52 protein-coding genes, 1 pseudogene and 1 riboswitch (2 of these 54 cut by a window edge) are annotated in these 55,335 nt (G+C 72.8%); of the genes and pseudogenes, 20 read left to right on the top strand and 33 right to left on the bottom strand.

Features of this window, described 5'->3' with window-relative positions:
* Positions 1–2,464, top strand: partial view of an AAA family ATPase gene (locus ACIGHB_RS13355; protein WP_399912559.1) — the 3' portion only. It extends 593 nt beyond the left edge of the window; 2,464 of the gene's 3,057 nt are visible here — the last part of the coding sequence; its start codon lies beyond the left edge, outside the window; it ends in the stop codon at positions 2,462–2,464.
* 14 nt (positions 2,465–2,478) lie between these two features.
* Here the strand turns inward: ACIGHB_RS13355 and ACIGHB_RS13350 are convergent, their stop codons facing one another.
* From ACIGHB_RS13350 to ACIGHB_RS13340, 3 genes are all read right to left on the bottom strand, one after another.
* Positions 2,479–2,925, bottom strand: a complete 447-nt coding sequence (locus ACIGHB_RS13350) for an Lrp/AsnC family transcriptional regulator (protein WP_388879093.1) — start codon at positions 2,923–2,925, stop codon at positions 2,479–2,481.
* An 83-nt stretch (positions 2,926–3,008) separates the two neighbouring features.
* Complete coding sequence (locus ACIGHB_RS13345; RefSeq protein WP_399912556.1) at positions 3,009–4,709, bottom strand: DUF885 domain-containing protein; 1,701 nt, start codon at positions 4,707–4,709, stop codon at positions 3,009–3,011.
* Between the two features lie 49 nt (positions 4,710–4,758).
* The gene (locus ACIGHB_RS13340; RefSeq protein ID WP_360313304.1) at positions 4,759–5,256 is read right to left on the bottom strand and encodes an Lrp/AsnC family transcriptional regulator; all 498 of its coding nucleotides are present in this window, start codon (positions 5,254–5,256) and stop codon (positions 4,759–4,761) included.
* A gap of 83 nt (positions 5,257–5,339) precedes the next feature.
* On the opposite strand from ACIGHB_RS13340, the gene ACIGHB_RS13335 reads away from it, so the two are divergent.
* Positions 5,340–6,542, top strand: coding sequence for a trans-sulfuration enzyme family protein (locus ACIGHB_RS13335; protein ID WP_399912553.1), 1,203 nt, complete (start codon positions 5,340–5,342; stop codon positions 6,540–6,542).
* On the opposite strand, the gene ACIGHB_RS13330 is transcribed toward ACIGHB_RS13335, so the two are convergent.
* From ACIGHB_RS13330 to ACIGHB_RS13310, 5 genes are all read right to left on the bottom strand, one after another.
* Positions 6,469–7,878 carry a GNAT family N-acetyltransferase gene (locus ACIGHB_RS13330; protein WP_399912550.1) on the bottom strand — a complete coding sequence of 470 codons (1,410 nt, stop codon included), beginning with the start codon at positions 7,876–7,878 and terminating at the stop codon, positions 6,469–6,471. The genes ACIGHB_RS13335 and ACIGHB_RS13330 overlap by 74 nt on opposite strands.
* Positions 7,879–7,966: 88 nt before the next feature.
* Positions 7,967–10,669 (bottom strand): DUF6493 family protein, encoded by a 2,703-nt coding sequence (locus tag ACIGHB_RS13325; RefSeq protein ID WP_399912548.1) that lies wholly within the window; start codon positions 10,667–10,669, stop codon positions 7,967–7,969.
* Between the two features lie 64 nt (positions 10,670–10,733).
* Complete coding sequence (locus tag ACIGHB_RS13320) at positions 10,734–12,101, bottom strand: SWIM zinc finger family protein (RefSeq protein WP_399912545.1); 1,368 nt, start codon at positions 12,099–12,101, stop codon at positions 10,734–10,736.
* Between the two features lie 85 nt (positions 12,102–12,186).
* Positions 12,187–13,824 carry an alkaline phosphatase D family protein gene (locus ACIGHB_RS13315; protein ID WP_399912541.1) on the bottom strand — a complete coding sequence of 546 codons (1,638 nt, stop codon included), beginning with the start codon at positions 13,822–13,824 and terminating at the stop codon, positions 12,187–12,189.
* A gap of 150 nt (positions 13,825–13,974) precedes the next feature.
* Positions 13,975–15,453: a PLP-dependent aminotransferase family protein gene (locus ACIGHB_RS13310; protein WP_399912538.1), complete on the bottom strand. Its 1,479-nt coding sequence runs from the start codon at positions 15,451–15,453 to the stop codon at positions 13,975–13,977.
* Between the two features lie 47 nt (positions 15,454–15,500).
* Here ACIGHB_RS13310 and ACIGHB_RS13305 point away from each other — a divergent pair.
* Positions 15,501–16,337, top strand: a pseudogene (locus tag ACIGHB_RS13305) (DMT family transporter); the annotation flags it as partial.
* 51 nt (positions 16,338–16,388) lie between these two features.
* On the opposite strand, the gene ACIGHB_RS13300 reads toward ACIGHB_RS13305, so the two are convergent.
* Positions 16,389–17,261: an alpha/beta fold hydrolase gene (locus ACIGHB_RS13300; RefSeq protein WP_399912536.1), complete on the bottom strand. Its 873-nt coding sequence runs from the start codon at positions 17,259–17,261 to the stop codon at positions 16,389–16,391.
* Positions 17,262–17,639: 378 nt separating this feature from the next.
* On the opposite strand from ACIGHB_RS13300, the gene ACIGHB_RS13295 reads away from it, so the two are divergent.
* Positions 17,640–18,380 carry a GntR family transcriptional regulator gene (locus ACIGHB_RS13295; protein ID WP_388878728.1) on the top strand — a complete coding sequence of 247 codons (741 nt, stop codon included), beginning with the start codon at positions 17,640–17,642 and terminating at the stop codon, positions 18,378–18,380.
* A 163-nt stretch (positions 18,381–18,543) separates the two neighbouring features.
* On the opposite strand, the gene ACIGHB_RS13290 is transcribed toward ACIGHB_RS13295, so the two are convergent.
* Entirely contained in the window at positions 18,544–19,701 is a 1,158-nt protein-coding gene (locus tag ACIGHB_RS13290) for an ROK family transcriptional regulator (RefSeq protein WP_360313290.1), read from the bottom strand.
* A 221-nt stretch (positions 19,702–19,922) separates the two neighbouring features.
* Here ACIGHB_RS13290 and ACIGHB_RS13285 point away from each other — a divergent pair, with 221 nt between their 5' ends.
* On the top strand, positions 19,923–20,360 hold the full coding sequence (locus tag ACIGHB_RS13285; protein ID WP_399912532.1) for a hypothetical protein: 438 nt from the start codon (positions 19,923–19,925) through the stop codon (positions 20,358–20,360).
* 47 nt (positions 20,361–20,407) lie between these two features.
* Here the strand turns inward: ACIGHB_RS13285 and mug are convergent, their stop codons facing one another.
* From mug to ACIGHB_RS13270, 3 genes are all read right to left on the bottom strand, one after another.
* A complete protein-coding gene (gene mug, locus ACIGHB_RS13280; protein ID WP_388878737.1) occupies positions 20,408–20,917 on the bottom strand; it encodes a G/U mismatch-specific DNA glycosylase in 510 nt (169 codons plus the stop codon).
* Positions 20,918–20,979: 62 nt separating this feature from the next.
* Positions 20,980–22,422, bottom strand: coding sequence for an adenylosuccinate lyase (gene purB, locus ACIGHB_RS13275; protein WP_399912529.1), 1,443 nt, complete (start codon positions 22,420–22,422; stop codon positions 20,980–20,982).
* 148 nt (positions 22,423–22,570) lie between these two features.
* Entirely contained in the window at positions 22,571–23,389 is an 819-nt protein-coding gene (locus ACIGHB_RS13270) for an SGNH/GDSL hydrolase family protein (protein WP_399912526.1), read from the bottom strand.
* A 64-nt stretch (positions 23,390–23,453) separates the two neighbouring features.
* On the opposite strand from ACIGHB_RS13270, the gene ACIGHB_RS13265 reads away from it, so the two are divergent.
* A complete protein-coding gene (locus ACIGHB_RS13265) occupies positions 23,454–24,512 on the top strand; it encodes a maleylpyruvate isomerase N-terminal domain-containing protein (protein ID WP_399912524.1) in 1,059 nt (352 codons plus the stop codon).
* A gap of 199 nt (positions 24,513–24,711) precedes the next feature.
* On the opposite strand, the gene ACIGHB_RS13260 is transcribed toward ACIGHB_RS13265, so the two are convergent.
* The 7 genes from ACIGHB_RS13260 to bioB all read right to left on the bottom strand — a co-directional run bounded on the left by ACIGHB_RS13260 (position 24,712) and on the right by bioB (position 31,646).
* The gene (locus ACIGHB_RS13260; RefSeq protein ID WP_399912520.1) at positions 24,712–25,731 is read right to left on the bottom strand and encodes a hemolysin family protein; all 1,020 of its coding nucleotides are present in this window, start codon (positions 25,729–25,731) and stop codon (positions 24,712–24,714) included.
* On the bottom strand, positions 25,728–27,068 hold the full coding sequence (locus ACIGHB_RS13255; RefSeq protein WP_399912517.1) for a hemolysin family protein: 1,341 nt from the start codon (positions 27,066–27,068) through the stop codon (positions 25,728–25,730). Before ACIGHB_RS13255 ends, ACIGHB_RS13260 begins: the two co-directional genes overlap by 4 nt.
* Positions 27,069–27,277: 209 nt before the next feature.
* Entirely contained in the window at positions 27,278–27,718 is a 441-nt protein-coding gene (locus ACIGHB_RS13250; protein ID WP_399912515.1) for a GNAT family N-acetyltransferase, read from the bottom strand.
* Between the two features lie 159 nt (positions 27,719–27,877).
* Positions 27,878–28,222: a VOC family protein gene (locus ACIGHB_RS13245; protein WP_360313272.1), complete on the bottom strand. Its 345-nt coding sequence runs from the start codon at positions 28,220–28,222 to the stop codon at positions 27,878–27,880.
* A gap of 66 nt (positions 28,223–28,288) precedes the next feature.
* Entirely contained in the window at positions 28,289–29,005 is a 717-nt protein-coding gene (gene bioD, locus ACIGHB_RS13240) for a dethiobiotin synthase (RefSeq protein WP_399912512.1), read from the bottom strand.
* A 73-nt stretch (positions 29,006–29,078) separates the two neighbouring features.
* Positions 29,079–30,359, bottom strand: a complete 1,281-nt coding sequence (locus ACIGHB_RS13235) for an adenosylmethionine--8-amino-7-oxononanoate transaminase (RefSeq protein WP_360313268.1) — start codon at positions 30,357–30,359, stop codon at positions 29,079–29,081.
* 9 nt (positions 30,360–30,368) lie between these two features.
* On the bottom strand, positions 30,369–31,646 hold the full coding sequence (bioB, locus tag ACIGHB_RS13230) for a biotin synthase BioB (RefSeq protein ID WP_399912508.1): 1,278 nt from the start codon (positions 31,644–31,646) through the stop codon (positions 30,369–30,371).
* A gap of 181 nt (positions 31,647–31,827) precedes the next feature.
* Between bioB and ACIGHB_RS13225 the strand changes: the two genes are divergently transcribed.
* Positions 31,828–33,069: an 8-amino-7-oxononanoate synthase gene (locus ACIGHB_RS13225; protein ID WP_399912505.1), complete on the top strand. Its 1,242-nt coding sequence runs from the start codon at positions 31,828–31,830 to the stop codon at positions 33,067–33,069.
* Positions 33,070–33,282: 213 nt separating this feature from the next.
* The gene (locus ACIGHB_RS13220) at positions 33,283–33,720 is read left to right on the top strand and encodes an ATP-binding protein (RefSeq protein WP_360313262.1); all 438 of its coding nucleotides are present in this window, start codon (positions 33,283–33,285) and stop codon (positions 33,718–33,720) included.
* Between the two features lie 102 nt (positions 33,721–33,822).
* Here the strand turns inward: ACIGHB_RS13220 and ACIGHB_RS13215 are convergent, their stop codons facing one another.
* From ACIGHB_RS13215 to ACIGHB_RS13200, 4 genes are all read right to left on the bottom strand, one after another.
* The gene (locus ACIGHB_RS13215) at positions 33,823–34,266 is read right to left on the bottom strand and encodes a cytidine deaminase (RefSeq protein ID WP_399912502.1); all 444 of its coding nucleotides are present in this window, start codon (positions 34,264–34,266) and stop codon (positions 33,823–33,825) included.
* A 131-nt stretch (positions 34,267–34,397) separates the two neighbouring features.
* On the bottom strand, positions 34,398–34,874 hold the full coding sequence (locus ACIGHB_RS13210; RefSeq protein ID WP_360313258.1) for a C40 family peptidase: 477 nt from the start codon (positions 34,872–34,874) through the stop codon (positions 34,398–34,400).
* 3 nt (positions 34,875–34,877) lie between these two features.
* A riboswitch (cyclic di-AMP (ydaO/yuaA leader) is annotated at positions 34,878–35,084 on the bottom strand.
* 314 nt (positions 35,085–35,398) lie between these two features.
* Entirely contained in the window at positions 35,399–35,704 is a 306-nt protein-coding gene (locus ACIGHB_RS13205; RefSeq protein WP_360313256.1) for a hypothetical protein, read from the bottom strand.
* A gap of 7 nt (positions 35,705–35,711) precedes the next feature.
* A complete protein-coding gene (locus tag ACIGHB_RS13200) occupies positions 35,712–36,335 on the bottom strand; it encodes an ATP-dependent Clp protease proteolytic subunit (protein WP_399912498.1) in 624 nt (207 codons plus the stop codon).
* Positions 36,336–36,393: 58 nt separating this feature from the next.
* Between ACIGHB_RS13200 and ACIGHB_RS13195 the strand changes: the two genes are divergently transcribed.
* The gene (locus ACIGHB_RS13195; RefSeq protein WP_388878786.1) at positions 36,394–36,693 is read left to right on the top strand and encodes a type II toxin-antitoxin system Phd/YefM family antitoxin; all 300 of its coding nucleotides are present in this window, start codon (positions 36,394–36,396) and stop codon (positions 36,691–36,693) included.
* 148 nt (positions 36,694–36,841) lie between these two features.
* On the opposite strand, the gene ACIGHB_RS13190 is transcribed toward ACIGHB_RS13195, so the two are convergent.
* Positions 36,842–37,846, bottom strand: a complete 1,005-nt coding sequence (locus ACIGHB_RS13190; protein ID WP_399912494.1) for an ABC transporter permease — start codon at positions 37,844–37,846, stop codon at positions 36,842–36,844.
* Positions 37,847–37,985: 139 nt separating this feature from the next.
* Here ACIGHB_RS13190 and ACIGHB_RS13185 point away from each other — a divergent pair, with 139 nt between their 5' ends.
* The 8 genes from ACIGHB_RS13185 to ACIGHB_RS13150 all read left to right on the top strand — a co-directional run bounded on the left by ACIGHB_RS13185 (position 37,986) and on the right by ACIGHB_RS13150 (position 45,057).
* Positions 37,986–38,618, top strand: coding sequence for a TetR/AcrR family transcriptional regulator (locus ACIGHB_RS13185; RefSeq protein WP_399912492.1), 633 nt, complete (start codon positions 37,986–37,988; stop codon positions 38,616–38,618).
* A 162-nt stretch (positions 38,619–38,780) separates the two neighbouring features.
* Positions 38,781–39,083 carry an urease subunit gamma gene (locus ACIGHB_RS13180; protein ID WP_360322443.1) on the top strand — a complete coding sequence of 101 codons (303 nt, stop codon included), beginning with the start codon at positions 38,781–38,783 and terminating at the stop codon, positions 39,081–39,083.
* A gap of 15 nt (positions 39,084–39,098) precedes the next feature.
* Positions 39,099–39,482 (top strand): urease subunit beta, encoded by a 384-nt coding sequence (locus ACIGHB_RS13175; RefSeq protein ID WP_399912488.1) that lies wholly within the window; start codon positions 39,099–39,101, stop codon positions 39,480–39,482.
* Entirely contained in the window at positions 39,475–41,196 is a 1,722-nt protein-coding gene (locus tag ACIGHB_RS13170; RefSeq protein WP_399912485.1) for an urease subunit alpha, read from the top strand. Before ACIGHB_RS13175 ends, ACIGHB_RS13170 begins: the two co-directional genes overlap by 8 nt.
* Positions 41,196–41,864 carry an urease accessory protein UreF gene (locus ACIGHB_RS13165; protein WP_399912482.1) on the top strand — a complete coding sequence of 223 codons (669 nt, stop codon included), beginning with the start codon at positions 41,196–41,198 and terminating at the stop codon, positions 41,862–41,864. The genes ACIGHB_RS13170 and ACIGHB_RS13165 overlap by 1 nt, the downstream gene beginning before the upstream one ends.
* Positions 41,865–41,892: 28 nt before the next feature.
* Complete coding sequence (gene ureG / locus ACIGHB_RS13160) at positions 41,893–42,588, top strand: urease accessory protein UreG (protein WP_399912479.1); 696 nt, start codon at positions 41,893–41,895, stop codon at positions 42,586–42,588.
* Entirely contained in the window at positions 42,585–43,331 is a 747-nt protein-coding gene (locus ACIGHB_RS13155; protein WP_399912476.1) for an urease accessory protein UreD, read from the top strand. The genes ureG and ACIGHB_RS13155 overlap by 4 nt, the downstream gene beginning before the upstream one ends.
* Positions 43,332–43,470: 139 nt before the next feature.
* On the top strand, positions 43,471–45,057 hold the full coding sequence (locus ACIGHB_RS13150) for an alpha/beta hydrolase (protein ID WP_399912473.1): 1,587 nt from the start codon (positions 43,471–43,473) through the stop codon (positions 45,055–45,057).
* A gap of 139 nt (positions 45,058–45,196) precedes the next feature.
* Here the strand turns inward: ACIGHB_RS13150 and ACIGHB_RS13145 are convergent, their stop codons facing one another.
* The gene (locus ACIGHB_RS13145; protein ID WP_399912470.1) at positions 45,197–45,874 is read right to left on the bottom strand and encodes a lysophospholipid acyltransferase family protein; all 678 of its coding nucleotides are present in this window, start codon (positions 45,872–45,874) and stop codon (positions 45,197–45,199) included.
* Between the two features lie 95 nt (positions 45,875–45,969).
* On the opposite strand from ACIGHB_RS13145, the gene ACIGHB_RS13140 reads away from it, so the two are divergent.
* On the top strand, positions 45,970–47,016 hold the full coding sequence (locus ACIGHB_RS13140) for a DUF3048 domain-containing protein (RefSeq protein ID WP_399912467.1): 1,047 nt from the start codon (positions 45,970–45,972) through the stop codon (positions 47,014–47,016).
* Positions 47,017–47,247: 231 nt separating this feature from the next.
* On the opposite strand, the gene ACIGHB_RS13135 is transcribed toward ACIGHB_RS13140, so the two are convergent.
* The 5 genes from ACIGHB_RS13135 to ACIGHB_RS13115 all read right to left on the bottom strand — a co-directional run bounded on the left by ACIGHB_RS13135 (position 47,248) and on the right by ACIGHB_RS13115 (position 51,998).
* Positions 47,248–47,463, bottom strand: coding sequence for a hypothetical protein (locus ACIGHB_RS13135; protein ID WP_360311131.1), 216 nt, complete (start codon positions 47,461–47,463; stop codon positions 47,248–47,250).
* Positions 47,464–47,696: 233 nt separating this feature from the next.
* Positions 47,697–48,644: a cytochrome c oxidase assembly protein gene (locus ACIGHB_RS13130; RefSeq protein ID WP_360310924.1), complete on the bottom strand. Its 948-nt coding sequence runs from the start codon at positions 48,642–48,644 to the stop codon at positions 47,697–47,699.
* 129 nt (positions 48,645–48,773) lie between these two features.
* Entirely contained in the window at positions 48,774–49,802 is a 1,029-nt protein-coding gene (locus ACIGHB_RS13125) for a 6-phosphofructokinase (RefSeq protein WP_360310926.1), read from the bottom strand.
* 188 nt (positions 49,803–49,990) lie between these two features.
* Positions 49,991–50,719 carry a glutamine amidotransferase gene (locus tag ACIGHB_RS13120; protein ID WP_360310928.1) on the bottom strand — a complete coding sequence of 243 codons (729 nt, stop codon included), beginning with the start codon at positions 50,717–50,719 and terminating at the stop codon, positions 49,991–49,993.
* A 31-nt stretch (positions 50,720–50,750) separates the two neighbouring features.
* Positions 50,751–51,998, bottom strand: a complete 1,248-nt coding sequence (locus ACIGHB_RS13115) for a MurT ligase domain-containing protein (protein WP_360310930.1) — start codon at positions 51,996–51,998, stop codon at positions 50,751–50,753.
* A gap of 124 nt (positions 51,999–52,122) precedes the next feature.
* Here ACIGHB_RS13115 and def point away from each other — a divergent pair, with 124 nt between their 5' ends.
* Positions 52,123–52,683 (top strand): peptide deformylase, encoded by a 561-nt coding sequence (gene def / locus ACIGHB_RS13110; RefSeq protein WP_360310932.1) that lies wholly within the window; start codon positions 52,123–52,125, stop codon positions 52,681–52,683.
* A gap of 189 nt (positions 52,684–52,872) precedes the next feature.
* On the opposite strand, the gene ACIGHB_RS13105 is transcribed toward def, so the two are convergent.
* Positions 52,873–53,520 (bottom strand): TetR family transcriptional regulator, encoded by a 648-nt coding sequence (locus ACIGHB_RS13105; RefSeq protein ID WP_360310934.1) that lies wholly within the window; start codon positions 53,518–53,520, stop codon positions 52,873–52,875.
* 173 nt (positions 53,521–53,693) lie between these two features.
* Between ACIGHB_RS13105 and ACIGHB_RS13100 the strand changes: the two genes are divergently transcribed.
* Entirely contained in the window at positions 53,694–54,908 is a 1,215-nt protein-coding gene (locus ACIGHB_RS13100; RefSeq protein WP_360310936.1) for an acyl-CoA dehydrogenase family protein, read from the top strand.
* 26 nt (positions 54,909–54,934) lie between these two features.
* On the opposite strand, the gene ACIGHB_RS13095 is transcribed toward ACIGHB_RS13100, so the two are convergent.
* On the bottom strand, positions 54,935–55,335 hold the 3' portion of the coding sequence (locus ACIGHB_RS13095; RefSeq protein WP_399912460.1) for a hypothetical protein. The gene runs 196 nt beyond the window's last position; the window shows 401 of its 597 coding nt (coding positions 197–597); its start codon lies beyond the right edge, outside the window; it ends in the stop codon at positions 54,935–54,937.

The following is a 55,335-nucleotide window of genomic DNA, read 5'->3' as shown; positions in this document are numbered from 1 at the left end:
GCGGCGGGCCGCCGCCCACCGCGTCGAGGAGGGCGACGCCCGGCTCCTCGCCCTCGCCCACCGCATGGCCCAGGCCGCCGAAGGACTCCCCGCCGCGCGCACCCCCGTCGACGGCAAGCCCGGCGAGCCCGGCCTCGCCGACGCCGTCCTCGGCTGGGCGGCCCTCGCCCGCACCGAGGCCCACGAGGCCGCCGACATCGCCTCCGTACGCCTCGCCGCCGCCGAACACGCCGAGGCCCGCGCCCGCGCCGCGGCGGGACACGCCCGGGACCTCGCCGCACGGCAGGCCCGCCACGCCGAGGCACTGCGCCGCCGCGAGGCCCTCACCGCCCGGATCCCCGAGCGCGACCGCGATCAGCACGCCCTCGACCTCGCCCTCAGGGCCGACCGGGTCGCCCCCGCCCTCGCCCTGCGCCACGAGGCGGACCGCGAGCACGCCGGGGCGCTGGCCGCCCGGGGTTCGGCGCGATCGCTGCTGCCGCCCGACCTCGCCGAGGCCCCGGCCGAACAGCTCTCCACCCTGGAGAACCGGCTCCGCGAGGACCTGGGCGGCCTCGCCGCCGCCCGCCGCGCCGAAGCCCGCGCCGCCGCGCTCGCCGAGGAGCGGACCCTCCTCGAACGGGAGGCCCGCGCCGACGAGGACGCCCTCCAGGAGGCCAACGGCTGGCTCGCCGACTGGGAACCCCGGCGCGCCGCCCTCCAGCAGCGCATCGACACCGCGCAAGAGGCCGCCGCCCGGGCCGAACAACTCGCCGGCCGGCTCGAACCCCTCCGCCACCGGCTCGCCGCCGCCCGCCGCCGCGACAGCCTCGCCCGTACGCTGACCGAGGCCGAGGAGCGGTACGCCGCCGCCCGCGAGCACCGCAACACGGCGCACGAGACCTGGCTCGACCTCAAGTCCCGCCGCCTGCGCGGCATCGCCGCCGAACTCGCCGCCACCCTCACGGACGGCGACCCCTGCCAGGTCTGCGGCTCCACCAGCCACCCGGCTCCGACCCCCACCACCGCAGACCACGTCGACCGGGCCGCCGAGGAGACCGCGTACGCCCGCTACACCCAGGCCGACGAGACCAGCCGCGCCGCCGAACGCGAACTCGCCGGCACCCGCGAAGCCCTCGCCGCGGCCCGCGACGAGGTTCAGTCACTGGCCTCCCCCGAAGCCTCCCCGGAACATTCCGAAGTCCAGCCGACGGTCGCCGAGCTCACCGACGAGACGGAGGAGCTGACCGCCCGCCACGCCGAGGCGTACGCGCTCGCCGCCCAGACCCACGCCGCGCGCGAAGCGCTCGCGCGTGCCGAGCGCGAACACGAGGAGAGGGCAACTGCCCAACGGGAGGCCGAGCGACGCGTCGCCGCCCGTACCTCGCACCGCGACAGCGTCGAGCGGCAGCGGGCCGAACTCGCCGAGGAGCTGACCCGTGGCCGTGGCGAGTTCGCCACGGTGGCCGAACACGCCGGCGTGCTGGAGCGCCGCATCGCCCTCCTGGTCGACGCGGCCGGAGCCGTACGAGCGGAGGAGCTCGCCGCCGACCGCCTCAAGAAGGCAGATGCCCAACTCGCCGACGCCGCGTACCGGGCCGGGTTCACCACCCCCGCCGAAGCGGCCGCCGCCCTCCTCGACGAGCACGGTCGCCGCGCGCGGCAGCACCGGCTCGACGTCTGGCAGGCGGAGGCCGCGGCCGTCGCCGACCGGCTCGCCGAACCCGGCGTAGAGGAGGCGGCCGCCCTCCCGCCCGCCGAGCCGGCCACCGCCGACGCCGTCCACACGGCCGCCGAGCGCACCCTGCGCGCCGCCGCGGCGGGACTCGCCGCCGCGCGCGAACGCGTCACCGGCCTCGCCGGCCTCGCCCGCCAGGCCGAGACGGAAGTACGGCGCCTGGGCCCGCTGCGTACCGAACACGACCGGGTAGCGCGGCTCGCCGCGCTCACCGCCGGCACCTCCGCCGAGAACGAGCGGCGGATGCGCCTGGAGGCGTACGTCCTCGCCGCCCGTCTCGAACAGGTCGCCGCGGCCGCCTCCGCGCGCCTCCAGCGGATGTCCTCCGGCCGCTACACCCTCGTCCACTCCGACGCCCGCGCCGGCGCCCGGCGCAGCGGCCTCGGGCTGCACGTCGTCGACGCCTGGACCGGCAACGAACGCGACACCGCGACCCTCTCCGGCGGAGAGACGTTCTTCGCCTCGCTCGCGCTCGCGCTCGGCCTCGCCGACGTCGTCACGGACGAGGCCGGTGGCGTCCGCCTCGACACCCTCTTCATCGACGAGGGCTTCGGCAGCCTCGACGACCAGACCCTCGACGAGGTCCTCGACGTCCTCGACTCCCTCCGCGAGCGGGACCGGAGCGTGGGCATCGTCAGCCACGTCGCCGACCTGCGCCGCCGCATTCCGGTCCAACTGGAGGTCACCAAGGACCGTGGTGGCTCGGCCGTCCGCCTCCGCACCGGCGGCGAGGGCCTCGGCGGCTGACCCGGTCGAGGGTCTCAGCGGCTGACGGCGCGGCGGGGGAGCGGTGAGGAGTAGACGATGCTCGTCGTCACCGAGCCGAGCGTGCCGATCTTTCCGGAGATCTCCTCCAGGTGGCGCATCGAACGGGCGGCGACCTTGATCACGAAGCAGTCGTCGCCGGTGACGTGATGCGCCTCCAGCACCTCGGGAGTGGCGGCGACCAGATCGTGGAAGGGCTTGTAGTTGCCGGTGGGGTAGCGGAGCCGTACGAAGGCGAGAATCGGCAGCCCGAGCCGCTCGTGGTCCACCACGGCGGTGTACCCGGTGATCACCCCGGCCTCCTCCAGGCGCCGCACCCGCTCCGTCACCGCCGACGGCGACATCGACACGGCGCGGGCGAGCTCCGCGTAACTGGCACGGCCCTGGGCCTGGAGCGCGTCGAGGATGCGCCAGTCGGTGGCGTCCGGGGCGTAGTCGTTCAGCGGAGCGTTCATAGGAGTGGAGCCAACAGGGATTTCCCCGGCGGATCAAGCCGTCCGCCGGGGAAACCTGCCGTGTGGTGCGGTCAGAGCCGGGAGATCTCGTCCACGAGATCGTCCAGACCGAGCGGACCCTGGCTCAGCGCCGCCATGTGCCACGCCTTCGCGTCAAAGGCGTCGCCGTGCGCCGCGCGCGCCCGCTCGCGGCCGAGCAGCCACGCCCGCTCGCCCAGCTTGTAGCCGATCGCCTGCCCCGGCATCGACAGGTACCGCGTCAGCTCGCTTTCCACGAAGGCCGGCGGCCGGCTGCTGTGCCGCTGGAAGAACTCCTGCGCCAGCTCCGGCGTCCACCGCTCGCCCGGGTGGAACGGCGAGTCCGCCGGGATCTCCAGCTCCAGGTGCATGCCGATGTCGACGATCACCCGGCAGGCCCGCATCATCTGCGCGTCCAGGTAGCCGAGCCGCCGCTCCGGATCCGGCAGGAAGCCGAGCTCGTCCATCAGCCGCTCCGCGTACAGCGCCCAGCCCTCCGCGTTGGCGCTGACCATGCCGATGGTGGCCTGGTAGCGGGAGAGGCTCTCGGCGACGTGCACCCACTGCGCGATCTGGAGGTGATGGCCGGGCACGCCCTCGTGGTACCAGGTCGACACCAGGTCGTACACGGGGAACCGGGTCTGGCCGTCCACCGGCAGCCAGGTGCGGCCGGGACGGGAGAAGTCCTCGGAGGGGCCGGTGTAGTACGGGGCAGCGGCGCCGCCCGCCGGCGCGATGCGCGACTCCACCTTGCGCACCCGCTCGGCGAGTTCGAAGTGGGTGCCGTCCAGCGCGTCGATCGCCTCGTCCATCAGCTGCTGGAGCCACTCACGGACCTCGTCGACGCCCTCGATGTGCGTGCCGTGGTCGTCGAGGTGGGCCAGCGCGGCCCACGGGTCGGAGCCGGGCAGGATCCGGTCGGCCTCGGTGACCATCTCACCGTGCAGCCGGTGGTACTCGGACCAGCCGTAGGCGTACGCCTGGTCGAGGTCCAGGTCCGTGCCGTTGAAGAACCGGCTCCAGCGGCGGTAGCGCTCACGGCCCACGGTGTCGGGCGCGTCGGCGACGGCGGGGGCGTACACCTCGCGCATCCAGTCCCGCAGAGAGGCGACGGCGCCGTTCGCCTCGCCGGCGGCAGCGGCCAGCTCGGTACGCAGCTCCTCCGAGAGCGAGTCGGGGCGGGCCGCGGCGTACTGCTCGAACCAGCCCGGTTCGCCGTCGCGGCCGGCCCAGTCCGTGAGCTGGCCGATGAAGGTGGCGGTGGCGCGCGGCCCGCCGAACAGCTTGCGCTCCAGACCGAGCGCGAGCGACGCCCGGTACCCCTCGAACGCGGCCGGCACGGCGCGCAGCCGCTGGGCCACGGCCGCCCAGTCGTCCTCGGTCTCGGTGGGCATCACGGTGAAGACGATCCGGACGCTGTGCACGGGCGACCGCATGTTGCTGACCGCGCACAGGCCCTCGTCGGCGTCGTGCACGGCCAGTTCGGCGGTGAGCCGCTCCCGGAGCAGGCGGGCGCAGCGCCGCTCGGCGTCGCTGTCCGCGCCCGGGGTCCGCTCGGCCTCGTCGAGCAGAGCGAGGGTCCGGCGGGCGAGCTCGGCCACGGCCTCCTGGCCTTCGGGGGAGAAGTCGGGAAGCCGGCCGGCGCTCTCCCGGACACCCAGATGGGTGCCGGTGATCGGGTCGAGGGCGATGAGGTCGTCGACGAAGGCGTCGGCGACCTGGCGGGGGAGATGGCTGCGGGAACTCTCTGGCATGTGTCTCATCCTGATGCCTGCGTCGGCCTCCCGTCACCCTCGATCGGCGTCACACGGCTGACAAGGACGGTCCCGCGCCCGGTGGCATCAGCGGTCCGCAGTCCCACTGCTGGAAGATCAGCCGGGTCTCGACCCGCGCCACCTCGCGCTGCGAGGTGAACTCGTCGAGGACGAGTCGTTGCAGGTCAGAAGGGTCGGAGACGGCCACGTGCACGAGGTAATCGTCGGGTCCGGTGAGGTGGAAGAGCGCCCGGGACTCGGGCAGGGCCCGGATCCGGTCGACGAACGGACCGATCAGTTCCCGTCGGTGGGGCCGGACCTGTACGAGAAGCAGCGCTTCCAGGCCGCGACCGAGTTTGGCCGGATCCAATCGCAGTTGGTGCCCGAGTACGACGCCGGTGCGGCGGAGTCGTGCCACTCGGTCCAGGCAGGTGGAGGGCGCGACGCCGACTTCGGCGGCGAGCTCGCGGTAGGTGGTCCGGGCGTCGTTCTGCAGAAGGCGGAGAATGTGCAGATCGACCGCGTCCAGTACGACAGATTCGGCCATCAGCCGAACGTAGCACGGACATTCGATGCTACTTCCGGGTATCCGTTCACAGTGCCGCCATGGACGCCATGGATCACGCACCTATGGATCACGCCCCTTCGGCCACCCCGAGGGCACTCGCCACCGAAGCCGTGCACGCCGGCCGGGAAGACCTCGCCGCGCTCGGGGTGCACGCCCCGCCGCTCGACCTGTCCACCACCTACCCGTCGTACGACGCCCGGGCGGAGGCGGCCCGCATCGACGAGTTCGCCGCCACCGGCGCCCGCCTCGAAGGCCCGCCCGTCTACGCCCGCCTCGACAACCCGACCGTGGCCCGCTTCGAGGAGGCGCTGGCCCGGCTGGAGGGAACCGAGGCGGCCGTGGCCTTCGCGAGCGGCATGGCCGCCCTGACCGCGGTCCTGCTGGCCCGCGCGAGCCAGGGCCTGCGCCACGTCGTCGCGGTCCGTCCGCTGTACGGCTGCAGCGACCACCTCCTGGACGCGGGGCTGCTCGGCACCGAGGTGACCTGGACCGACCCGGCGGGCGTGGCCGACGCGATCCGCCCGGACACCGGTCTCGTGATGGTCGAGTCCCCGGCCAACCCGACCCTGGCCGAGGTCGACATCCGTGCCGTCGCCCACTCCTGCGGTTCGGTCCCGCTCCTCGTCGACAACACCTTCGCGACCCCGGTCCTGCAGCGCCCGGCGGGTCTCGGCGCCCGCGTCGTCCTGCACAGCGCCACCAAGTACCTGGGCGGGCACGGAGATGTCATGGGCGGAGTCGTTGCCTGCGACGAGGAGTTCGCCCGCGAACTCCGTCGCGTGCGCTTCGCGACGGGAGGAGTCCTCCACCCGCTCGCCGGCTATCTGCTGCTCCGGGGGCTTTCCACCCTCCCGGTACGCGTCCGGGCCGCGTCGGCGACGGCCGCGGAGCTGGTACGGCGCCTGGCCGGCGACCCGCGGATCGCCCGCGTCCACTACCCGGCGATCGGCGGGGCGATGGTCGCCTTCGAGGTGTACGGCGAGCCGCACGAGGTGATCGCCGGAGTCCGGCTGATCACGCCGGCGGTCAGCCTGGGCAGCGTCGACACTCTGATTCAGCACCCGGCTTCCATCAGCCATCGCATCGTGCACGAGGGCGACCGCCGGGCCGCCGGCGTCAGCGACCGGCTGCTGCGCATGTCCGTGGGGCTGGAGGAGGTCGAGGATCTGTGGCGCGACCTGACCCAGGCGCTCAGCGCTCGCTCTGCCGTGCCTGCTGCTGCGACCGCTCGCCCCGTCGCGGTGCCGAGTCCAGCCGAGCGGTGATCACCAGCGTTCCCTCCTCGATCTGGTAGTCGAGGGGGAGGTTCAGCGCCCGCATGGCGGCGACCATGCCCGTGTTGGACGCCTGGGTCACGGCGTAGACGCTCTCGCATCCGTCCTCCTCGGCCATGGCCACGAGTCGGCCGAGGAGTTCGGAGCCGATCCCGCGCCGCTGCCAGTCGTCCTCGACCAGGAGCGCGACCTCGGTCTCGTCACCGTCCCACAGCAGGTGCCCAAGGGCGACGAGGCGTCCGGACGCGGTCTGCACGGCGAGGGTGCGTCCGAACCGCGGGCTGAGCAGATGGTCGAGATAGCGGTCCGCGTCGCCGACGGGACCGTGGTAGCGCAGGCTCAGCGTGCGTGCCGAGCAGCGGTCGTGCATGGCCCGCGCGGCCACGAGGTCGCGCTGGTCGGCGCGGCGGACGGTGATCTCGTTTCCCTCGGGCAGCGTGAGCACGTCCTGGCTTCGCGGCACGCGCGGGCCGAGTCGCGCGTCGAGTTCGACGAGAGCACGGGCACGCGCGAACTCGGTCGGTGTGAAGGGAAGGTAGGGCCGCTCGATCAGCAGCGTGCCGCCGCGGGGGTCACGCAGCTTCATGACGGTCTCTTCGAGCACGCCCTCGACGGGGGCCTGCTCACCGGTGGGGCGGCCGGTGAGCGAGACGGCCGGCACGGAGTGCAGGGTGCACCGGCCGAGAAGCTGACGGAGTGCGAGAGGCAGTTCGGCGGCGTCGAGGGCGGTTCGTGTGGCGAGGCCGAGTACGCGGGTGGGGGTGTCCACCAGGTCGTGGGTGTCGGCCCGTTCGGTCCAGGTGTCACGGCCGCCCGCGGCCGCGATCTCGTGGGCGAGATGGCCGGCGGAGAGGTGGGCCGGGGCGCGGAGCAGGAACTCGTCGACGGTGCCCGCCGTCAGCGGGTGGGTCTGGAGCGTCAGGATGTCCACGCCGAGCCGCGCGAGCACCGTGCAGAGCGCGGCCAGACTGCCCGGGGTGTCGTCGACCGTCGTCCGCATCCGCCACAGCACGGTCTCGACTGCCTCCGGGGCCTCGTTCGGAGCCGGCTCCGCGTCCGGTCCCGTGTGCTCGTCGAGGACGGGCACGGCCGGGGTGACGGGTGGCGCATGACTGTGCCTTCGTGCCCACCACGTGTGGAATCCGGCGGTGGCGACCAGCGCGATGGCCGAGAACACCAGGAGGTAGGGGCCCTCGGGGCCCTTCACGATGGTCTTGGCGATCGTGTCGGCCACCACCACGGCGGTGAACAGGGCCGCGAGCTCGATCAGGTCGTGCCGCCAGTGGTGCGGGCGGCGGGTGCTCTTCGAGGACGTCACATCGGTCATGACTTCACTGTGACCGAGAGGTGTTGCGTGATCACGAACGCTTTGTGACTGGCGGGTTAAGTGGCGATCTGGAGGATTTGTGACTGATTCAGGACGTTTCTGTCGCGCCCTGATCGGTCCCCTGACGGAGTGCGTTCCTGAGCCGCCTGGACTGCGTCACCAGCTGTGATGTGCCCCGTGCCGAAGCGTGCCGTTCGAGTCCGGCCAGCTGCCCGGTGGCTCCGCAGCGTTCCACACAGTCCGCGGCGACGGCCAGCAGCTCGCCCAGACCACGTACGGGCTGTTCGGCTTCGAGCAGTTTGGGGAGCGCCTCCGACAGGATCGTCCACACGGTCTCGTAGGCGCCGGTGGCGGCCGCCGTCCGGGCCGCGTCCGCGAGACGGTTCGGCTTCATCGACCGTTCGGCGAGGAGCCAGGCCAGATCCCTGCCCACCTGACGGGCGTCGAGATCTCCCCGCGCGGCCAGCACGAGCAGTGCGTCCACCGCCCGCAGTCGGTCGTCCGCGTCCCGGCAGCCGAGCCCGAACGCCAGCACCAGCGCGACGGCCCTGCCCACCTGCCCCTCGCCCTCGGCGAGCAGGGTCAGGGGGCCGGTCGCGTCACGTGCCGCGTCACCCTCCACACCGCTTGCCATGGAGGAGAGCAGACAGGCCGCGAGCAACTCACGGTCCGCGGGAAGCAACGTGGCCCAGCGCTCGGGGACCTGCTCCCAGTGGTAGCAACGACGGGCGTTCGGCAGCAGGCCGCCACCGAGCCAGTGGAGCGTCTTCGGGAATTCCTTCCGGAACTCTGGGCTCTTCGCCATCTCGACCAGGATCCGGTCCACGAGCCACCAACGTCCCGAACCCTTCTCCGTACGGGGGTGGAACCGCACGGTCGCCTCCAGCGGGCTCCCGGACCGCAGCCATGCCGCCAGCCGCTTTCCGGCCTCGCTGCCCAGGGCCTCTGCTTCCTCGGCCGCCTGTCCCGCCGAAGCGTCCTGCCGGCGCACCCGCAGCAGGGCATGCCCCAGGTCCACCGGCGCCGGTTCCAGACCGGCATCGGCGTATTCCTTGAGCCGTCGCACCAGGTCCAGGGGGTCGATGCCACCGGTGTGCCGAGTCGGGGTGGCCAGCAGCATCGGCAGCTTTCCTCCACCGATGAGGTGGGCGATCTCCCAGATCCGGGTCGCCTGCGTCACCTCCATCGCTCCGTGCGCGCAGGACGTCATCGGTACGGACTGGTTCCGTCCGGCTTCGATCCGCTCGCGCTTCACCCTCCCGGCGAGTGCGGCGAGGATGGCGTCCATGCCGCGCGGACCGTGCCGGAAGTAGTCGAGGTCGGCGTGGCCGGCGCCAGCGCCGGTGGGCTGCCAGTACGCGTCGGCGAACGCCTCCCGGATCCGCTCCGCCAATCCCTCTCGGTCCAGGTGCGCATGTCGTACCAGACCGTCCAGGGCGCGCTCGAACTCCATGGCATCGCTCGACCGACGCTGCTGCACCAGCAGATCTTCGATCAGTTCCTCCAGGGACCCCTGCGGCCCCGGCAGGAACAGCGGCTCCGGTACGGGCGGCAGGATCTCCTCGTACGGTGGGAGCTCCCGCTTCCCGACGCGGCTGCCGAAGACTCCCTCGGCCGCCGGCCGGTGCGCGGGACCGAGGAGCGAGGAGGCCGCCTCGGCCAGATCACACCGCGTACCCTCGTCGACGGACTTCAGATGGCGGGCCACGACCTGGAGCGCTCGCCCCTGGATCTCGGTGTCGTCGTGCCCCAAGGCATCGGCCACCACCGGCAGCACCTCGACCGAAAGTGCCGGAATCCTGGCGAGCACCTTGTTCACCAGCGACAGCTGGGCCCGCAGCAACTTCTTCTCCGTGCGGAAGAGCACCCCCGCTGTCATCTCCGCGAACGCCCCGCCCGGCAGCGCCCCCTCAAGCGCCGGTCCGGACAGAATCTTCTGCGCGTAGCCCGCGACCGGGGAGGTCGAGTCAGCGGTCATCCCGATCCAGTCGGCGATCCTGTCCCTTCGCTCTTCCGCTGTCGGGGGCACCAACTGCAACAGCGCCAAAGGAAGCCGCAGGTCGCGCTGGCGCCCGCCGCGCAGCAGACGCGACACGCACAGGTCGACCAACTCCGCCCGGTCGAGCACTCCCTCCTCCGTGAGGGCCGCCAGCGCTGACGGCCAGTGCGTCGCGGCGCCGCTCTCCACCGACCAGTTGAGCGGATCAGGGGCTTCCTGCATCGAGAGAGCGTGGGCGACCAGCACCGGAGTCTGCGGATCCGCTCGCAGGTTCTCCAGCAGCCTGCCGTTCGTGATGTGCCGCGCCCAGCCGAGTACGTATCCATCCGTCGCCGGAACCGCCGCACCCGAGCCCTCGACCAGCCCTCGGATCAGGCCGTAGCTGTCCTCGGCGACGGCCGGCCTGGCCGCCAGCCGATGGGCCACGTCGGCACGCCACACGGGCGTTCGATCCAAGAGGACCCGGAGCGCCAGGACGCCGCCCCCGCCACGCGGACTGAGCAGATCCCGTCCGCCCAGCCAGCTCGCTGCGGCCGCCGCACCTGTGTGGCAGCCGGCCCCCGCTACGTACAGCGCGCGCCGTACTCGATCGGTCTCCTCCCACCGGTTCCAGTTCCAGGTGCGTACCTCGGACCGCAGCGACTTCAGCTGCCCCAACGCCTCCAGTCGCGCGGCCGCGTCCAGCGCTTCCAGGAGTGCCGGAACCTCGGCCGCGCGCCCCGCGCGCACAGTCTTCATCAGCGCGTCGACGCCCTTGCCGTCGCTCGCTCCGCTGAGTACCCCAGTCGTCATCTCCGCCCCCATCCCTCGTGTGATTCGTCCTTCGCCGCCCTGGTCCGCGGCTCGCCACCCGTCGTCACGCCGCCGCCGTCACCGCGGCCCCGCGACGGGCCATCCGTACCGCCAGCGCGTGCTTGCACGGTCCGCGCCGGCCCCGGTACTCCGCCCACCATGTGCAGGTGCAGTTCAGCACCCCGTTCGCGTCCCGCACGCGATAGCGCCGTTCGCCGGAGACCACCGTCGCCCGGTCCCCGTCGAGTCTCACGGCGTCTTCCTCGACCAGCCGTCGTGCGGAGACGAGTCTGGGGTTGTGCCGTTCTGCCCGGTCCGCGTCGTAGGGGAGCTCCCGGTGGAAGTACGCGGTGTCCGCCACGTCGTAGCCCACCCGCCCGGCCGTGCCCAGCCGGGTCAGCGCGGCGCGGACCCGCTCGCCGGTGAGTCCGGACTGATCAGCCAGATCGGCCGTATCGATTATCGGCTCCCAGGCGAGCAGGACGGAGAGCAGCTCCGCGTCCGCCGCGGCATCGTCCGTGGCGAGGTGGTCCAGCACGCCACCCTCCCCGGAGAAGCCGCGGGCGGAGTCGGGCGAGAGGGTGAGCGTCAGCCGCATGCCGGGCAGGGCCACCTCCCAGGCACTCGCCGTGGCCAGGCCATCCGGCGCCGGCCCGTACACCCGAAGTCCGGTGGCGAAGCGCAGCACCCGCTCCAAGGCGCCCAGACGCTCGGGCCCCGGCAGGCACACGGCCCCGGCTCCCGGACGCGTTGTCGGACGCAGTGCCCGGCCTGTCTGGACCAGCCACAGCGGTGCCCGGCCGCGGCTCTGTGAACGGGGCAGACCGCGAAACAACCGTATGGCTTCCGTGCCGGTCAGCTCTGCGCGCAGGTCGAACCGGGCCGAGGCGACCTGTGCCTCCGCGAAGCCGCGTAGCCAGCGGTCGGGCAGCGGAACCCTCTTCTCCACCACCGATCCGCCGAGGGTCGTGACCGCCATCTCGTCGGGCCCCACCCGCAGATGCATCGGATCGTCTCCGGTCATCCGCGAAAGCGCCTCACGCAGTGGGTCGTTCACGTCCACGTTCGTGGTGCCGTGGCCCGTCTCAGCGCCGCCCAGAGCCTCGTCGAGCACGTCGAGCCGCGCATACACCCCGCCGCAGCCGGAGAAGGACTCGAACCGCAGCCGGTCCCCATTCCCCGTCACGACGGGATCCAGCGAGCCCGGCCTCGTCCGCTGGTGGTAACGCGCCGCAGCCACGTCGGCCACCACCAGCAGGCCGCGGGCGGCTATCCGGGGGGCGGCCAGGAACCCGGCGAAGAAGCGCGGGTGCGCCTCGGCCCCGCGAGGGGTCAGACCGCCGGCCGTCTCCAGACCTAGGAGGCGGCCGGCGGCCGTGGACTCGAGGGAAGATGGGCGTGCGTAAGCGAGCGCCTGAACGGATCGCGTCATGCAAACGACCGTAGAGCAGGCCACCGACATCGCGCTCGAATCCACAGGCCGGCCTGTGGATAACTCCGTTCGGCCCGGAGAGGCGCTACTGTCCCACCAGGCCAGGTCGCAGCACCTTCGTGAACAGCACGGTGTCGTCATCCCCTCGCAGACGGACCGTCAGGTCACCGCTCGCTCCATCGATGTCCACTTCGCCGAAGTACTGCGGGCTCTCCATCGGGGAGACGTTCGCCCGCTCGGGAGCCCGCACGAACACGCGCTCCGGGCCGAACGTCGAGTCCAGCTTGTTGGCCGGGAAACCGCCCGCGGCCAGCGGGCCCGACACGAACTCCCAGAAAGGAGCGAAGTCCTGGAAGGCGGCCCGCTCCGGCGCGTAGTGCTGCGCCGACGTGTAGTGGACGTCCGCCGTGAGCCACACCGTGCCGGTGACCCGACGGTGCTTGATGAAACGCAGCAACTCGGCGATCTGCAGTTCTCGTCCGAGCGGCGCACCAGGGTCGCCCTGGGCGATCGCCTCGAACGCGACAGAGCCGTCCGGGACGACCAGACCGATCGGCATGTCCGCGGCCAGCACCTTCCACACCGCTCGCGAACGCACCAGCTCCCGCTTCAGCCAGGCGAGCTGCTCGGCACCGAGGATGCCGGTGGCGTCATCCGCCTGCCGGCCGGGCGAGTTCGCGTTGCGGTACGAACGCATGTCCAGCACGAACACGTCGAGCAGCGGTCCGTACCGCACCACCCGGTGCATCCGGCCCTCGACGCCGGCAGCGGCACTCGTCCGCAGCGTCGAGACGGGGAAGTACTCGGCGAAGGCACGCGATGCCCGGGCCGCGAGCACATCCACGTCCTTCTCCCCATAGCGCGCGTCGTCGAGGATCTGCCCCGGGTACCAGTTGTTGCGCACCTCGTGGTCGTCCCACTGCACCACCGTCGGCACCTGAGCGTTGAACGCCCGGACGTTCCTGTCGAGCAGGTTGTAGCGGAAGTTGCCGCGGTACTCGTCCAGCGTCTCGGCGACCTTCGCCTTCTCCGGCGTCATCAGGTTGCGCCAGATCCGTCCGTCGGGGAGTGTCACCGTCGGCTGCAGCGGGCCGTCGGCGTAGACCGTGTCCCCGCTGCACAGGAAGAAGTCGGGGTCGAGACGGCGCATGGCCTCGAAGGCGCGGAACCCGCCGACGTCCGGGTTGATGCCCCAGCCCTGACCTGCGATATCGCCTGACCAGAGGAACCGCACGCCATCACGACGCCGCTCCGGAGCCGTACGAAACGTGCCGAGCACCGGCTCGCTCGTGCGGCGCGGGTCGTCGACGTCGGCGAGAACCACCCGGTAGTGGATCTGCTCACCGGCCGGCAGACCCCGCAGGAGCGACGTCCCCGTGAAGTCCGTGCCCGGTCCCAGCAGCGGTCCGCGATGACGGCGGACCCGCCGGAACGATTCCGTCGCCGAGGTCTCCACGATCATCCGGGCGGGCCGGTCCGATCGGGCCCACACCAGCCCCGAGTGCGCGGTGACGTCTCCGGTCTGCACACCCCACCGTGCCTCGGGGCGACCGGTCAGGGCGAAGGCAGGCGCCGCGAGATTGGTGCCGGCCAGGGTCAGTCCCGCGGAGAGCGCGAGCGAACCGCGCAGCACACTGCGGCGTGCGGGCGCGGCTTGAGAAGTGGCAGGAGAAGGAGTGGTGGACGGCGTTGCGGGGTGAGAGGCGGGCGGGTTCGCGGACATGTGGCCTCCGGGGCGGTTCAGAGCCGTCACGTCGCCGTGGAGGCGACGCCAAGGTCGGCTGTCGGTGCGGGAGTTCGCACCGGACCTTGCCTAGTCGCCCGGAGCGGCGACCGCGCGAACCCCGCGTGAACAGAAACGACCGCGGCCGACTCAGCGACTGCCCAACGCCTCCGCCGCCCGGCGGATCCCCGCCTCGATCGCCGTCGGCGTCAGATGCGCGTACCCGATGACGAGCCGTACGGCACGGTCCGAAGGCCGGGCCGTTCCGTACTCCTCCAGCGCTCGAAGGGCCACACCGGCATCTGCCGCCTCCGCCAGGAACCGCTCCGCCGGCCCGTAGCGCGCCGGGACGCGCGCGATGACATGCAGCCCAGCGGCGATACCCGTCACCGATGTCCCGGGGAAGTGCGCGTGCAACGCCGCCAGCAGGGCGTCGCGCCGCTCCCGGTACACACGCTGGCAACGGCGCAACTGCCGGTCGTAGCCACCACCCGTCACCATGTACGCCAGCGCCGCCTGGTCGAGCGCCGGATGGCCCAGATCCATCGTCCGCTTCCGCTCGACGACCTCGTCCAGCAGAACCTCCGGCACGACCGTCCAGCCGAGCCGCAGCCCCGGGGCGAGCGACTTGCTCACCGATCCCGCGTACACGACACGCTCGGGATCCAGCCCCTGGAGCGCGCCCACCGGCGCCCGGTCGTACCGGAAGTCGCCGTCGTAGTCGTCCTCCAGGACGTATCCGTCCACCGACCGCGCCCAGTCCAGGAGCATGCTGCGCCGCTCCGCCGACCACGCGATCCCGGACGGAAACTGATGCGACGGCGTCACCACCACCGCTCGCACCTCTGCCGCCGCGAGCGGCGCCGGGCGGAGACCCTCCTCGTCGAGCGGCAGCCACACCGTCTCCAGACCGGTCGCCGCGAACAGCCGAGCGTGCTCGGGGCTGCCGGGGTCCTCCACCCCGACCTTTGCGTGTCCCCGCCCCCGGAGCACGAATCCGAGCAGCGTCGCCGCCTGCGCCACGCCCGAGCACACCACCAGCCGATCCGGGTCGACCACCACGCCCCTGCGCCGCGTCAGCATCGCCGCGAGCGCGGCACGCAGTACCGGCAGCCCACGCGGATCCGGATACCCCAGCGCATGATGCGGCAGTTGGCCGAGTGCCGCGCGCTGCGCCGTCGCCCAGGCCGCGCGCGGGAAGAGCGACAGGTCGGGGACACCGGGCCGAAAGTCGACGGTCACACCGGAGCCGTACCGCTCCGACGACTCCGGAGCCGGCGAACCGGGAGACGTCGCCGTCCGTGTCGAGCGGACCGTACCGCTCACCCACGTGCCCGAGCCCCGGTCGCTGCGGAGGTAGCCCTCCGCCGTCAGCTGTTCGTACGCCTCCGTGACCAAACCGCGGGAGACCCGCAGATCCGCCGCGAGCGCCCGGCTCGAGGGCAGGCGCGTGCCGGCGGCCAGTCGCCCCGTCCTGACCGCCTCGCGCAGGGCTTCCTGCAAGGCGCGGCCACGTCGGCGCGCCGGTGCCCCCGCGGCGGGGAGCAGCAGCTCCCAGGCCGGCTGTGCGCCGCTGTCCGGGCCCGGCCGCCGCTCAGCCGCACCCGAAGTGGTCCCCGATGGCGTCATGAAAGTGGACCTTAACCCGGGCCGCACGGCTCCCTAGCGTCAGGACCATGAACACGAACGCCTTGCGCGGTGTCCTGCTCGTGACCCTCGCCTACGCCCTCGTCGGCGCCTCCTTCACCGCCAACGGCCTGCTCGGCGACTACCCGTACGCGGGCGGCCAGGCCCTCCGCTACGGTGCCGCCTGCCTGCTTCTCCTCCCTCTCCTCGGCCGTGGCGGGCTCGCCCCGCTCCGCCTCCTCGGCATCGCCGCGTGGGTACGGATCGCCGTCCTCGCCGGCGTCGGCATGGTCGGATTCAATCTCGCCGTCCTCGCCGCCGAGCGCACCGCCGAACCCGCCGTGCCCGGAGTCGTCGTCGGCTGCGCCCCGATCGTCGTCGCCGTCCTCGTCCCGCTGCTCGAAGGCCGCAGGCCCGCGCCGCCCGTGTTGTACGGGGCCCTGCTCGTCGCCGCCGGTGCCTTCATCGTGCAGGGGTGGGGGCGTACCGACCTCGCCGGCCTCGGCTGGTCGGCGGCGGCGCTCGTCGGCGAGGTCGCGTTCACGGTGCTCGCGGTGCCGGTGCTGCGGCCGCTCGGCCCCCGGCTGCTGACCGTCGCCGTATGCGGGGTGGGCGCGGTGGAGGCGACGCTGATCGGGCTCGTCGTGGACGGTTCCGCGTTCGTGCGGATGCCGACCCCGGTGGAGGCGGGTGCGCTGCTGTGGCAGACGGTGCTCGCGACCGTCGTCGGATTCGTCCTCTTCTACATGGCGGTCCAGCGCATCGGTATGGAGCGCGCCACGCTCTATACCGGCGCGATCCCGGTCGCGGCCGCGCTGAGCGCGGCCGCGGTCGGAGAGGCCGCGTTCGGCCTTCCGCAGGCCGTGGGTGGGCTGCTCGTCGGCGCGGGGGCCGCGCTCGGCACCGGACTGCTCACCCGGCGGAAGGCGGCGGCCGGTTCAGTCGGTGGAGCTGCCGTCGAGGATGACCCGGGCGACGAGGGCGGGGTCGTCGTTCATCGGGACGTGACCGCAGCCGGGCAGTCGCACGAGGCGCGCGCCGGGGATGGCCTGCTTGGCGCGGACGCCCTGGCGGCGCAGCAGCAGCCGGTCCCGGGTGCCCCAGGCGATGGTGACGGGCAGGGACGGGACGTCGTCGCGGAAGAGGACGGTCCGGCCCGCGGCGAGGGTCTGGTGGAAGCCGGTGGCCTCGCGCAGCGCGTGCGTCTCCGCGACGACCGCCTCGGGTGAGCGGCGGCCGGGCCGGGCGTAGATCGTGCTGGTGAGGACGGTGCGTCCGGCCGGTGTGCGGGAGAGGCGGTCGATCAGGGGGACGGGGAGCGACAGGGCCGCGCCGCGCATGGCCCGCAGGGTGCCGAAGGCGTACCGGCGTTCGCTCTCGGTCCAGAAGCCGGCGGGGGAGAGGGCGGTGACCGAGCGGACCGCCTTCTCGTGGCCGAGCCGGAGGGAGAGCAGTCCGCCGAGCGAGTTGCCGGCGACGTGCGGCCGCTCGACGCCGATGGCCGTGCAGAACGCGGCCAGCACGGGTGTCACGGTCGTCAGGTCGTAGGCGCAGCCCTGCGGGAGGCCGTCGGAGGCGCCGAAGCCGGGCAGGTCGACGGCGATGACGTCGCGTTCCGCGGCCAGGATGTCGAGGACCGGTTCCCACGCCTGCCAGTGGTGGCCGATTCCGTGGAGCAGGAGCAGCGGCGCGCCCGACCCGCGGCGCTCGTACGTCAGGGACGTGGTGTGGCGCCCCCGTGGGGTTCCTCCTGGGGACCCCGGTGACGTTCCCCCTGGGGTCTCGAACTCGAACGCGATCCGTGTCGGCATGGAGGTTCCCTCGCACATCCTCTTAGACGTCCTGTCAGCAAGAATTACTGGTCGGTAGCCGCGGGTTCAAGAGTCCTGCAGAAAGTGATGCCGTCGGATCCCCGCCACGTCTCGCCGCCTCCCCTCCGTGGGCCCCCGCCCACACCCGAAGCCCCGCCCACCGGACCGGTGGGCGGGGCTTCGGGCTGCGCGCGTCTCACGCGGGTGCGAACGTCCTGTGAACGATCAAGGTCAGAGGGTCATATTTCCGGACGTTCGGCGGAGGATTGGTCTTGACCAAGGTGATGGCTCGCCTTATGGTCGCAGAGTTAGTGCAGGAACCTTTAATAAACAAGGGCGCGGAAACGCCGCGGGACACGGCGAATTGCGGAGGACAGGGTGGGGACCACGCAGCTGGAATCGGTCCAGGAACCGAAGTACCAGCACCTCAAGACGGTGATCGGCGAAGCTCTCGACTCCGACTTCGCGGTCGGTGAGATCCTGCCCAACGAGCGCGAGCTCGCGGCTCGCTTCGGCGTCGCCCGGGCCACGCTCCGCCAGGCTCTGGAGCAGCTGGAGCTGGAAGGACGCCTCCAGCGCCGGCGCGGCGTCGGCACGACGGTCGCGCCCCCGCGCGTCGGCGTCGACGTCTCGACCACGCAGCAGGCATGGCCCGGGGTCGGCGACGACGCCTGGCAGGCGCAGGACTCCCTCCTCGGCACGGCGCCCGCCGCCGTCGCGCGGCTGCTTGACACGCCGGCCGGCGAGGACGTGCACGTGGTCCGCCGGGTGCGGCTCAGCCAGGGCCAGGCCGTCGCCGCGGAGCTGCTGTACGTGCCCGCCGCTTCGGTCGCCGGCCTCGCCGCGATCGACGCTCCCGCCGGGCCCGCGCGCGCTCGCGCCGTGCTGCGCGAGCTTCAGCAGCTGGCTCTCGACGGCCAGGACCGTTCGGTGGAGCTGGGCTCCGCGCGCGCGGAGGACGCCAAGGAACTGGACCGTCTGCCGGGTTCGCCGGTGCTGGTCGTCACGACCCGCTACCTCTCCGGCGGTCGTACCGCGGCCGTCTCCGTCGCTACGTACCGTGCCGACACCTGCCGCCTCACCTTCGGCGACTCCGTCGACCTGGCGATGGCCTCCTGACCCACCCACGGTGACCGGCCTGCGAAGGCCGTCGCGCCCCGTGCAGTACGCGAACGAGGACCCGGCCTTCCCAGGCCGGGTCCTCGTTCTTTCGCTTGAGCCGGCCCCCGCCGCCGGGGACCCTGACGGGCTCGGAGCCGTACGACAGCTCGCGCCACGCGGTTCAGCGGCGGGCCGTCACGCTGCCCTCGACCGCGAACAGCTGCTCCTCGACGTGATCGAGCGCCAGCCGCAGCGCACCCGTACCGACAGCGGCCTCGCCGAGCAGCGAGAGCACCACGCGCGGCGGGCGGAGGCAGAAGCGCGCCAGCTCCTCGCGGAGCGGCTGCAGCACCCCGTCCAGGCCGGCCGCCCAGCCGCCGACCACCACCAGCTCGGGATCGAGCGCCAGGACAAGGGCGCCGACGTCGTGCACCAGGCGCTGGATGAACCGTTCCACCGCCGCCTCGGCCCGCGCGTCACCCTTCCTCGCCAGCGCGAAGACGTCCGCCACCGCCTGCTCGTCGAGCGGGTGCAGCGGTTCGTCGGTCGTCGAGAGCAGGTGCTCCGGCGTGACGCCGCGCCCCAGCAGGTGCAGCGCGCCGATCTCGCCCGCGGCGCCGCCGTAACCGCGATGCAGCCGGCCGCCGATCAGCGAGCCCGCCCCGGGGCTCAGTCCCGCGAGGACGAAGACGATGTCGTCGGAGTCGGTCGCGGCACCCTTCCAGTGTTCGGCGACGGCCGCCGCGTTCGCGTCGTTCTCCACGATCACCGGGCAGCGGAAGGAACGGCGCAGCCGCTCGCCGAGCGCGAGGCCCGTCCAGCCGGGCAGCGCGGTGCCGAGCCGCACCGTGCCGTCGGCCTCCACGATGCCGGGGGTGCCGACACCGACCGCCCGCAGGTTGGACCGGGGCACGCCGGCCCGCCGCAGGACGTCGGCGACGACCGTACGCACCTTGTCCAGGCGCTCGTCCTCCGGCGCCGTCTCCGACACCTCGCGCGCGCCGGCGCCGATGATCCGGCCGTCGAGGCCGGAAAGGAGCGCGGCGACGCGGTGCGGGCCGATCTCGATGCCGAGCAGATGGCCGGCCTCGGCGCGGAAGCGGAACCTCCTGGCGGGCCGGCCCTGGCGCCGGGCCTCGCCCTCCTCGGGCGCGGTCTCCACGACGAGACCGCCTTCGATGAGTCCCTCGACGACGCCCTCGACGGTCGGCCGGGACAGGCCGGTGATCCGGGTCAGGTCCGTCAGCGTGCGCGCGTCGGAACCGCGCAGAGCATGGAGTACCACCGCGGAATTGATCCGCCGCAGTAGAGACGGATCCCCGCCGGTCAGCCGCCCCACCGTGTGTCCTCCCAGCTCGTGCCCGTCTCAGGCGGATGGTACTCAATGGTTCCGGAAGCGGCGAGGGCCGCCCCCGGGACGTGTCCGCGCCGTGTCCGCCCCGAGACCCGAGGCCGCCCCGGAACCGCGGACCTTCCGCGAGCCGCGGCCCCCGTACCCTCCGCGAGCGGAGGCGGACTGACGGGGCGCCAACTGTCAGTGCCGGACGGTTTACTGGGCACATGACCACGACACGCTTTCTGTCGGACCTCGACTTACTGCGGTCGCGGGAGTTCCCGGCACGGCCGGCGCGCTCCGGCCACGTCGACAGCGGGCCGGGCTTCCATGTCGCCGCGCTCGCCACCAGCGAGGAGTTCCGCGAGGGCGGCGGGAGCCACCGGGAAGTCGTCGGGGAGCAGTACGAGGCCGAGCGGGACGGGCTGGCCGCGGTACTCGCGGCGCGCTGGGGCGAACCGGACCACATGAGCCTGTGGTCGCTGCGGGACCGCAGCGTGGAGGGGGAGCCGCTGCCGGAGCCCTGGTCCGGCCTGTGCGCGCACGTGCCGGACCTCATGCTCTGGCGTGTGGGCGCCCGATGGATCGGGCTGGGCGTCGCGCAATGGGGCGAGGACCTGCCGTTCCAGCTCCTCGCCGTCATCACGGACGTGGATCCGCCGTAGGTGTGGCCGCAGCCGTCGGTACGCCGCCGATACGTACCTGGGCCGGGTTACGTACCCGGCTTCGCGGCCGGCAGGCCGGCGGCCTCCCGCAGGCGGGCGTACTCCTCGGCCATCGTGGCCACCGTCCAGTGCGCGTTGAGCCCGCTCGGATTGGGCAGCGCCCAGATCCGGGTCGTCCCGATGGTCCGCTCCTGCGGGCCGATCGCCGCCTTAGGTTCGCCGAACGCCGTGCGGTACGCGGTCACGCCGGCGACCGCCAGCCAGCGGGGTTTCAGCCGCAGGACCTTCGCGGTGAGGACGCGGCCGCCCTCGGCGTACTCCTCGCGGCTCAGTTCGTCGGCGCGGGCGGTCGGCCGGGCGGCGACGTTGGTGATGCCGAGACCGTACGCGAGCAGCTCGTCCTGCTCGTCGGGGCGCAGCAGGCGGGGAGTGAAGCCGGCGAGGTGGAGCACCGGCCAGAAGCGATTGCCGGGGCGGGCGAAGTGGTGGCCGGTCGCGGCGGTCATCAGGCCCGGATTGATGCCGCAGAAGAGAACGGCGAGGCCGCCCTCGGCCACGTCGGGGACGACGCGGTCGCGGGCGGCCTCCAGTTCCTCACGGGTGAACCGGCGGGTCCGGGTCAGAGGATCGCCCCGGGGGTGTAGGCGGCGGCCTCCGGGTGCTGCTTGACGAGCTCCTCGATCCGGGACACCACGGTGGCGACCTGGTCGGCGGCGGCGCCGGTGAAGGAGAGCTTGTCCGCCATCAGCTCGTCGAGCTGCGCGCGGTCCAGCGGGATGCGGTCGTCGGCGGCGAGCTTGTCGAGCAGCTCGTTGCGCTCGACGCCCTGCTCGCGCATCGCGAGGGCGGAGGCCACCGCGTTCTCCTTGATCGCCTCGTGGGCGAGCTCGCGGCCCACGCCGGCGCGGACCGAGGCCATGAGGACCTTGGTCGTGGCGAGGAAGGGGAGGTAGCGGTCGAGCTCGCGGGCGACGACGGCCGGGAAGGCGCCGAACTCGTCGAGCACGGTGAGGAAGGTCTCCAGCAGGCCGTCGAGCGCGAAGAACGCGTCCGGCAGGGCCACGCGGCGGACCACGGAGCAGGACACGTCGCCCTCGTTCCACTGGTCGCCGGCGAGCTCGCCGGTCATCGAGGCGTAACCGCGCAGGATGATCATGAGGCCGTTGACGCGCTCGCAGGAACGGGTGTTCATCTTGTGCGGCATCGCGGAGGAGCCGACCTGGCCGGGCTTGAAGCCCTCGGTGACGAGCTCGTGGCCGGCCATCAGGCGGATCGTCTTGGCGATCGACGAGGGGCCGGCGGCGAGCTGCACCAGCGCGGTGACCACGTCGTAGTCGAGGGAGCGCGGGTAGACCTGGCCGACCGAGGTGAAGGCGTGCGCGAAGCCGAGGTGGCCGGCGATCCGCTGCTCAAGGTCGGCGAGCTTGCCGGCGTCGCCGCCGAGCAGGTCGAGCATGTCCTGGGCCGTGCCGACGGGGCCCTTGATGCCGCGCAGCGGGTAGCGGCCGAGCAGGTCCTCCAGGCGCGTGTACGCCACGAGGAGCTCGTCCGCGGTGGTCGCGAAGCGCTTGCCGAGGGTGGTGGCCTGGGCGGCGACGTTGTGCGAGCGCCCAGCCATGACGAGCTCGCCGTACTCGGCGGACAGCTTGCCGAGGCGCGCTAGAACGGCGACCGTGCGGTCCCGGACCAGCTCCAGGGAGAGCCGGATCTGGAGCTGCTCGACGTTCTCCGTGAGGTCGCGGGAGGTCATGCCCTTGTGCACGTGCTCATGGCCGGCGAGGGCGTTGAACTCCTCGATGCGCGCCTTCACGTCGTGCCGGGTGACCTTCTCGCGCTCGGCGATGGAGCCGAGGTCGACCTGGTCGAGGACGCGCTCGTAGTCGGCGATCGCCGCGTCCGGGACCTCGATCCCGAGGTCCTTCTGGGCACGCAGCACGGCGAGCCACAGCTGGCGCTCCAGCTTCACCTTCTGCTCGGGGGACCAGAGGACGGCGAGCTCCGCGGAGGCGTAGCGGCCGGCCAGGACGTTGGGGATACGGGGCTTCACAGTCGCAGCAGTCACGTGTCCAGAGTTTACTGGTGATTTCTGCAGGCCAGCGCCGTGGTCTCGGCTGGAGCTTGCTACGAGACCCAGCTCACGCCGGCGACGGCGGCGACGGCCTTCAGACCTCGGACCCGGCCGCGGATCAGACCTCGGACCGGGCTGCGGATCAGGTCTCGGACTCGGCTGCGGATGTGGCCGCGGAACCGGTCTCGTATCCCGTCTCGTACGGCAGCAGCTCGGGTCGCTTCGGAGGGCGGCCGTCGCCGGACGAGCGGCCGGTGAGCCGGCGGCCGATCCACGGGCCGAGGTGCTCCCTGGCGAAGCGGGCGTCCGCGGTGCGGCGCGCGACCCAGCCCGGTCCCGCGGCAGCCGGCAGCGGGGCCCGCCAGTCGTCCTCGGCGGTGAGTCCCAGCGTCTGCCAGACGGCCTCGGCCACCCGCCGGTGGCCGTCGGCGGTGAGGTGCAGCCGGTCCACGTCCCACAGCCGGGGGTCGCCGAGAACCGGCACCCCGTACAGGTCGACGACGAGCGCGCCGTGCCGGGCGGCCAGCTCGTCGATGTGGGTGAAGAGCTCCTCCATGCGGGGGCGGAAACGCTCCATGACCGGACCGTTCCGGCCGGGGCTCCGCATCAGGACGAGCTGCCCGCAGGCAGGTGTGAGGTGTTCCACGGCCTCGGTCAGGAGGTCCTTCACGCGGACCATGTCGACCTTGGGCCGGAGCGTGTCGTTGAGGCCGCCGACGAGGGTGACGACATCGGCCTTCATCTCGGCGGCCAGGGGAACTTGCTCCTCGACGATCTGTCCGATGAGCTTTCCCCGGACGGCGAGGTTCGCGTACCGGAAGCCCGGTGCGCGGGTCGCGAGCCGGCCCGCGAGGACGTCCGCCCAGCCCCGGTAGGAGCCGTCGGGCCTCAGGTCCGACATACCCTCGGTGAAGCTGTCCCCGACGGCGACGAGACTGTTGTACGTGGCATTGATCTCCATGGCGGACCTGATCATACCGTGCGGTATGCGCGGGTGCCGTGGAGAACCCGGGAGGGGAAACCCGATGAGCGACGCGCTCCTGAACGCCCTGGCCGACGCGCTGGCCGGGCTGGTGACCGCGGTCGAGACCAGCGACGAGGACACCCTGGACCCCGACACGGCCGGGAGGTGGCTGGAGGGCACCGCCCACGCGCTCTCCGGACTCGGCCGGACCGACCGGAGCACCCTCGACGGACTCCTCCGCGCCACGGCGCTGCGCCGGCCGCCGGGCCCCTCGCGTGACGAGCTGCTCAGGGTCACCGCTGTTCTGCGCCTCACCGAGGACGCCGCCCAGGACGCCCAGGACGCCCAGGACGCCCAGGACGCACACCTCGCCGTCGTCGACGCCGTCGCCGAGCGGGCGGTTCGGTACGCGGACACCGTCAGGGACGCCGATCCCGCGACGCCCGTGCCGACCTGCCCCGGTTGGACGCTCGCCCACCTGACGCGCCACCTCGGCACCGTCCACGACTGGGCCGCGCACCTCGTGACCGTGCGCCCCGCCACCCGCGTACGCGCCGGGGACCTGGCCCTCGACCCGCCGGCCGACCCGTCCTCGTACGCCGACTGGTTCAGCGTCCACGCGGAGGGGTTCACGACCGCGGCGCGCGCCGCCGACCCGGCGGCGCCGGTGTGGTCGCCGGGCGCCGACCCGTCCGTACGCCACTACCCGCGTCATGTGCTCGCCGAGACCGTCGTCCACCTGGCCGACGCCGAGATCGCGCTCACCGGCACGGCCGCGCCGCTCGACCCCGGGACTGCCGCCGACGCGCTCGACCACTTCCTCACCACGGCGCCCCACGTGCCGTGGATCGCCGAACCGCTCGCCCATCTCGACCGTGACGGCGCCGTCCTGCGCCTGGTCGCGCGCGACAGTGGTGTCGTCTGGACGCTCGTTCTCGGCGGGGGCGGTTTCAGCTGGAGCCGGGGGAGCGGCGGCGTCGAGCCGACCGCGAGCGTGACGGCGGACGCGGGTGAACTCCTCCTGCTGATGCACCGCCGGTACCCCGCCGACGATCACCGCTTCACTCTCGCCGGCGACCGCGACGTCCTCAACGACTGGCTCACGGTCGCCGCGCTCTGACGCACCTCGGCTCTGACAGGCCGCGCTCTGGACACGGCGTGCTCTGTCGCGCCGCGCTGTGACACGGCGTGCTCTGTCGCGACGCGCTCTGAACACCCGAACATGGCTGCGTACCCATACCCCCGGGCGGCAGCGGGAAGGGCCCCGGGATCCGAGATCCCGGGGCCCTTCCCTGTGCAGGTGCCCACGCACCGTGTCGTCACGGCCCCGCCGGGCGGCCCACCAGTTCGCGCAGCACGTCCTCCATCGTCACCAGGCCGGCCAGCTTGCCGTCCTCGTCGAGCACCGCGGCGAGATGCGTGCGGCTGCGGCGCAGCGCCGTCAGCACGTCGTCCATCGGCGTCGCCGCGCGCACGCGGGCGATCGGCCGCAGCGCCGACACCGGGAACGGCAGGTCGCGCGGCGTGATGTCCAGGGCGTCCTTCACATGGAGGTAGCCCAGGATCCGGCGGTCGGAGTCGACCACGGGGAAGCGGGAGAAGCCCGAGGTGGCGGACAGTGCCTCCAGCTCCTCCGGGGTGGTGCCCACCTGCGCGTACATCACCTTCTCCACCGGCATGACCACGTCCCGCACCGGGCGGCGGCCCAGCTCCAGGGCGTCGTGCAGACGCTCGGTCGCGCGGTCGTCGAGCAGACCGGCGTCGCTCGCGTCGGTGACCATCCGTGCCAGCTCGTCGTCCGAGAACGTCGCCGACACCTCGTCCTTCGTCTCCACCCGCAACAGCTTCAGCAGCAGGTTCGCGAAGGCGTTGATGGTGAAGATGACCGGCCGCAGCGCGCGGGCCAGGGCCACCAGCGGCGGGCCGAGGATCAGCGCGCTCTTGGTCGGTTCGGCGAGCGCGATGTTCTTCGGGACCATCTCGCCGAGCAGCATGTGCAGGTAGGTGGCCACGGTCAGCGCGATCACGAACGAGATCGGGTGGACCAGACCGTGCGGCACGCCGATGGCGTCGAAGACGGGCTCCAGCAGGTGCGCGATGGCCGGCTCGGCCACGATGCCGAGCACCAGGGTGCACAGCGTGATGCCGAGCTGCGCCGCCGCGAGCAGTGCGGAGACGTGCTCCAGCCCCCAGACGACGCTGCGGGCCCGCCGGTCGCCGGCTTCGGCGAGCGGCTCGATCTGGCTGCGCCGGACCGAGATCAGGGCGAACTCGGCCCCGACGAAGAAGGCGTTCACGACCAGCGTCAGCAGGCCGATCAGCAGTTGGATCGCGGTCATCGGTGCGCCTCCCCGGCCTCGTCTTCGTCCTGGGGGAGCGGCGCGTGCATCAGGACGCGCGCGGCGCGGCGCCCGGAGGCGTCGACGACGTCGAGGTGCCAGCCGCCCAGTTCCACGCTGTCGCCGACGGCCGGGATCCGGCCCAGCGCCGTCGCGAGGACACCGGCGAGGGTCTCGTACGGTCCGTCCGGCACCTTCAGGCCGATACGTTCCAACTGGTCGGTACGCGCGGCTCCATCGGCCGACCACAGCACCCGGCCGTCCTGGTCCTCACCCACGTGCGCCAGGTCGGGGGTCTCGTGCGGGTCGTGTTCGTCGCGGACCTCGCCGACGACCTCCTCGACGATGTCCTCCAGGGTCGCGACGCCGGCCGTGCCGCCGTACTCGTCGATGACGACAGCCATCGTCTGTTTGCCGGAGAGCCGGTCGAGCAGTTTGTCCACCGTCAGCGTCTCGGGCACGAGCAGCGGCTCGCGCGCGATGTCGCCCACGCGGCGCAGCCGCCGCGCGGCGGCCGGTATGGCGAGGACGTCCTTGATGTGGGCGATGCCCACGACCGTGTCGAGGTTGCCCCGGTAGACGGGGAAGCGGGAGAGACCGGTGGCGCGCGTGGCGTTCGCGACGTCCTCGGCGGTGGCCTGCACCTCCAGCGCGGTCACCTGGACGCGAGGCGTCATCACGTTCTCGGCGGTGAGCTCCGCGAGGTTCAGTGTGCGAACGAACAATTCCGCCGTGTCAGCCTCCAGGGCGCCCTCCTTCGCCGAGTGGCGTGCGAGCGCCACCAGCTCCTGGGGGGAACGCGCGGACGCGAGCTCCTCGGTGGGCTCCATGCCCAGGCGGCGCAGGATCCGGTTGGCGGTGTTGTTCAGGTGGCTGATCAGCGGCTTGAACGCGGCCGTGAACACGCGCTGGGGCGTCGCCACGACCTTCGCGACGGCGAGGGGCGAGGAGATCGCCCAGTTCTTGGGCACCAGCTCGCCGACCACCATGAGAACCACGGTGGACACGGCGGTGCCGAGGACCAGGGCGACCGAGGAGGCCACCGAGGGGGAGAGGCCGAGCGCCTCGACCGGGCCCTTGATCAGCTTGGAGATGGAGGGCTCGGAGAGCATGCCGACGATCAGGTTGGTGACGGTGATGCCGAGCTGCGCGCCGGAGAGCTGGAACGTGAGCGACTTGACGGCCTTGAGGGCGCCGGCCGCGCCGCGTTCGCCGCGCTCGACGGCCGCTTCGAGCTCGCCCCGTTCGACGGTGGTCAGCGAGAACTCCGCCGCCACGAACGCGCCGCACGCCACGGCGAGGAGGAGCGCCACCAGGAGCAGAAGCACTTCGGTCATCGGTTCACCTCCGTCCCATGATCAGTCAGCGGGATGCGGAGCGCGCGATGTCGGTCGCCGGAATCGGAACCGGTGCTTTCGGTGAGGGAGGCACCAGTACTACTGGGAGGCTCGCCCATGGGCGGACGTTCACACCTTTCGGTCGTCTCGGTCGTAACGGTGGTCTGAAGGAGATCCCATGGTAAAGGACCGGCAAAACGGCCGGTCGATCACCCGGTGAAGGGCTTCACCCACCGGCGCCACTGGTCCTGGCGCTCGTACCCCGCCGCGCCCCAGGCATGGTGGGCGCGCTCGTTCGCCTCCAGGACCATTGCGTCCGCGCGGCGTCCGCCGAGCGCGGCGAAACGATCCTCCGCCGCCTTCAGCAGGACCTTGGAAAGGCCGCGCCGACGGTACGACGGGAGCACCGCGAGCCGGTAGAGCGAGGCGCGCCAGCCGTCCCAGCCGGCGATAACGGAGCCGACGATACGGTCGTCACCGTCCACGGCGAGGATCAGGGCCTCGGGGTCGCGGTCGAGGAGCCGCTTCACCCCGTCGACGTCGTCGGAGATGGAGGTGCCCTCGGCGGAATCGCGCCAGAAGGCGAGCACGGACTCGGCGTCGGAGGGCACGGCGGTACGGATCCGGGTCTGCGTCGGTATGTCGATCATGGCTCGATCCCACCACGTGGGTACGGACGTCGCCAGCACATTCCGTTCCGTGGGAAACGGCGACAGACGTCGGCCGGCCACGACGCCGTGGGCCGCGCGTCAACCGACGATGACGACATGCGCCGCGCGTCAATCCACGACGACGCCGTGCGCCGCGCGTCACCCCGTGACGAAGCAGAACTCGTTGCCCTCCGGGTCCCGCATCACCTGGAAGGACCCCTGCTCGTCGGTGACGAGCCCGCCGACGCGGACCGCGCCGCGCGGCGCCCACTCGCCGGCCGCCGCCTCCGGATCGGGCACCTCCAGATCGAGGTGGAGCCGGTTCTTCGCCGCCTTGCCCTCGGGCACACGCTGGAAGGCGACGCGGACGAACCCGGGCGGGTCCACGTACGACCAGTCGGCGCTCCGGTCGACGGGTTCCCCGCCGAGGAGCTCCGCCCAGAAGCGGACCAGCGCGGCCGGATCGCCGCAGTCGAAGACGAGTTCCTGAACCTGTGCGCGCATGCCGTCACTCTACGGAGGGGGCACGCGCGCGTGGGCCCGGGAAACGCATCGACACGCGCCGACGGATCAGGCCCCGGCGGCGCGCGCGAACGCGTCCGCGTCCCACGTGCCGCCGAGTGCGGGGGCGAGCCAGCCGCCCGCCGCCGCGCGGAAGACCGCCGGGTCCAGCGCCCCGGAGCCCTCCGGCACCGCGCCGAGCAGCGGCGCGCCGGCCGCGTCCGGCAGGTCGGCCAGATTGCACAGAGCCGCGAGGTCCGGTGCCGCAGGCCAGCTGCCGACGACCACGCCGAGCTGCTCGATCCCGCGTGCGCGCAGCGCCTCCGCCGTCAGCGCCGTCGAGTTCAGCGTTCCGAGTCCGGCCGGCGCGACCACGAGGACGGGTGCGCCGAGCAGCCGGGCGGCATCCGCGAGCGTGCCGCCGTCCTCGTCGAAGCGGACGAGCAGCCCGCCCGCGCCCTCGACGAGCACCAGGTCGTGCGACGCGGCGAGCTCCCGGGCGGCCTCGGCGACCCGAGCGGGGCCGACCGGGGCCATCGCGGCGCGCCGGGCGGCGGTGGCCGGGGCGAGGGGTTCGGGATAGCGGGCCAGCTCGGCGGAGGTCTTCGCTCCCGAGAGCCGCAGCACCTCGTCGGCGTCGCCGCGCTCCTCGGGCGTCAGCCCGGTCTGGGCGGGCTTGAGGACCGCGACCGAACGTCCGGCGGCGACCGCCGCGGCGGCGACCGCCGCCGTGACGACGGTCTTGCCGATCTCCGTCCCCGTCCCGCTGACGACGACGATGCTCATGATGTTCCCTTCTCTGCGCCCGCGCGGGTGGCGTCCGGACGAGTCCGCCCGGACGCCACCCGCGCGGGCTGTATCAGCCCGCGGTGGCCGCGGCGCGCACGGCCGCGCAGATCCGCGCCAGATCGGCGTCGTCCGTCACATACGGCGGCATCGTGTAGATGAGGTCCCGGAACGGGCGCAGCCAGACGCCCTCCCGCACGGCAGCCCGGGTCGCCGCAGCCATGTCGACCTCGTGGTCGAGCTGGACGACGCCGATCGCGCCGAGCACCCGGACGTCGCGGACACCCGGGACGTTCTCGGTGCCGGCGAGGCCGTCGCACAGTCCGTTCTCGATCCGCTTGACCTCCTGCGCCCAGTCCCCGGAGAGCAGCAGGTCGATGGAGGCGCAGGCGACGGCCGAGGCCAGCGGGTTGCCCATGAACGTCGGCCCGTGCGCGAGCACGGGCACCTCGCCCTGGGAGATGCCGTCGGCCACTGTGCCGGTGCACAAGGTCGCCGCCATCGACAGATAGCCGCCCGTCAACGCCTTGCCCAGGCACATCACATCGGGGGAGACCCCGGCCTGGTCCGCGGCGAACAGCGTGCCCGTGCGGCCGAAGCCCGTGGCGATCTCGTCGAAGACGAGCAGTACGTCGTGTGCGTCGCACGCCTCGCGCAGCACCCGCAGATAGGCGGGGTCGTGGAAGCGCATGCCGCCCGCGCCCTGCACCACCGGCTCGACGATCACCGCGGCCAGTTCGTCCGCGTGCCGCCCGATCGTGGCGCGGAGCAGCTCGGCGTACGACTCCTCGTACGCGGCCGGCGGCGCGTCGACGAAGACCTGCTGCTGGAGCACGCCGGACCACAGCTGGTGCATCCCGCCCTCGGGATCGCACACCGACATCGGCTGCCAGGTGTCGCCGTGGTAGCCGCCGCGCCAGGTCAGCAGCCGCCGCTTGGCGGGCCGGCCCAGCGAACGCCAGTACTGCAGGCACATCTTGGCCGCGACCTCGACCGCGACGGAGCCGGAGTCGCTGAGGAAGACGTGCCGCAGCGGCTCGGGCGTGATCTCGACGAGCCGGGCGGCGAGACGTACCGCCGGCTCGTGGGTGAGGCCGCCGAACATCACGTGGCTCATCTTGTCGAGCTGGCCGCGCGCCGCCTCGTTGAGGACCGGGTGGTTGTAGCCGTGCACAGCCGACCACCACGAGGACATGCCGTCGATCAGCTCGGTCCGTCCCTCGGCCGGCTCGGCGAGGTGCAGTCGCACACCGGACGCGGATTCGACCACCAGCGGCTCCGTACGGCCCGGCATGGGGCCGTACGGATGCCACACGTGCGCCCGGTCCAGGGCGAGGAGTTCGTCGTTGCGCATCGTCACCCGTTACGCGTTCGGCGCGAGGTCCGTACCGGCCCCGCGACGGCGCACCGCCACCAGGTCGGTCCTGGCCTCCGAGGCGCCGGCGGGCACGGTGACCGGAGCCTCGGCCGGGGGAGCCGCGTGGCCGCCGCCGCACGGACCGCAGCCGCTACCAGCACTGGCCGTCCCGTCCGCGTCGGCTTCCGCGTGCGCGCCGCAGCCGCCGCCCGCCCCGGAGCCGCAGCCGCCCGCCGAGGCGTGCGAACCGCAGCCGCCACCCTTCGCCGCGAGCGCGTCGGCGCGGTGGGCGGGCAGCGTGGTCGTCCCCGCGCCCTCCACCTCGAAGCCGGCGTCCGCGATCATGTCGAGGTCGGCCTTGCCGGCCTGGCCCTCGCTGGTGAGGTAGTCGCCCAGGAAGATCGAGTTGGCGATGTTCAGTGCCAGCGGCTGCATCGACCGCAGGTGGACCTCGCGGCCGCCGGCGATCCGCACCTCCACGTCGGGGCAGACGAAGCGGACCATGGCGAGGATCCGCAGGCAGCGCTGCGGGCTGAGGTTCCACTCCTTCGCCAGCGGCGTCCCCTCGAAGGGGATGAGGAAGTTGACCGGCACCGAGTCCGAGTCCAGCTCGCGCAGGGCGAAGACCACGTCGACCAGGTCCTCGTCGGTCTCGCCCATGCCCGCGATCAGGCCGGAGCAGGCCGAGAGGCCCGCCGCGTGCGCCTTCTGCACGGTGTCCACCCGGTCCGCGTAGGTGTGGGTGGTGGTGATCTCGCCGTACGTGCCCTCGGAGGTGTTGAGGTTGTGGTTGTACGCGTCGGCGCCGGCCGTCTTCAGCCGCTCCGCCTGACCGTCCGAGAGCAGACCGAGGCAGGCGCACACCTCGACGCCCTCGTTCTGCTCCTTGATCGCCTCGATGGTCCTGCCGACCCGCTCGACGTCCCGGTCCGTCGGACCGCGCCCGCTCGCCACCAGACAGACGCGCTTGGCACCGCCGGCGATGCCGGCGGCGGCCGCGTCGGACGCCTCGTCCGGCTTCAGCCAGGTGTACTTGAGGATGTCGGCCTTCGAGCCGAGCCGCTGCGAACAGTACGAGCAGTCCTCGGGGCACAGACCGGACTTCAGGTTGACCAGGTAGTTCAGCTTCACCCGCCGCCCGAACCACTGACGGCGCACCTTGCCGGCCGCCGCCACCACATCGAGCAGGTCGTCGTCGGAGGTCGCCAGCACGGCGAGCGCTTCTTCACGGCTCGGCGACTCGCGCCGCAGCCCCTTCTCCACCAGCGTGTTCAGCAGGTCCATAAGCGCTGATCCTTGCCTACGGCACACCCCCCGGCCAAGGAGGATCTGAACAAACGCGCCCGATGGAGGTGTGTGTATGACCACATCCCGACCTCGGCCCGCTGCCGTTAGGGTCTGTGCGCTGCCTACAAAAGGTGCCGGCACAGGGCGCCGACAGAGGTGCCGACAGAAGGAACGCCGAATGTCCCAGGTCCAGCCGCCCCAGCCGACCCAGCGGATCCAGCCGACCGAGCCGATCCGGCCGCCCCAGCCGATCCGGCCGACCGAGCACCCACACCGCTCAGCCTTCGACTGGACCGGTGCGGAGGCGCGCCGCCGGGCCGAGGCCGGACTGGTGCGGACGCTGCGACCGCGCCCCGCCGCATCGGACCTGCTCGACCTGGCGGGCAACGACTACCTCGGCCTCACCCGGCACCCCGAGGTCACCGGCGCGGCGGCCGAGGCGGCCCGCCGCTGGGGCGCCGGCGCGACCGGTTCGCGTCTCGTCACCGGCACGACCCGGCTGCACACCCGGCTGGAGGAGGAACTGGCCGCGTTCTGCGGCTTCGAGGCCGCCCTCGTCTTCTCGTCCGGCTACACCGCCAACCTCGCCGCGCTCACCGCGCTGGGCGGCCAGGGCGCGCTGATCGTGTCCGACGCCGCCAACCACGCCTCGATCGTGGACGGCTGCCGGCTCGCCCGTGCGGAGGCCGCCGTGGTGCCGCACGCCGACCCCGAAGCCGTACGCAAGACGCTGGAGGCGCATCCGGGACGGCGAGCCCTTGCCGTCAGCGACTCCGTCTTCTCGGTCGACGGCGACCGTGCACCGCTGGAGGAGCTCGCCGCCGCCTGCCGCGAGCACGGCGCCGGGCTCGTCGTGGACGACGCGCACGGTTTCGGCGTGCTCGGCGCGGGCGGACGCGGCGCGCTGCACGGCGCGGGGCTCGCGGGCGACGAGGACGTGGTCGCCACTCTCACGCTCTCCAAGTCGCTGGGCAGCCAGGGCGGTGCGGTCCTCGGCCCGGCCCGGGTGATCGAGCACCTGGTCAACGCGGCGCGGACGTTCATCTTCGACACCGGGCTCGCCCCGGCCGCCACGGGCGCGGCGCTCCAGAGCCTCCGGCTGATCGCGGCCGATCCGGGCCTCGCCGAGCGGGCGCGTACGGTCGCGACCACCCTGCACCGTGAGCTCACCGGGGCGGGATTCACCTCGGCCCGGCCGGACGCGGCCGTGGTGTCGGTCCGTGCACCGGGGCCGGAGGAGGCGCTGGGGTGGGCGGCCGACTGCCGTGAACACGGCCTGTCCGTGGGGTGCTTCCGACCGCCGTCGGTGCCCGACGGGATCTCGCGGCTGCGCCTGACGGCCCGCGCCGACCTCACGGACGCGCAGATCGAGCAGGCGGTCGCGACCATCGTGCGGACCGCGCCGGCCGGAGCGCGCTGACCCGGGTGCCGTGCCCCGGCCGTGTCCGGTGTCCTGGCGGCGGGCTCGGTCGGTCCGGCCCAAGGGCGGCTCCGTGGCCGAGAGTTCACCGCTTCGGGCGACGTAACGGGGCATATCTTGGGAGAACGCCCCACCCCGGCCCGGGTTCGGTGACAGGCTGACGCCGAGTGCGATCCGGGGCGACGGCCCCGGCGGGAAAGGGACGACGTCGCCATGGCAGATCACCAGGAAGCATCCGTCACGCTGCCGAGCGATCCCGCCGCGGTCGCCACGGCGCGGAGGTTCGTGGCGGACGTGCTCGGCCGCTGGGGGCTGGATGACCTGGGAGATCCGGCGGACTCGATCCGGCTGATGGTCTCGGAGCTCGCGACCAACGCGGTGCAGCACACTTTTGGGCAGTCGCCCACCTTCACCGTCGAGCTGCGGCTCGACCGCGAGGAGGTGCTGAGGGTCGGCGTGACCGACAGCCACCCGCGGTTTCCGCGACGGCTGCCTGCAGCCGTCCAGCAGGACAATGGGCGGGGCATGGCGATCATCCGGGTCCTGGCGGCGGAGGCCGGTGGCCGGCTCTCGGTCACGCCGACCGCCGAGGGCGGGAAGACCGTGTGGATCACGCTGCCGTGGGCCGCGGCCGCCGTCCCCGCCTGCTGAACGGTCTGTCACTTCCGCCCAGGCGCCCCGCGCTTCCGCCCGACGGTCCGAGGCTCCCGCCCGACGGTCCGAGGCTCCCGCGTCACGGTCCGACGCCTCCGCTCATTCGGAGTGCATCTTGGTGGAGGGCCACACGCCGCCGGCGAAGTGAGGGGCCCAGTAGTACGGGTTGACCTCGATGAGCTTGCGGGAGAGCCAGCGGGCCGGGTCCTCGGGGTCGGGTACGCCGACCTCGACGTCGGGGCCCCAGAGCGCGAGCCGCTCCTGGCAGATGCCGCACGGGGGCAGGATGACGTAGCGGCCGTCCTCCGGGTCGCGGAAGACGCAGACGGAGGCGGTCACCCGGCGGTCGAGGGTGTACGCCTGGCAGTACGCTCCGGTCTCCTGGCACAGGGTGACGCTGCCGTGGATGTTGTCGAAGCCGACGCTCGTCAGGATGCGGCCGTCGTCGAGGCGGACGGCGGCGGCTCCGCCGGCCTCGTCGGCGGGCCAGCGGCGGTCCAGTTGAGCGACCGCGGCGTCGACGAGAGCTTGATCAAGTGCCATCGCCGCATCCTAGGCAAGGACTGGGTAGATGCCTAGGGCAGCCCGCGGTGGGGCGGGGACGTGCTCGGCGCCCGCGGTGCGGGGTGCGGCGGCGCCACCGCACCTCGGGGACGACCGCGGGCGCCGGTGGGTCAGCGCACGCGCCCGTAGTAGACCTTCGAGGACCAGATCTTGTCGAGCTTCACCCAGGAGCCGGTCTTGGGCGAATGCCAGATCTTGCCGCCGCCGGCGTAGATCCCGACGTGATAGACCCGGCCGCCCGAGTGGAAGAAGACGAGGTCCCCCTTCTGCCGGCTGGAGGCGGAGATGTGCCGGGTCTTGTTGTACTGCTGCTGCGCGGTGCGGGGCAGCGACTTGCCCGCCTTCTTGTACGCGTAGAGCGTGAGCCCGGAGCAGTCGAAGCGGGTGGGTCCCGTCGAGCCGTACCGGTAGGGCGCGCCCTTCTTCGAGGCTGCGACGCCCAGTGCCTTCGTCGCGTGGGAGGTGGCTGCCTGGGCCTCGGGTGCCGCTCCGGGTGCGAGGAGCGTGCCGCCGACGGCGGCGAGGGTGAGAGCCGAGACGGCTCCCGCCCGGGACAGCAGGGACGGGACATGCATCTGCGCAGTCATGCGCAACCCTTCGTCAGCCGCCTGTGAAGGATGACCTGTCGGGTTCGGGCAGGCGAAGATGCCCGGCCGCGGCTGCGGCTTCACCCCAAGGGACGGCCGCGCTGGGGAATCAGCGCGGTCGACCCGTACTGCTCGGGTCCTCCACTCCTGCCGAACCAATCCTGTCGACCAGACGTCCGGGACAGCGGCAGGACTCGGCGTCCGCCCGGACCGCCCCGCCTGGGTGGCGGGGGCTTGTCGTCGTCGAGGATCTTGACCCACAGGTCGGGCGAAAACCGAGTGGAAACGGCGTTATGTGAGGCTCCTCACGACTGATCCATACGGGTGGACAAGTGGGTTTCGTGATCGTCGTAGGTTTGGCCGACGAGCCCCGTACCAGCGTCGGAATGTCCCATTCCGCCAAATGCGTACACCTGTTGCGCAACTTGCCCGCTTCACCTGTCGATCCCGCGACTACGCCGAACGGGGGATCGATTCTGCGTCCCGTGTCGGCCGTCCGGGGCTCGACACGACACGTCGGAATGTCAACTCGCGCGTGTTTCGGGCACGGTGACGCGCGCCGCCCGCCGCTCGCCGTCCAACACCCGCAGCGCGCAGGCCAATGTCTCGGCGTGGACCTCGCTCTCGCCCCGCATATGCATGAGTGTCAGAGCGTCGCGAAGCGCGTCGACCCGGCCGGCCAGCGCTTGAGCGGCGCGCAGGGCTCCATAGGTATGCGTCGTCCTGGATGGATTGATCTTCCCCAGGAGGTCGACGACTTCGAGGTACGCGTCGATGAACTGCCCCTCGGCGCGCGTCAGGGCGGGCAGCGGCGGAAGCTCCGGGACCATCGCGGACTCACCGGGCGGTCGGGTCGGAGGCGGCCCGGCGGTCGCTGACGATGTGGTCGACCAGGCCGTACGCCAGTGCGGCGGGCGCGTCGAGGACGGTCGGGCGGTCGGTGTCGGCGGCGACCCGCTCCTCGTCGTGGGCGGTGTAGGCGGCGAGCAGTCGCGTCATGACACCGCGCAGCCGGTCCAGTTCGCTCGCCTGGAGGTCCAGGTCGGACGGCTGGCCGGTGAACGGCTCGTCCAGTACGGGCTGGCGCAGGGTGATCCGGGCGCCGGGCAGCATCATCCGCTTGCCGGGCGCGCCCGCGGCGAGGAGCACCGCCGCCGTGGAGCCGGCCTGGCCGAGGCAGGTCGTCTCCACGTCGCTCGCCAGGCTCCGCATCGTGTCGTGGATCGCGGTCATCGCGGTCATGGAGCCGCCGGGGGAGTTGAGGTACAGCGCGATGTCCCGCCCGGGCTCGGCGTGGTCGAGGTGCAGCAGCTGGGCGATGACATCGGTCGCGGCGACGTCGTCGACCGGCGTGCCGAGGAAGACGACCCGGTTCTCCAGGAGCTTCGCGTACGGGTCGAGGGTCCGGGTGCCGTAAGAGGTCCGCTCCGAGAACTCCGGCAGCACATGGCGTGCGTACATGAGGAGTGCCTCCTTCTGTAAAAAATGTACAGGACGTACAGACCGTAAGATGAGGAGCATGACCTACGAGATCCCGGTGACGCAAGCGCGGGCGGAGCTCGCCGACCTCATCAACCGCGTGGTGTACGGCGGCGAGCGCGTGGTCGTGACCCGCCACGGGAAGCCGCTCGTCGGCCTGGTCTCCGCCGCCGACCTGGAACGACTCGAGAAACTGGAGGCCGAGACGCAGGACACGCCCGTCGAGTCGGTGATCCGTTCGCTGTCCGAGACGGGAGTGGCCGGCGGCCTCGGTTCCGCCGCGGGTGAACAGCGCCGCTTCGGCATCGCCGCCCACCACCGGGACCCCGGCGCGAGCTGACCGCCGCGGCGAGCCCGGCGCGAGCCGACCGTCACCCGGAGCTCGGCGCGAGCCGACCGTCGGGCCGGCTTCCTCTCCCCGTGTCATGAGAATGCCGCGTGCCCCCGACCGTCACGTCGGGGGCACGCGGCGTCGGGGTGCGCGCGGGTCAGGCCGTCGCCGCCGGGGTCCGGGTCGTGGCCGTGGCCGGTACAGGGGCCGGCTCGGTCCGGCGACGCCCGCCCAGTGCCAGGGCCGACAGGCCCGCGGCCGCCCAGAGGGAGAGGACGAGCAGCGGTCCGCCGGCCCCGGCTCCGTCGAAGGAGGAGACGGAGCGCAGGGCCGTACCGGCCGCGCCCGGCGGGAGCCACTGGCCGATGAGGCCGAACCCGGTCGGCAGGAGTTCGGGCGCTCCGGCCATGCCGGAGAAGGCGTTGCCCGCGAGGACCGTGAGTACCGCGGCGAGACCGAAGCCGGGCTTGCCGAGCAGAGTGGCGAGTCCCGCGAAGGCCGCGCCGATCGCCAGGACGGTCAGGGCCAGTACCCCGGCCTCGGCCCAGACGTTCCCCGCCAGTGCGCCGAGCCAGCCGTGCGCGAGCGCCGCGCCGGTGAGCCCCGTGAGTGCGGCGGCGCCGACGAGGGTGGCGGCCGCGCGGGTTCCGCGCAGGCCGAGGAGCAGGGTGGCCACGCCGGTGGCGGCGCCCGCGATGGCGAGCGGGAGCAGGCTCGCGCCCAGGACGGCGCCGCGCGGATCGCCGGCGGGCAGGGCGACGACGTCGGTCACCGGCACGGTCCGGCCCTCGGCGGCGGCCGGTCCGGTGACGGCCTCGCGCAGCAGGCCGGCGACGACCGGGCTGCCGGCGGAGGCGGTCAGCAGTTCCGGGCCGGCCGGGGTGACGACCACCGCTCCGTAGACCTCGCGGTTCTCGACGGCGGAGCGCGCGGCGGCGGCGTCCTCGTACCGGTGGATCTCGAAGGCTCCCTCCCGGTGGGCGAGTTCGCCGGCGACCCGGTCCGCCGCGACGGCCGGGCCGGCCACGCCGATGGGCAGGTCGCGCGGTGCCATGCGGGCGGCGGGCCAGGCGAAGGTCCACAGGACGAGGGCGGCGAGTGCCGGGACGAGCAGCAGTACCGCGAGGACTTTGCGCCCCGCGGGGGCGGTGGCGGCGGACATGGCGGCCTCGATTCGCAGGTTCGGACGGCGGGCGCGTCGGAGGAGATCAAAAAGAAGGATCGTTCGTTTTGCCGTGCTCTCACTGTCCGCCGGGGTGTCGAAGTTGTCAAGAATGAATATTCGTTTTACCTTCAGGGCTATGGCCCGTGTCTCCCAGGAACACCTCGACGCCCGCCGCCGCCAGATCCTCGACGGCGCCGCCCGCTGCTTCGCCCGCAACGGCTTCCACGCCACCTCCATGCAGGACGTGCTCACCGAGGCCGGGCTCTCCGCCGGGGCCGTCTACCGCTACTTCCGCGGCAAGGACGAGCTGATCGCGGCCATCGCCGAGGAGACCTTCGCGCGCATCCGCGGCGCCTTCGCCGAGGCCACCGAGGCGAGCCCGCCGCCGCTGCCGGACGTGCTGATCGCGCGGGTGCTGACGATCGTCCTGGAGGGGCGGATCGCGGGCGGCGAGCGGCAGGCGTTCGCCCGGCTGGTCATCCAGGTGTGGGCCGAGACCCTCCGCGACGAGGCCCTGGCGAAGACCCTCGCCCAGGGCTTCGACGGTATGCGGGAGATCTGGGCGGAGCTGGTCGAGGCGTACCGCGCGAACGGCCTCGTCCCCGCCGACGTCTCCTCCGCGCACATGGCCCGCACCCTCATCGCCACCGTCCAGGGCTTCATCGCCCAGCAGGCGCTCTTCGGCGACGTCGAGATCGACGCCCTGCGCGACGGGCTGCGCGGGCTCATGTCGATGGGCGCGCCCACCCCCGCCCCGCCGGTCCGATGATCATCGAATCGCAAAGCGGGAGTTAACGCGCCGGAAAAACTTCCGCCCTAACGTGCAATGTCCGGCCGTCCACCGCATCTTGACTGTTCAACAGAGTGTTGACGGTCGGTAGGGTCCGCAGCTGTCCGGGTGCGGCCCGGTGGACGACTGTGAGGTGGAAGAGTGCAACTGAGCCCGCACGAGCAGGAACGCCTGCTCATCCATGTGGCCGCCGACGTGGCGGAGAAGCGCCGCGCGCGCGGGGTGAAGCTCAACCATCCCGAGGCCGTCGCCCTCATCACGGCACACATCCTGGAGGGCGCCAGGGACGGGCGTACCGTCGCCGAACTCATGGCCTCCGGACGCAAGGTGCTCTCCCGCGACGACGTCATGGCCGGCATCCCGGAGATGATCCACGACGTCCAGGTCGAGGCCACCTTCCCGGACGGCACCAAGCTCGTCACCGTCCACGACCCGATCGTCTGACGGGGGCCGGCACCGATGATCCCCGGAGAGATCCTCTACGCGGACGGGCCCGTGCCCCTCAACGAGGGCCGCCCCGTCACCCGCCTCACCGTCCTCAACGCCGCCGACCGGCCCGTCCAGGTCGGCTCCCACTACCACTTCGCCGAGGTCAACCCCGGTCTCGACTTCGACCGGCGGGCCGCCCGCGGCAAGCGGCTGCACATCGCCGCCGGTACCGCCGTGCGCTTCGAGCCCGGCATCCCCGTCGAGGTCGAACTCGTGCCGATCGCCGGCCACCGGATCGTCCCCGGCCTGCGCGGCGAGACCGCCGGCCCCCTCGACGCGCCCGCCGACCCGGCCGCCCCCGCCGCCGCTGACTCCGTCCCCGCCGAAGCCTCCGCCGGAGCCCCCCGTGCCTGACCTCCACCGCGCCGTGTACGCCGACCTCTTCGGCCCCACCACCGGCGACCGCATCCGGCTCGCCGACACCGACCTGCTCGTCGAGATCGAGGAGGACCGCTCGGGCGGACCCGGACGGGCCGGCGACGAAGCCGTCTTCGGCGGCGGCAAGGTCATCCGCGAGTCGATGGGCCAGGCCCGCACCACCCGGGCCGAAGGCGCCCCCGACACCGTGATCACCGGCGCCGTCGTCCTCGACCACTGGGGGATCGTCAAGGCCGACATCGGCATCCGGGACGGCCGGATCACCGCCCTCGGCAAGGCCGGCAATCCCGACACCATGGACGGCGTCCACCCCGCGCTCGTCATCGGTCCCGAGACCGAGATCATCGTCGGCAACGGACGGATCGTCACCGCCGGCGGCGTCGACGCCCACGTCCACTTCATCTCGCCGACCGTCGTCGAGCAGGCGCTCGCCACCGGGATCACCACCCTGGTCGGCGGCGGCACCGGCCCCGCCGAGGGCACCAAGGCCACCACCGTCACCCCCGGCCCCTGGCACACGGCCCGGATGTTCGAGGCGCTCGACACCTTCCCCGTCAACATCGGCCTCTTGGGCAAAGGCACAACCATGTCCCGCGAGGCGATGCACTCCCAGCTGCGCGGCGGAGCCCTCGGCTTCAAGATCCACGAGGACTGGGGGGCCACCCCCGCCGTCATCGACGCCTGCCTGGGCGTCTGTGAGGAGACCGGCGCCCAGCTCGCCATCCACACCGACACCCTCAACGAGGCCGGATTCGTCGGTGACACCCTCGCCGCCATCGGGGGCAGGACCATCCACGCGTACCACACCGAGGGCGCGGGCGGCGGGCACGCTCCCGACATCATCACCGTGGTGTCCGAGCCGTACGTGCTGCCCAGCTCGACCAACCCCACCCGGCCGCACACCGTCAACACCATCGAGGAACACCTCGACATGCTGATGGTCTGCCACCACCTCAACCCGGCCGTCCCCGAGGACCTCGCCTTCGCCGAGTCCCGGATCCGGCCCTCCACGATCGCCGCCGAGGACGTCCTCCACGACCTCGGCGCCATCTCGATCATCTCCTCCGACTCCCAGGCCATGGGCCGGATCGGCGAGGTGATCCTGCGGACCTGGCAGACCGCCCACGTCATGAAGAAGCGGCGCGGCGCGCTGCCGGGGGACGGCCGCGCCGACAACCACCGGGCGCGCCGCTACGTCGCCAAGTACACGATCAACCCGGCGGCCGCCCAGGGCATGGACCACCTCGTCGGCTCCGTCGAACCCGGCAAGCTCGCCGACCTCGTCCTGTGGGAGCCGGCCTTCTTCGGCGTCAAACCGCTCGTCGTCCTCAAGGGCGGCCAGATCGCGTACGCCCAGATGGGCGACGCCAACGCCTCCATCCCCACCCCCCAGCCCGTGCTGCCCCGCCCCATGTTCGGCGCCCTCGGCAAGGCGGCCGCCGCCGGCTCCGTCAACTTCACCGCCGAGGCGGCCATCGAGGACGACCTGCCGCAGCGGCTCGGTCTGGGCAAGGAGTTCGCCCCGATCCGCTCCACCCGCCGCGTCACCAAGGCCGACATGCGGGAGAACGACGCCCTGCCGCGCGTCGAGGTCGACGCCGACACCTTCACCGTCACCATCGACGGCGAAGCGGTCGAACCCGCCCCCGCCGCGGAGCTTCCGATGGCCCAGCGGTACTTCCTCTTCTGATGGCCGCCTCCCGTTCCGCGCTCCTGGTGCTCGCCGACGGACGCTTCCCCGCCGGCGGGCACGCCCACTCCGGCGGCGCCGAGGCCGCCGTCAAGGCCGGGCGCATCCGCGACGCCGCCGGACTGGAAGCCTTCTGCCGTGGGCGTCTGCACACCGCGGGCCTCACCGCGGCGGGCCTCTCAGCCGGCGCGGCCCTCGGGCTCGATCCGTACGCGCTCGACGAGGCCGCCGACGCCCGCACCCCCTCGCCCGCCCTACGCGCCGCCGCCCGCCGGCTCGGCCGACAGCTGATGCGGGCCGCCCGCGCCGCCTGGCCGAGCCCGGAACTCGACGCGCTCGCGTCCGCGTTCCCGCGAGGCGCGCACCAGCCCGTCGTCCTCGGTGCCACCGCGCGGGCGGCCGGCCTCGGCCCCGAGGACGCCGCCCACTGCGCCGCGTACGAGACGGTCGGCGGGCCCGCGACGGCGGTCGTACGCCTGCTGGGCCTCGACCCGTACCAGGCGACCGGGGTCCTCGCCCGGCTCGCCCCCGAGATGGACGCGGTCGCCGACCGGGCCGCCTGCGCCGCCCGCGAGGGCGTCGACGCGCTGCCCGCAGCCTCCGCGCCGCTCCTCGACATCACCGCCGAGCAGCACGCGGCCTGGCCCGTCCGCCTCTTCGCCTCCTAGCCCCTCCGATCCAAGGAGCAGTCGTTCCATGCACCTCGACCACGGCCACACCCACCACGGCGCCGTCTCCGCCGACGCCCACCGGCCCGACGGCACCCGGCGCGCGCTGCGCGTCGGACTCGGCGGCCCGGTCGGTTCCGGCAAGACCGCCACCGTCGCCGCGCTCTGCCGCACCCTCCGCGACACGCTCTCGCTCGCCGTCGTCACCAACGACATCTACACCCGCGAGGACGCCGAGTTCCTGCTCCGCGAAGCGGTGCTGCCGCCCGAGCGCATCGCGGCCGTCGAGACCGGCGCCTGCCCGCACACCGCGATCCGCGACGACATCTCCGCCAACCTCGAAGCCGTCGAGGAGCTGGAGGACAGCGTCGGCCCGCTCGACCTGATCCTCGTCGAGTCCGGCGGCGACAACCTCACCGCCACCTTCTCCAAGGGCCTCGTCGACGCGCAGATCTTCGTCATCGACGTCGCGGGCGGCGACGACATCCCCCGCAAGGGCGGCCCCGGCGTCACCACCGCCGACCTCCTCGTCGTCAACAAGACCGACCTCGCCCCGTACGTCGGCTCCGATCTCGGCCGGATGGCCCGCGACGCGGCCGAGCAGCGCGGCGACCTGCCGGTGGCGTTCACCTCGCTCCGCTCGGAGGAAGGCGTCACCCCGGTCGCCGCGTGGGTGCGCGCGCGGCTCGCCGAGTGGACGGCTGTGCAGGCGCCCACCGCATGAGCCTGCGCGCCACCGCCCGGATTGCCGCCGAGTCCGACGGCACCCTGCCGGTCCTGGTGAGCGACGGGCCGTTCGCCCTGCGCCGTACCCGCGCCGCCGCGCCCGGCTGGTCGCGGGTGACGGTGGTCGGCGCGATGAGCGGCCCGCTCGGCGGCGACCGGCTCGCGATCGAGGCGGAGGTACGCGACGGGGCGAGGCTGCGGGTCGACTCGGCCGCTGCCACGCTGGCCCTGCCCGGACGCACGGGGGAGCCCGCGGCGTACGAACTCCGGCTCCGGGCGGGCGCCGACGCGGTGCTGCACTGGCTGCCCGAGCAGCTGGTCAGCGCCCACGGCTCCGACCTCCGCGCGCGCACCCGCGTCGACCTCGCCGCCTCCGCCCGGCTCGTCCTGCGCGAGGAACAGATCCTCGGCCGGCACGGCGAGCCGCCCGGCACCCTGCTCTCCCGGCTCACCGTCCACCGCGCTGGGCGGCCGCTGCTCGACCAGGAACTCTCGTACGGCCCCGGGGCACCCGGCGGCTGGGACGGCGGCGCCGTCCTCGCCGGTCACCGGGCCACCGGCCAACTCCTCGTCGTCGACCCGGCGTACGAGGAGGCGCCGCCGGCGGCGCGCCCGCTCGGCGAGCTCGCGGCGCTGACCCCGCTCGCCGGCCCGGCCGTCCTCGTCACCGCCGTGGCCCCCGACGCGCTCGCGCTGCGCCGGATCCTCGACGCGGCGCTCGACGAACTCAGCACCGGATGAGGGGATTCCGGGTGCACCGCTCAGCGGATGCCGCACTCCGGTTATTAGTTCGGCAAAGAAACGCGCGTTCGGAATGACGTTCTCGCCTCCCTGGCGAAAGGATCGCTCGAACAGACGATCACCCACAGGGGGAGGACTTGTGAGACGACGCACCACAGTGCTCGGCTCCGCCGGCACACTCATCGTCGGCACGCTCGTCGCGGGCGCGCTCGCCGCTCCGGCCGCGAGCGCCGACAGCGACGCGCGCCACGGCCGCGTCACCGAGGCGACCGGAGTCGCCGTCGCCGCCGCCCGCGCGGCCCGCGCCGGCATCGACTGGCAGGACTGCCCCGCCGACTGGGGCCTGGAGAAGCCGATCCAGTGCGGCTGGGTCACCGTGCCCGTCGACTACGCGAAGCCGCACGGGAAGAAGATCAAGATCGCCGTCGACCGGATCGCCGCCACCGGCACGCCGGCCGAGCGCCAGGGCGCGCTCCTCTACAACCCCGGCGGCCCCGGCGGTTCCGGCCTGCGCTTCCCGCGCCGCGTCACCACCCAGAGCAAGATCTGGGCGAACACCGCCAGGGCCTACGACTTCGTCGGCTTCGACCCGCGCGGCGTCGGCAAGTCCGCCCCGATCTCCTGCGTCGACCCGACCGAGTTCGTCAAGGGCCCCAAGCTCGACCCGGTCCCCGACAGCGAGGCCGACAAGCGGGCGCAGCGCAAGCTCGCCGCGGAGTACGCCGAGGGCTGCGCCGAGAAGAGCGGCGACATGCTCCCGCACATGACGACGCCCAACACCGCGCGCGACCTCGACGTCATCCGCGCCGCCCTCGGCGAGCGGAAGCTCAACTTCGTCGGCGTCTCGTACGGCACCTACCTCGGCGCCGTCTACGGCACCCTCTTCCCGACCCACGTGCGCCGCATGGTCCTGGACAGCGTCGTCAACCCGTCGACCCGGTCGATCTGGTACGAGGCCAACCTCGGCCAGGACATCGCCTTCGAGGGCCGCCTCACCGACTGGATGACCTGGGTCGCCGAGAACGACGCCGCGTACCACCTGGGCGACACCCTCGCCGAGGTCCGGCAGCAGTGGGACAGCCTGCGCGCCGCCGCCAAGAAGGCGCCGCTCGGCGGCAAGGTCGGTCCGGCCGAACTCGTCGGCTTCTTCCAGAACGCCCCCTACTACGACTCCATGTGGGCGCCCGTCGCCGAGGCGTGGAGCGCGTACGCCGCGGGCGACCCGCAGCCGCTGATCGACAACGCCGCCGCCGACCTCACCGACACCGCCGGCAACATCGCCGCCGAGAACGGCAACGCCGTCTACACCGCCGTCGAATGTGCGGATGCCCCGTGGCCGACCAGCTGGAGGAAGTGGGACCGCGACAACTCCCGCCTCCACGAGAAGTACCCGTTCATGACGTGGGCGAATGCCTGGATGAACCTCCCCTGCGCCACGTGGAGCGTACCGAGCCGGAAGCCCGTGGAGGTGAGGACCGGCAAGGGCCTGCCGCCCGTGCTCATCGCGCAGGCCGAGCGTGACGCCGCCACCCCGTACGAGGGCGCTGTGGAACTGCACAAGCGCTTCAAGAGCTCGCGCCTCATCACGGAGCGGGACGCCGGCTCGCACGGCATCACCAACCTCGCCAACCCGTGCCTCAACTCCAAGGTCGAGGACTACCTGCTGACCGGCAGGCTGGACGCCACGGACCAGACCTGCGCCCCGCACGCCGCCCCGCGGCCGTGACGCCCGGCTGCCGGTGAAGGACGCTGGAGGGGCGATCGCACAACGACCGCCCCTCCACCGCTCATGAGCCGGCTGCACGCGCCCGTTCCCGAGCCACCGCTCATGAGCCGGCTGCACGTGCCCGTCCCCGAGCCACCGCTCACGAACCGGACCCCTTCACCACGGCCGCGTACTCGTCCACGTACTCCTGCCCCGACAGCCGCATGATCGCGTACATGATCTCGTCCGTGACCGCGCGCACCACCGCCCGCTCGTCCGCCGAGCCCGCGAACCGCGAGAAGTCCAGCGGCTCACCGAACCGGATGGTCACCCGCCGGATCCGCGGCACGACCCGCCCCGGCGGCTGGATCTCGAAGGTGCCGACCATCGCGCACGGCACCACCTTCACCCCGGCCGTCAGCGCCATCACCGCCACCCCGACCTTGCCCTTGTACAGCCGCCCGTCGTGCGAGCGCGTGCCCTCGGGGTAGATGCCCAGCAACTCGTCCTTGGCCAGCACCCCCAGGCCCTCGCGGATCGCCGCCTGACCCGCCTCCTTGCCCGAGCGGTCCACCGGGATCTGCCCGGCCGCCCGGAAGAACGCGGCCGTCAGCCGCCCCTTCAGCCCCGGCCCGGTGAAGTACTCCTGCTTCGCCAGGAAGGTGATCCGCCGGTCGAGCACCACCGGCATGAGGAAGTGGTCGGAGAAGGAGAGGTGGTTGCCCGCGACGATCGCCGCGCCGTCCTCCGGGATGTGCTCGATCCCCTCCACCCGCGGCCGGAACAGCAGTTTCAGCAGCGGTCCGAGGAGCACGTACTTCAGCAGCCGGTAGAACACCGGAACCCCCGTTCGTCGTCCGTCTCGACCCGTTGTAACGCCCCGGCCGCCCGTGGTCCACTGGGAGGAGTGTCCCGACCCACCGGGAGGCCGACATGCCAGGCGCGCGCGGACCCCGGCGTCCCGGGCGCGTGCTCACGGCGCTGCTGTGCGCGGTGACCGCGGCCGGACTGTACGGCTGCTCCGGCTCGGGCCCGCCGGAGCCGACGCCGACACCGACACCCACGGCGACACCCACAACCCCCTCCACGGCTCCGCCGACGCGCGCGCCCACCACGACCGCCGCCCCCCGCCAGGTCTCGCCCTTCACCGGCCTGCCCGCCCGCGCCGGCCCCGTCCTCGCCGTGAAGATAGACAACGCCGCCGCGGCCCGCCCCCACACCGGCCTCGGCGCCGCCGACCTCGTCTACGTCGAACAGGTCGAAGGCGGTGTCACCCGCCTCCTCGCCGTCTACTCCTCCCGCCTCCCCGACAGCGTCGGCCCCGTCCGCAGCGCCCGCGAGTCCGACATCTCCCTGCTGCGCCCCTTCGGCCGGCCCGCCCTCGCCTACTCCGGCGCCCAGACCAGGCTCACCCCGCTGCTGGAAGCCGCGCCGCTCGAACTCGTCGCCCCGACGGACGCGCCCCGGGCGTTCCGGCGCTCCCCGGACCGCCCCGCCCCGTACAACCTCTACCTGCGCCCCGAGCGGGCCCTCGCCGCCGCGCCCGACGCATCCGACGCGCGCCCGATCGGACTGCGCTTCGGCGCCGCGCCCGCCGGCGGCACCCCGACCGACGCGCGGACGGCCCGCTTCCCCGCCGCCCGGTACACCTTCACCTGGTCCGCCGCTGACCGCGGCTGGCGCGTCGCCATCGACGGCCGCGCCGCCACCAGCACCGACAGCGGCCCGCTCACCCCCGCCACCGTCGTCATCCAGCGCGTGACCATCCGGCCGTCCGACTTCCGCGACGTCACCGGCGCCGTCTCCCCGTACACCGAGACCACCGGCTCGGGCCCGGCCACGGTGCTGCGCGACGGGCGGGCGTACGAGGCCGGCTGGTCCCGCCCCGACCCGGCCGGCGGCACCTCCTTCACCACCCCCGACGGCGGCCCGCTCGCCTTCGCCCCCGGCCAGGTGTGGATCGTCCTCGCCCCGCGCTGACCACCGCGCGGCCGGGGAACGAGTAAGCGCCCGGCCCGAAGCCCAGCCCCAAGCCCGGCCCGAAGCCCGACCCGGAGCCCAGCCCCAAGCCCGGCCCGAAGCCCGACCCGGAGCCCGGCCCCAAGCCCGGCCCCAAGCCCGGCCCCAAGCCCGGCCCCAAGCCCGGCCCCAAGCCCGGCCCGAAGCCCGGCCCCAAGCCCGGCCCCAAGCCCGGAAGCACCGCATCGCCGCTCAGCGCGGCGACGGGCCGGAGCCCCCGGGGCGCCTCGCGCGCGGGGCGGCGGGGGCTCCGGTGCTGTCCGCCGCCGCCATGCCGATCGTCGCGATACCGAGCACGATCCAGCCGAACCAGAGCCATCCGCTGCTGCCGAGCGCCACCGTGTACGCGGTGATCAGCACCAGCACGGCGCAGGTGACGATCGTCATCGCCTTCGTGGAACCGGACATCCGCCCGCCCTCCTCCCGACCGGGGCCCCGGCCCCGGGGGCGCGGGAAGCCTCCCTGCCATCGTGACTCCCCACAGGGGGCGCGCGCTACTCCCCGGACGCCCCGGCGTGCGCCGGGCAGCACGCAGCACAGCGCGAGGGGACACCACGAAGCACGTCCGACAGCACGAAACCCCCGGGACACGTGGTCCCGGGGGCCGAAGGGGTGGAGGGTGGGATGCCGGCGTGGAAGGCTCAGCGGCGCGCCTGGAGCGAGGCCAGGTACGCGTTGTACTCCTCCAGCTCCTTGTCGCCGTCCCGGTCGGCCTGCCGGTCCTTGCGGACCGCCTGCCGCTGCTCGGAGTGGTACCACTGGTAGACCAGCGCGATCAGCACCAGCACCGAGGGGATCTCGCTGAAGGCCCAGGCGATGCCGCCGGCGGCGTTCTGGTCGGCGAGCGCGTCGATGCCGAGGGAGGCCGGCGGGTTCTCGTACGCCTTCACCAGGGGCTGGCTCGCCATCATCATCGCGATGCCGAAGAAGGCGTGGAACGGCATGCCCGCGAAGAGTTCCAGCATCCGCATCACGTACCCCGGCCGGTGCGGGCCCGGGTCGACGCCCATGATCGGCCAGAAGAAGATCAGGCCCACGGCGAGGAAGTGGACCATCATGCCGATGTGCCCCGGCTTCGACGCCATCAGGGTGTCGAAGAGCGAGGTGAAGTACAGGCCGTAGAGGCTCGCGATGAACATGCTGATGGTGAACACGGGGTGCGTGATGACCCGCATGTACCGGCTGTGCAGCAGCTTCAGCAGCAGCTCGCGCGGGCCGAACGCGTCGCGTCCGGCGACCGGCAGCGCGCGCAGCGCCAGCGTGACCGGCGCGCCCAGGAGCAGCAGGATCGGCGAGACCATGGAGATCACCATGTGCTGCACCATGTGGACGCTGAACATGACCATGCCGTAGTCGTTCAGCTTGGTGCACATCACGAGCGCGATGGTCAGCACGCCGGAGGTGAAGAGCACGGTCCGGGCGACCGGCCAGGCGTCGCCGCGCTTCCGCAGCCGGGCGACCCCCCACCCGTACAGACCGAGCGCGGCGAGGCACCCGATCAGGAAGAACAGGTCGGGAGAGAACTCCAGGCCCCGCCCCAGCGTGAACGGCGGCAGATCCGTGGTCATGCCGTGCCCGCTGTGATCCATCGTTTGTCTCCTGGAGCCCATTGCGCGCCGAGCCCGTTTCGCGCTTGTTGTCCGCACCAGACTAGAACCGCCCCCGGTCGCGCTCGCGACCGGGGGCGGGTGTCGGGCGCACCGGGTGCGCGGGGGTGCTCAGAGCACGCACTCGGCCTCGGCGTAGCGGTCCTCGGGGACCGTCTTCAGCGTCTCCACGGCCTGCGCCAGCGGCACCATCACGATGTCGGTGCCGCGCAGCGAGGTCAGCATGCCGAACTCGCCGCGGTGCGCGGCCTCGACGGCGTGCCAGCCGAAGCGGGTGGCGAGGACGCGGTCGTACGCGGTGGGCGTGCCGCCGCGCTGGACGTGGCCGAGGATGACCGGGCGGGCCTCCTTGCCGAGCCGGCGCTCCAGCTCGACGGAGAGCTGGTTGGCGACGCCGGTGAACCGCTCGTGGCCGTAGATGTCGGTGCCGGCCGTCTTGAAGTCCATGGAGGAGCCCTCGCGCGGCTTGGCGCCCTCGGCGACGACGACGATGGCGAAGCGCTTGCCGTCCTCGAAGCGGGCGCCGACCCGGGCGGTCAGCTCGTCGATGTCGAAGGGGCGCTCCGGGACGACGACGGCGTGGGCGCCGGCGGCCATGCCCGAGTGGAGGGCTATCCAGCCGGTGTGGCGGCCCATGACCTCGACGACGAGGACGCGCTGGTGCGACTCGGCGGTGGTCTTCAGCCGGTCGAGGGCCTCGGTCGCCACGGTGACGGCGGTGTCGAAGCCGAAGGTGACGTCGGTCGAGGCGATGTCGTTGTCGATCGTCTTCGGGACGCCGACGATGGGGAGACCGGCCTCGGAGAGGAGGTTGGCCGCCTTGAGGGTGCCCTCGCCGCCGATCGGGATGATCGCGTCGAGGCCGAGGTCGGCGACGTGGCCCCGGGCCCGCTCGACCCCGTCGACGAGGTGCGCGGGCTGGACGCGGGAGGAGCCGAGGATGGTGCCGCCGCGGGCGAGGATGCCGCCCACCGCGTCGAGGTCGAGCTTCCGGTAGTCGGCCTCCAGGAGGCCCTTCCACCCGTCGAGGAAGCCGATGACTTCGTCCCCGTGGTCCACGACGGCCCGGTGCACGACGGACCGGATGACGGCATTCAGACCGGGGCAGTCTCCGCCGGAGGTGAGCACACCAATGCGCATAGCCCAAAAACCTTTGCAACGTGGGCCGACTCCCGGACCACGTCGTCCGGCTGGATCCCCGCCACCCTATCGTTGCCGAGTGGCGGGGCCGAACCGGATGTCCGCAGATTGGACACCGTATTTACATACGAATCCAATGTGCGCTAGCCCGCTCAGAAGTGCGCTTCCGCGGGGCTGGTGACCGTGTCTCAGGCGGGCTGCGTGGCCGCCGCGATGCGCTCGGCGCGCAGCGCCTCGTACCACCGGTCGTCGGTCGGCGGCAGCGCGTTGACGTCGAGGGCCAGCTTCAGCAGCAGGTCCGCGATCTGCGGGTTGCGGGCCATCACGGGACCGTGCATGTAGGTGCCGAAGACGGTGTCGTTGTACGCGCCCTCGGTGCCGTCGCCGGTGCCGTTGCCGTTGCCGAAGACGGTGCGGGCGAAGGGGCGGGCCGTCGGGCCGAGGTGGGTGATGCCCTGGTGGTTCTCGAAGCCGGTCAGCTGCGGGAGACCCAGGTGCGGGTCGATGTCGGCGAGCACGTCGCCGACGCAGCGGGCGCCCTCGCCGCGGACCGTGGTCACGTCGAGGAGGCCGAGGCCCGGCTCGCGCGCCCCGAGGTCGTTGATGAACTCGTGGCCCAGGATCTGGTAGCCGGCGCAGACCGAGAAGATGATCGCGCCGTTGGAGGCGGCCCGGGAGAGGCCGCCGTCGCGGCGCAGCCGCTCGGCCGCGAGCCGCTGCGGCCGGTCCTCGCCGCCGCCGATCAGGTAGATGTCCCCGGAGGTGGGGACGGGCTGGTCGCTGCGGACGTCGACGCGCTCGACGGCCAGGCCGCGCTGGTGGGCGCGGCGCTCGACGACGAGCACGTTGCCCTGGTCGCCGTAGGTGCTGAGCAGGTCGGGGTAGACCCAGACCACACGCAGGCTGCTGTCACTCATGCTGCCACTCCTTCTGCGAGTCGGGGCGGGGTCAGTTGCCGACACGGCGGCGAACGTCCTGGAAGGCGGTGTAGTTGGCGATCAGTTCGATCTGCCCGGGCGGGGCCATGGCGACGGCCTCGTCGAGCGTCTCGCAGACTCGGAAGTCGACGCCCGCGACCTCCAGGCGGACCGCGAGGTCGAGCCGGCGGTCGCCGATCACCATGATCGGGTGGCCGGCGAGCCGGCCGTAGTCGACGTCCCACAGCCAGGAGGTGTCGGTGCCGTCGGCGCCGCGCGCGTTCACCGAGAGGATCACCGGCGTCGGCGGCGGGTCGATCAGGGAGAAGGTCTCCAGCCAGCCCGCCGGGTTCTTGGCGAGCAGCAGCCGCAGCTGCCGGTTCTGGAAGGAGACGACGTCGTAGCGGCCGGCCACGGCCTGCACCTGGTACATGCGCTCCAGGGCGACCTGCGGCGGCACGCCGAAGACGGCGGCGACGGCGGCCGAGGTGGCGGCGTTGGCCTTGTTGGCGCGGCCGGGCAGCTGGAGCCGGATGGGCCAGGCGGAGCCGTGCGGGTCGAGCACGTGGTCGCCGCTGAGCGCCCAGCTGGGGGCGGGGCGGCGGAAGCCGCACTCGCCGCAGAACCAGTCGTCGCCCGGGCGCTGGAGCACACCGCCGCAGGAGGGGCACGACCAGGCGTCGTCCTTCCACTCCTGGCCGACCGCGACCCACACCACGTTGGGGGAGGAGGAGGCGGCCCACACGATCAGCGGGTCGTCGGCGTTGGCGATGACGACGGCCTTGGAGCCGTTGAGGCCCTCGCGCCACTTCTCGGCGAGCATCCGCGTCTCGGCGGCGCGGTCGAGCTGGTCGCGGGAGAGGTTGAGCAGCGCGATCGCCTTGGGGGTGGTGTCGCGGGCGACACCGGCGAGGTACTTCTCGTCGACCTCGATCACGCCGAACCGGGCGTCGCCGCCGCCGGCGAGGGCGGAGGTGATGCCCGCGGGCATGTTGGCGCCGAGGGCGTTGGAGACCACCGGGCCGCTGGCCCGGAGCGCCTCGGCGATCAGCCGGGTCGTGGTGGTCTTGCCGTTGGTGGCGGACACGAGGACGACGTCCAGGTGCTGCGCGAGCCGTCCCAGCAGGTCGGGGTCGAGCTTGAGCGCCACCCGGCCGCCGATCACCGATCCGCTGCCACGGCCGGCCGCCCGCGACACCGCGGCGGCTGCCTTGCCCGCGGTCACGGCCAGCTTGGCCCGAGGCGACAGCGGCTCTGGATTACCGGGGTGTCCTGACATCGTCCTTGATCCTCCTTGCGTCGGTCGGGGCTCAGCCTATCGAGAACCGGCCAGGAGCCCGAACCACGGCACCGGGCCGACCGTATGAAATGAGGAGGTCACGGTGGACCGTAGGCTTGCCGCCATGCGAAACCGCCCCATCCCCGGCAGCTCCGGCGTCGCCCGGACGATGACCCTGCTCGGCGACCCCGTGCTGCACACCCCCTGCGCCCCCGTCACCGAGTTCGGGCCCGAACTCGACGCGCTGGTCGAGTCGATGTTCGCCACGATGTACGCCGCGCACGGCGTGGGTCTCGCCGCGAACCAGGTGGGTGTGGGGCTGCGGGTCTTCGTCTACGACTGCCCGGACGACGAGGACGTGCGTCACCTCGGGCACGTGGTCAACCCGCGCCTGGTCGAGGCCGACGGCGACGAGTACCGGGGCCCGGAGGGCTGCCTCTCGCTGCCGGGCCTGGAGGCGCCGGTGGCCCGCCACGACCGGGCGGTGGTGGAGGGGGTGCGCGCGGACGGCACGCCGGTCCGCGTCGAGGGCACCGGGTTCTTCGCCCGCTGTCTCCTCCACGAGATGGATCACCTGGAGGGCCGCGTCTACGCCGAGCGCGTCACGGGGTGGCGCAGATCACGCCTCCTCCGCGCCATCCGCAAGCAGCCCTGGGGCGGAGGCGCGACCGCGCTGGAGGCGTGACGGAAGCCTTCTGGCGTACGGCTCCGAGGGCGAGCGCCCGCCCCCGGCCCGCCCACCGGCGAACCGCCCCGCCAAGGGCCGTGCCCCCTCCCGCCCCGACCGCCGGCCGGGGCCGTGGGCGCGCCGGACCCGACCGCCGGCCGGGGCCGTGGGCGCGCCGGACCGGAGGGCGTACGGCCGGAAGATCCGTCAGAACCCCGGGCCGTCCGCGCGGTCGTCCGCCTCGGCGAGGCGGCCCCAGAGGAGGTCCGCGAGGGAGTGGACCAGTTCGGCGCGGGAGCAGGGGCGCTCGCCGAGCCACCAGTCGCCGGCGGCGTGCATCATGCCCACGATGCCGTGGCCCCAGATCCGGGCCTGGGCCTCGGCGGCCGGTCCGAGGTCGACGCGCTCGGCGATGACCTGGCCCAGCTCCTCGCCCATGCGGCGGAGCAGCGGGGCGGAGTGGCGGCCGACGTCGAAGCCCTGCTCGGCCTGGTGGGACTCCTCGGCCGGGTGCATCAGGAAGCGGTAGACCTGCGGCATCGCCTCGATGGAGGCGAGGTAGGTGTCGAGGGTGGACTCGACCCGGCGGCGCCGGTCGGCGGGGGCGTCGAGGGCGGCCCGCAGCGAGGCGAGGAGGGCGTCGGTGTGGCGGGTGGCGAGGGCGCGGTAGAGGCCGCCCTTGTCGCCGAAGTGGCGGTAGAGGATCGGCTTGGTGATGCCGGCCTCGGCCGCGATCGCGTTCATGGATGCCTTGGGGCCGTCGCGGAGCACCACCCGGTCCGCCGCCTCCAGCAGTTCGCGCCGCCGCTGCTCGGCGGGCTTCTGCTGGTCGGTGGTCCGGTGTGCGATGTCCATAAGCGTGTCTCCCCGCCCGTGCGATGACCTGAGGCTGTCGCAACGTAACACCCGACCGGCATGCTGTGCCGAACCGCCCGATCCGGTGCGCGGGGGAGGATCCGCAGGTTGACAGCCGTACCCGCCGGTAACAGACTGGTGTTACCGCAAGTAACGTACTGCTGGGAGGGAACATGGCCGAGTTCACGTTCGAGCTCAATGACGACCAGAAGGAAGTCCGTGACTGGCTTCACGGCTTCGCCGCGGACGTCATGCGGCCGGCCGCCGCCGAGTGGGACGAGCGTGAGGAGACCCCCTGGCCGATCATCCAGGAGGCCGCCAAGCTCGGGATCTACTCGCTCGACTTCTACGCCCAGCAGTTCTTCGACCCGACCGGCCTCGGCGTCCCGATGACCATGGAGGAGCTCTTCTGGGGCGACGCCGGCATCGCGCTCTCCATCGTCGGCACCGGCCTCGCCGCCGTCGGCGTCCTCGCCAACGGCACCGAGGAGCAGATCGGCACCTGGGTCCCGCAGATGTACGGCGACGCCAACGACGTGAAGGTCGCCGCCTTCTGCTCCTCCGAGCCCGACGCGGGATCCGACGTCGCCTCCATGCGCACCCGGGCCGTCTACGACGAGGCCAAGGACGAGTGGGTGCTCAACGGCACCAAGACCTGGGCGACCAACGGCGGCATCGCCAACGTCCACGTCGTCGTCGCCGTCGTCGACCCGGAGCTCGGCTCCAAGGGCCACGCCTCCTTCATCGTGCCGCCGCACACCCCCGGCCTCTCCCAGGGCCAGAAGTTCCAGAAGCACGGCATCCGCGCCTCCCACACCGCCGAGGTCGTCCTGGAGGACGTCCGCGTCCCCGGCTCCTGCCTGCTCGGCGGCAAGGACAAGCTGGACGAGCGCCTCGCCCGCGCCCGGGAGAAGGCGAAGGCGGGTGGGGAGAGGGTCAAGAACGCCGCCATGGCCACCTTCGAGGCGTCCCGCCCGGCGGTCGGCGCCATGGCCGTCGGCACCGCGCGCGCCGCGTACGAGGTCGCCCTCGACTACGCGAAGACCCGCGTCCAGTTCGGCCGCCCCATCATCGAGAACCAGGGCGTCGCCTTCCAGCTCGCCGACATGGCCACCCAGATCGACGCCGCCCGGCTGCTGGTCTGGCGCGCCTCCTGGATGGCCACCGCGGGCAAGCCCTTCACGAAGGCCGAGGGCTCCATGTCGAAGCTGTACGCGAGCGAGGTCGCCAAGAGCGTCACGGCCCAGGCCATCCAGATCCTCGGCGGCAACGGCTACACCCGCGAGTACCCCGTCGAGCGCATGCACCGCGACGCCGCGATCTACACGATCTTCGAGGGCACCAGCGAGATCCAGCGCATGGTGATCGGCCGGGCTCTCGGCAAGTAGTCCTCCGGGCTCTCGGCACGTACTCCTCAGCCGAACCAGACGATCAGGCGGACGTTCTCGTCACCGTGGACGGCCGCCAGGTCGCGCATAAGCGCCCAGGCCGGGCCCCAGCGGTCGCCGTCCGGCGGGACGAACATCCGGGGCGTGTACACGACCGGCCGGTAGACCGCCCCCTTCCACGGGACCTCGCCGCCGGCCGGCCACTCGTACGGGAACAGGTCCTCGCCGAAGATCTCCTCCGAGGCGTCGAGGACCTCGACCGGGGCCCACCGCACGTGGTCGAGGACCGGCTCCCCGTCCGCTCCCGGCACCCACACCCCGAGGTGGTTGCCGTCGGGGCGGTCGTTCAGCGGCGCGTCCCAGTCGACGGCCGCGACCTCGGCCCAGGTCGCGTACGAGTGGCTGTGGTTGATCTCGTCGTCGGGGA

The sequence above is a fragment of the Streptomyces sp. NPDC085460 genome (genome assembly GCF_044541975.1).
Lineage (GTDB): Bacteria > Actinomycetota > Actinomycetes > Streptomycetales > Streptomycetaceae > Streptomyces.
Note: the sequence above shows the minus strand (reverse complement) of the source record. Positions and strands in the feature narration are given on the sequence as shown.

Bases quoted from the DNA above. Each gene is read 5' to 3' on its own strand.
- ACIGHB_RS13200 (WP_399912498.1), bottom strand. From the start codon at position 36,335: ATGTACGCACGCCATGTGCTGCCGGAGTTCTCGGAGCGGACCTCTTAC.
- ACIGHB_RS13105 (WP_360310934.1), bottom strand. From the start codon at position 53,520: ATGGACATCGCACACCGGACCACCGACCAGCAGAAGCCCGCCGAGCAG.
- ACIGHB_RS13115 (WP_360310930.1), bottom strand. From the start codon at position 51,998: ATGTCAGGACACCCCGGTAATCCAGAGCCGCTGTCGCCTCGGGCCAAG.
- ACIGHB_RS13100 (WP_360310936.1), top strand. From the start codon at position 53,694: ATGGCCGAGTTCACGTTCGAGCTCAATGACGACCAGAAGGAAGTCCGT.
- ACIGHB_RS13245 (WP_360313272.1), bottom strand. From the start codon at position 28,222: ATGCGCGCACAGGTTCAGGAACTCGTCTTCGACTGCGGCGATCCGGCC.
- ACIGHB_RS13335 (WP_399912553.1), top strand. From the start codon at position 5,340: ATGGATCACGCCCCTTCGGCCACCCCGAGGGCACTCGCCACCGAAGCC.
- ACIGHB_RS13215 (WP_399912502.1), bottom strand. From the start codon at position 34,266: ATGGCACTTGATCAAGCTCTCGTCGACGCCGCGGTCGCTCAACTGGAC.
- ACIGHB_RS13225 (WP_399912505.1), top strand. From the start codon at position 31,828: ATGTCCCAGGTCCAGCCGCCCCAGCCGACCCAGCGGATCCAGCCGACC.
- ACIGHB_RS13255 (WP_399912517.1), bottom strand. From the start codon at position 27,068: ATGACCGAAGTGCTTCTGCTCCTGGTGGCGCTCCTCCTCGCCGTGGCG.
- ACIGHB_RS13235 (WP_360313268.1), bottom strand. From the start codon at position 30,359: ATGCGCAACGACGAACTCCTCGCCCTGGACCGGGCGCACGTGTGGCAT.
- ACIGHB_RS13220 (WP_360313262.1), top strand. From the start codon at position 33,283: ATGGCAGATCACCAGGAAGCATCCGTCACGCTGCCGAGCGATCCCGCC.
- ACIGHB_RS13300 (WP_399912536.1), bottom strand. From the start codon at position 17,261: ATGCCGACACGGATCGCGTTCGAGTTCGAGACCCCAGGGGGAACGTCA.
- ACIGHB_RS13205 (WP_360313256.1), bottom strand. From the start codon at position 35,704: ATGGTCCCGGAGCTTCCGCCGCTGCCCGCCCTGACGCGCGCCGAGGGG.
- ACIGHB_RS13330 (WP_399912550.1), bottom strand. From the start codon at position 7,878: ATGACCGATGTGACGTCCTCGAAGAGCACCCGCCGCCCGCACCACTGG.
- ACIGHB_RS13165 (WP_399912482.1), top strand. From the start codon at position 41,196: ATGGCCGCCTCCCGTTCCGCGCTCCTGGTGCTCGCCGACGGACGCTTC.
- ACIGHB_RS13210 (WP_360313258.1), bottom strand. From the start codon at position 34,874: ATGACTGCGCAGATGCATGTCCCGTCCCTGCTGTCCCGGGCGGGAGCC.
- ACIGHB_RS13285 (WP_399912532.1), top strand. From the start codon at position 19,923: ATGACCACGACACGCTTTCTGTCGGACCTCGACTTACTGCGGTCGCGG.
- ACIGHB_RS13175 (WP_399912488.1), top strand. From the start codon at position 39,099: ATGATCCCCGGAGAGATCCTCTACGCGGACGGGCCCGTGCCCCTCAAC.
- ACIGHB_RS13270 (WP_399912526.1), bottom strand. From the start codon at position 23,389: ATGGAGATCAATGCCACGTACAACAGTCTCGTCGCCGTCGGGGACAGC.
- bioD (WP_399912512.1), bottom strand. From the start codon at position 29,005: ATGAGCATCGTCGTCGTCAGCGGGACGGGGACGGAGATCGGCAAGACC.
- ACIGHB_RS13315 (WP_399912541.1), bottom strand. From the start codon at position 13,824: ATGTCCGCGAACCCGCCCGCCTCTCACCCCGCAACGCCGTCCACCACT.
- ACIGHB_RS13140 (WP_399912467.1), top strand. From the start codon at position 45,970: ATGCCAGGCGCGCGCGGACCCCGGCGTCCCGGGCGCGTGCTCACGGCG.
- def (WP_360310932.1), top strand. From the start codon at position 52,123: ATGCGAAACCGCCCCATCCCCGGCAGCTCCGGCGTCGCCCGGACGATG.
- ACIGHB_RS13340 (WP_360313304.1), bottom strand. From the start codon at position 5,256: ATGGCCGAATCTGTCGTACTGGACGCGGTCGATCTGCACATTCTCCGC.
- ACIGHB_RS13190 (WP_399912494.1), bottom strand. From the start codon at position 37,846: ATGTCCGCCGCCACCGCCCCCGCGGGGCGCAAAGTCCTCGCGGTACTG.
- ACIGHB_RS13185 (WP_399912492.1), top strand. From the start codon at position 37,986: ATGGCCCGTGTCTCCCAGGAACACCTCGACGCCCGCCGCCGCCAGATC.
- ACIGHB_RS13195 (WP_388878786.1), top strand. From the start codon at position 36,394: ATGACCTACGAGATCCCGGTGACGCAAGCGCGGGCGGAGCTCGCCGAC.
- ACIGHB_RS13345 (WP_399912556.1), bottom strand. From the start codon at position 4,709: ATGCCAGAGAGTTCCCGCAGCCATCTCCCCCGCCAGGTCGCCGACGCC.
- ACIGHB_RS13250 (WP_399912515.1), bottom strand. From the start codon at position 27,718: ATGATCGACATACCGACGCAGACCCGGATCCGTACCGCCGTGCCCTCC.
- ACIGHB_RS13310 (WP_399912538.1), bottom strand. From the start codon at position 15,453: ATGACGCCATCGGGGACCACTTCGGGTGCGGCTGAGCGGCGGCCGGGC.
- ureG (WP_399912479.1), top strand. From the start codon at position 41,893: ATGCACCTCGACCACGGCCACACCCACCACGGCGCCGTCTCCGCCGAC.
- ACIGHB_RS13130 (WP_360310924.1), bottom strand. From the start codon at position 48,644: ATGGATCACAGCGGGCACGGCATGACCACGGATCTGCCGCCGTTCACG.
- ACIGHB_RS13325 (WP_399912548.1), bottom strand. From the start codon at position 10,669: ATGACGACTGGGGTACTCAGCGGAGCGAGCGACGGCAAGGGCGTCGAC.
- bioB (WP_399912508.1), bottom strand. From the start codon at position 31,646: ATGGACCTGCTGAACACGCTGGTGGAGAAGGGGCTGCGGCGCGAGTCG.
- ACIGHB_RS13320 (WP_399912545.1), bottom strand. From the start codon at position 12,101: ATGACGCGATCCGTTCAGGCGCTCGCTTACGCACGCCCATCTTCCCTC.
- ACIGHB_RS13120 (WP_360310928.1), bottom strand. From the start codon at position 50,719: ATGAGTGACAGCAGCCTGCGTGTGGTCTGGGTCTACCCCGACCTGCTC.
- ACIGHB_RS13265 (WP_399912524.1), top strand. From the start codon at position 23,454: ATGAGCGACGCGCTCCTGAACGCCCTGGCCGACGCGCTGGCCGGGCTG.
- ACIGHB_RS13260 (WP_399912520.1), bottom strand. From the start codon at position 25,731: ATGACCGCGATCCAACTGCTGATCGGCCTGCTGACGCTGGTCGTGAAC.
- ACIGHB_RS13135 (WP_360311131.1), bottom strand. From the start codon at position 47,463: ATGTCCGGTTCCACGAAGGCGATGACGATCGTCACCTGCGCCGTGCTG.
- ACIGHB_RS13125 (WP_360310926.1), bottom strand. From the start codon at position 49,802: ATGCGCATTGGTGTGCTCACCTCCGGCGGAGACTGCCCCGGTCTGAAT.
- ACIGHB_RS13155 (WP_399912476.1), top strand. From the start codon at position 42,585: ATGAGCCTGCGCGCCACCGCCCGGATTGCCGCCGAGTCCGACGGCACC.